Genomic DNA, 47,929 nt, shown 5'->3' on the forward strand with positions numbered 1-47,929 from the left:
GGTGCCTCCGGTGCGGCCGGCTCGGGTGCGGTCGGGTTGACCGGCGGCGTCGGGGGTACCGGTGGAGCGGGCGGGGCCGGTGGCGCCAAGGGCCTGCTGTTCGGTGCCGGCGGGGTCGGCGGGCACGGCGGTGATGGCGGCGCCGGCGGCGCGGGCGGAAACGGCGGCTCCGGCGACGGCGCAATCGGCGGTGACGGCGGCACGGGCGGCGGTGGAGGGATCGCTGGTGCCGGCGGTGCGGCCGGTGCCGGCGGCGGCACCGCTGGGACCGCGGGCACCGGTGGTACCGGCGGTGCGGGCGGCACCGGCGGTACGGGCAGCGCCGGCGCGGGCACCCTGGCCGATGGAACTGGTAACGAAGGCTTTGCGGGCGGGGACGGGGGCGCCGGCGGAGCGGGCGGCAACGCAATCGCCGGTGGTGGCAACGGCAACGGCGGCGCCGGGGGCAACGGCGGCCTCGGCGGCGCCGGCGGCACCGGCCGATCCGGCGTCGACCTCGGTGCCGCCGTCGGCAATGGCGGTGCCGGCGGCCACGGCGGGACGGCCGGTGCGGGCGGGCAAGCCGGCACCGGTGGTAGCGGCGGCGCCCAGGGCGCTGCCGGGACTGGCGGGACCGGCGGTACCGGCGGAAACGGGGGTGCCGGAGCCAACGCGGCCACCGTGCTGGCCGACGGCACCGGCAGCGACGGCGGCAACGGCGGCAACGGCGGCGCAGGCGGGGCCGGCGGCAACGGAATCGCCGGTGGCAGCAACGGTAACGGCGGAACGGGCGGGAACGGCGGCACCGGCGGCACCGGCGCCAACGGCCAGTCGGGCCTCGGCCTGAGCACAGCCGGCGGGGCCGGTGGCGCCGGAGGGACCGGCGGCACGGCCGGTGCAGGCGGCCAGGTCGGCAGCGGCGGCACCGGCGGCACCAGCGGCTCGGCCGGAACCGGCGGCACCGGCGGGACCGGCGGAAACGGCGGCGCCGGCGACAACGCCACCACGGCTCTCGCCGACGGCACCGGCAGCGACGGGTTCGCTGGCGGGTCCGGCGGCCGTGGCGGCCAAGGCGGCAACAGCCAAGGCGGCACCAACGGCAGCGGCGGCAACGGCGGCAACGGCGGCACCGGCGGCACCGGCGCCAACGGCCAGTCCGGCGTCGGCCAGGGAGTAGCCGGCGGGAACGGCGGCACCGGCGGTACCGGCGGCGAAGCCGGTGCAGGTGGCCAGGCCGGCGATCTCGGCACCGGGGGCGCCCACGGCACTGGAGGCACCGGAGGCGCCGGCGGCGGTGGGGGCACCGGCGGCGACGGCGACAGCGCCACCACCAATCTGGCCGACGGCACCGGCAACGACGGGTTCGCCGGCGGCGCCGGGGGCGCCGGAGGTGCGGGTGGGGGAAGTTCCGACGGCGGCACAAACGGCCACGGCGGCCTTGGCGGCAACGGCGGCAACGGCGGCAACGGCGCCGACGGGAGATCCGGCGTCGGGCTCGGCGCAGCCGGCGGCAACGGGGGCGGTGGAGGCGCCGGCGGCTCCGCCGGCGCCGGCGGCCAAACCGGTAACGGCGGTACCGGCGTCTACCACGGCGCAGCGGGCTCGGGCGGCAATGGCGGCAATGGCGGCACCGGCGGAGCCGGCGACAACGCCACCGGGACGTTGGCCAACGGCACCGGCAACACGGGCTACGCCGGCGGGGCCGGCGGTGCCGGCGGCGACGGCGGCGCGGGCGGCCACCCCGAGACCGGCATCGGTGACGGCTTCCGCGGCACCAACGGCAGCGGTGGCAATGGCGGCATCGGCGGCGCCGGCGGCACCGGCGCCCACGGCGCCGACGGCGACTCAGCCACCGCCGCCGGCAGCGGCGGAGCGGGCGGCACCGGCGGTGCCGCCGGAGCGGCCGGCCAAGCCGGCGCCGGTGGCGACGGTGGCGCCAATGGGTCCGCCGGCACCGGCGGGACCGGAGGGACCGGCGGCGATGGTGGCATCGGCGCCGATGCCACAACGACTCTGGCCGATGGCACCGGTGCAGTTGGCGGAGCTGGCGGGGGCGGCGGGGACGGCGGCCAGGGCGGCAGCGGCGTCGGCGGCACCAACGGCAATGGCGGCAAGGGCGGAAACGGCGGCGACGGCGGCACCGGAGGCACTGGAGCCGCCGGACCCGAATCGGGCAGCGACGGCGGCGACGGCGGAAGCGGAGGAAACTCGGGCGCGGGCGGCCATGCCGGCACCGGCGGAACCGGTGGCTCCGAGGGCAATGGCGGCACGGGAGGCACGGGAGGCGCCGGCGGCGCGGGAGGCGACGGGGCCACCCACAACGCGTCCGGCGCCGGCGGCACCGGAGGCAACGGGGGCAACGGCGGCGACGCCAACGGCACCGGCAGCACCGGTGGTCGGGGTGGCATCGGCGGCACCGGCGGCAACGCTGGCACTAACCAAACGGCCATCACCCCCACCGGTATTGCCGGGGCCGGCGACCACGGCGGCAATGGCGGCAACGGCGGCAACGGCGGTACCGCAACCGGCACCGGGAGCACCGGAGGCGACGGTGGCGTCGGCGGTGCGGGCGGGGGAGGCAATTACAACTACACCGGCGGCAACGGCGGCAACGGCGGCAAGGGCGGCACCGGCGCCGCGGGCGGCGGCAACGGCGGCGGCGGCGGGCTCGGTGGCTCCGCGTCAGCGTATGGCTCCGGCGGCACCGGCGGCACCGGCGGTGCCGGCGGGGATGCGACCGGCGCCAGTGGCACCGGCGGCGACGGCGGCGACGGCGGCACCGGCGGCTATGGCCTCTATGCATCTAGCTCGACCACCGGGATTGGCGGTAACGGCGGCAACGGCGGCAACGGCGGTTATGGCGCCAGCGCTGGTGGGGCAGGCGGCGCCGGCGGGACTGGCGGCGGCGGCGGTTTCGGCGCTTACAGCGCCGCCTACGCCGGCACCGGAGGCAACGGCGGGCTGGGCGGCAACGGCGGCGAAGGTGGCAATACCGGCGCTGGTGGCACCAATGGCAGCGGCGGAAACGGCGGAACCGGCGGGTGGGGCGGTGCGGGCTCTAGTGGCGTCGTCGACGCCAACGGCAACCCCCTCAGCCAGGTGGGCAACGGCGGCAACGGCGGTGACGCGGGCGGCGGTGGCGCGGCCGGCACCGGAGGTGTCGGTGGCGCAGATGGCAAGGGCGGGTACGGCGGCGGCGGCGGCTTAGGCGGCTTCGGCGGCTTCTCCACCAGCCAAACTGGCGGCACCGGCGGCAACGGTGGCAACTCCACCAGCCCCGGCGGCATCGGCGGCACCGGCGGACAGGGCGGCGTTGGCGGCAACAATGGCGGAACCGGCGGAACCGGCGGAAGCGGCGGCACCGGATATGTCACCGGCGGCACCGGCGGACAGGGCGGGACGGGCAGTAGCTTTGGCCTGAGTCCCGCAGGCGCCGGCGGCACGGGCGGGACCGGCGGCGACGCCATCGGCCCCAACGGGACGGGCGGTGTGGGTGGGGCTGGCGGCGCTGGTGGGCAGTCGTTCGCAAGCCCCAACAACGGGACTGGTACCCCTGGCGCCAACGGCGGCGATGGCGGAGCGGGCGGCAACGGGACGGTAGCCGGCGGGACGGGCGGGGCCGGCGGCACCGGCGGAGCCGGCGGCGCGGGCCCGAATGGCGGCGGTGCGGGCAAGGGCGGCAACGGCGGACTGGGTGGCGACGGCACGGCTGCCGGAAGCACCGGGGGCGACGGCGGCGCCGGTGGTACCGGCGGCGTCGGCGGTACGGGTGATGCCACCGGCATCGGTTCGACCGAGACGAGAACCGGCGGCGCCGGAGGCGATGGTGGCACTGGCGGCGCCGGCGGTTCCGGCGGCGTCGGTGGTACGGGTGGCGCCGGCGGCACCGGCGGCACGGGCGGCAACGGCGGCCAAATTGGCTCTACCCTCGGCGTCCCGGGAACGGTTGGCAACGCCGGCGCACCCCCGACGGGCACCACCGGTGGCGACGGCGGAGATCCCGGCACCGGAGGAGACGGCGCAACGCTAAGCGGCGGCGGGCTGATCGGCGACGGCGGGGCAGGCGGGACGGGCGGGGCAGGCGGCTAACCCTAGAGCCGCCACCACGGGTTGAACCGCAACGGCGTCGTCGGATCGACGCGCTGACCGGGCAACGGCACCGCCACCTGAACATCGGCGTCATCGGCGGCCGTCAGCACCCGCTCAACCGGCTCGGCCCACGGATGCGGCGCCAGCCGGAACGTGCCCCAGTGAATCGGTACCAGCAGCCCCGATTCACTGACATCCAGGTGCGCCCGCACAGCTTCCTCGGGGTTCATGTGGATGTCGGGCCAGGCCGTGTGGTACGCGCCGATCGGCATCAGCGTCAGGTCGAACGGCCCATGATCAGCGCCGATCTGCGCGAAGCTCTTGGTGTATCCGGTGTCACCGCCGAAGTACGCGCGACGGCTGGGCCCGACAAACGCCCACGACGCCCACAGCGTGTTGTTCCGGGTGAAGAAACGCCCGGAGAAATGCCGCGCCGGCACGCAAATGACGGTGAGCTCGTCGACCTGAGCACTTTCATTCCAGTCCAGCTCGACGATCCGATGCTTCGGAATCCCCCACGACCGCAGATGGGCGCCCACCCCGAGCGGTACGAAGAACGGGGCACGCTGGCTGCGCGCCAGCGCCGTGATCGTATCGATGTCCAGGTGGTCGTAGTGGTCGTGGCTGATGACAACCGCGTCGACGGCGGGCAGGCCTTCCAGTTGCACCGGCGGCGGATGCAGCCGCTGTGGACCGACGATGTCCGACGGCGAACAACGATTGCTCCACACCGGATCCGTAAGCACGCGGTAGCCGTCGATTTCCAGCAGCGCGGTCGAATGGCCGAACCAGCTCACGGCGAGCCGGCTGGCTTCGCCGCGGTAGATCTCGGGAGCTGCCAACGGGATCGGCGCAGGGGGACGGCTAGCCTTGCGCGCCGCGAGCAACTCCCAGCCGATGAGCCGCAACTGCTCACGGTCCATCAAGTACAGCGAGGACGGGTCGAGGTTGACAAAGGAACCGTCACGGTAGTTCGGCGACGCCTCCGCAGCCGCCTCAAGGGACGCCGGGTCGGCGCCAAGTGCCGCAGGCGCACCGTGCAGCGCACGCAAAAGCCAGCTGCCTGCCGCCAGCGAGGCGGTACCGGCCGCCAGTCGCAGCACTCGGGCCGTCATGACGATTACGCCCCCTGAAAGTTCGGCGGCCGCTTCTCCACCCGAGCGACCTGTGCCTCGATCACATCCTGGCTGCCCCACGCCTTGTCGAACAGCTCTTTGTGCACCGGTTCGGGTTCCTCGATGGACCCGTCGTCGTTGAGTACCCGTTTGGCGTGCTGAATCGCCAGCGGCGCCAGACCCGCAATATCGGCCGCCCACGCCTGGGCATCGGCCAGCGTTCCGATCCGGTTGGCCATTCCGGTGAGCAGCGCGGTCTCGGCGTCCAGCTTCTCCGCGGTCAGCAACATCGCGCGGGCCCGACCGTGACCAACCAGCGACGACAGCCGGCGGATACTCCAATTATCCAGGGCCAGACCGTATTTCGATGTCGGGAACTGGAAAAACGCATCCGGTGCGATGACCCGTAGATCACACTGCATGGCCAGCTGCAGCCCGGCACCGATCGCGGGCCCGTTGATGGCGCCGATCACCGGTATCAGCGTCGCGTCCAGCACACGATGCAGTTCGACGAGCCGGTCAGGGTAATCCGCGGCGAACGCGTCCCCGCTCAGGTCGGCTCCGGCGCAGAACACCGTGCCCTGGCCGGTCAACACGATGGCCCGGATGGAGCCACCACTACCGGCTTTGAGCACCGCCTCCCGCAACTCCTCGACGAGCTGGGAATTCAGGGCGTTGCGCCGCTCGGGCCGCTGCAGCTCAATGGTCAGAACCGCTTCGGTCTGGGTGATACCGATCATGGGGGCCAGGATATATAGCCTCGTGCGTGTGAGCCGGATCACGACCGACCAACTGCGCGACGCGGTACTGGACGAGGGCTCGTTCATCAGCTGGGACAGCAAGCCGCTGCACGTGCCGATCACCGACGCCTACGCGCGGGAACTGGCCGATGCCCGCGCCGCCACCGGCCGCGACGAATCCGTGCTGACCGGCGAGGGCAGCGTCTTCGGGCGCCGAGTGGCCGTAGTGGTCTGCGAGTTCGACTTCCTGGGCGGGTCCATCGGGGTGGCCGCGGCCGAACGGATCGCCGCCGCCGTCGCGCGGGCGACCGCTGAGCGGCTGCCGCTGCTGGCCTCGCCCAGCTCCGGCGGCACCCGCATGCAGGAGGGCACCGTCGCGTTTCTGCAGATGGTCAAGATCGCCGCCGCCGTCGAATTACACAAGCGGGCACACCTGCCGTACCTGGTGTATTTGCGAAACCCGACCACCGGAGGCGTTTTCGCGTCCTGGGGTTCGCTGGGACATGTCACCGTCGCCGAGCCGGGCGCGCTGATCGGCTTTCTCGGGCCGCGGGTGTACGAGCTGTTGTACGGCGAGCCGTTTCCGCCGGGCATTCAGACGGCGGAAAATCTGCAGCAACACGGGGTCATCGATGGCGTCGTCGCACTCGAGCGGCTGCGACGGACGCTGGATCGTGCACTGACGGTGATCACCGACGCCCCCGAGCCAGCGCCGGCCAAGCCGCCGCCCGCGCCGATATCCGATGTGCCGGCCTGGGATTCGGTGATCGCGTCGCGCCGCCCGGACCGCCCGGATGTCAGGCAGCTGCTGCAACACGGCGCCACCGCCGTAGTGCCGCTGGCCGGCACCGGGCACGGCGAGGCGGCGACGACCCTGCTGGCGCTCGCCCGTCTGTCGGGCCAGCCGGCGGTGGTCCTCGGCCAGCAGCGCGTCGGCGGCGGGATCGTCGGACCCGAGTCCCTGCGAGCGGCCCGGCGCGGCATGGCGTTGGCCGCCGGGCTACGGCTACCGCTGGTGCTGGTGATCGACACGGCCGGACCGGCGCTGTCGGCGGAAGCCGAGGAGGGTGGTCTGGCCGGCCAGATCGCCCAGTGCCTGGCCGAACTCGTGACGTTGGATACGCCGACGGTGTCGGTGCTGCTGGGCCAGGGCAGCGGCGGTCCCGCGCTGGCCATGGTCCCCGCCGACCGAGTGCTGGCCGCGCTGCACGGCTGGCTGGCGCCGCTACCGCCCGAGGGCGCCAGCGCCATCGTTTTCCGCGACACCGCGCACGCCCCTGAACTCGCCGCCGCACAAGGCATTCGGTCGGCAGACTTGCTTGAGTCCGGGATCGTCGACGCGATCGTGCCTGAGCTTCCCGAAGCCGCCGATGAGCCGGTCGAGTTCTCGGTACGGCTATCCCGCGCCATAGCCGCCGAGCTGGCCGCGCTGCGGGATACTCCAGCAGCCGAACGCACAGCCGCGCGATTGCAGCGGTACCGCAGCATCGGGGTCCCCCGCGACACATAACCACGGCACACGAAACGCCGAAAAACCTGTGCCAGGCTTATGTCTGGACGAAACTCACCAGCAGGCCATGACGTCCTACCGTGCGTGAGAGACCTGATTGTCGGCAGTGAGGCTTTGCGCGCAGGCAAGCTGACCAGGTACCAGCTGCGGACCAGCTTCCGCCCCATCTACCCCGGCATTTACCTGAGGCGCCACGTCGAACCCACGCTGCGAATCCGCAGCGAAGCCGCGTGGCTGTGGTCGGGCCGGCGCGGCGTCCTTGCCGGGCTGGCCGCTGCGGCACTGCACGGCTCCAATTGGATCGACGACGACGGCCCCGTAGAGCTGATCTGGCGCAATCAGCATGCGCCCCACGGCGTGCTCACCCGCAATCAGCGGCTGGACGCCAAGGAAGTCACCCGCGTCGCCGGCCTGCCGGTAACCACGCCGGCACGCACGGCATTCGACCTGGGACGGCAACACTCCCCCGCAACTGCGGTGGCCCGACTCGACGCACTCATGCGGGCCACGCCGTTCGCCATCGAGGAGGTACTGCTGCTCACCAGGCGACACCCGCGAGCCCGACAAGTGCGCCAGCTCAGACAGGTTCTGCCCCGCATAGATGCCGGCGCGGCTTCACCGAAGGAGACTTGGCTGCGGCTAACGCTTATCGACGCGGGCTTGCCCACCCCGCAGACGCAGATACCGGTGGTAGCCAACTACCGGACGGTCGCGTTCCTCGATATGGGCTGGGAAGAGGTCAAGGTCGCAGTCGAGTACGACGGCGACCAGCACCGCACCAATCGGCGTCAGTACGTGCGAGATATGCGCCGGCTGAAGACACTCGAGGAGCTTGGCTGGATCGTCATCCGCGTAGTCGCCGAGGACCGGCCCGAAAGCATTGTGCGCAAAGCCCGCGAGGCGCTGCGCCGCCGCGGATACCGTCAGCCCACCAAATAACGCTGGATCGTCGGGCCCAGCCACTCGACCACCTCGTCACGCGACATCTCGACAACCGGCGGTAGCCGTAACACGAAGCGGCACAACGCAAGTCCTAGAATCTGCGTGGCAATGAGGCCCGCTCGTCGCGCCGCCTCGCCGGCCGGCACCAGCGCTGCGACCAGCGGCTGCAATTGCGTCCCAAAGATCTCCCGCATCCGTTGCGCCGCTTCTTCGTTGGTGGTGGCACAGCGCAGCAGAATCACCAGCGCCTCGTCACCCTCCCAGCGCTCGAAGAAGTGGCGGACCAACGTCGAACCGACCTCGGCGCGGTCAATGGAGTCCAAAGACGGAAACCGCAGATCGAACTCGACCGCGGCGGCGAACAACTTGTCCTTGTTGCCGTAGTAGCGCATCACCATCGCGGGATCGATCCCGGCGTCGGCGGCGATCGCCCGAATCGTGGCCGCCTGAAAGCCTGCCATGCCGAACCGTTCCCGCGCCGCGGCCAGGATTACGGCCTTGGTTTCTTCCGACGATCTGCGCATGTCAACAATTGTAGGCCAACAAGTGTTGACATCACCAGCCCGACACGCCACCCTGGAGTTATGCCAACAAGCGTTGACTATCCAGAGGAGGAACCATGAACGACATCGACGTCCTGGTCATCGGCGCCGGCCCCACCGGTCTCACCCTGACCGCGTCCCTGCTGTCCCGCGGCATCAAGGCGGTCGTCGTCGACAAGCTGCCGTCGGGCGCCAACACCTCGCGCGCGGCCGCCGTCAACGCACGCACACTCGAGGTTCTCGAGGAACTCGACGTGTCCTGGCGCATGGTCAAAACGGGTCTCGTCGCGCCCCGGTTCACCATGCGCCAAGGCAAGAGCGTGCTGATCCCGATCGACTTCAGCATCCTGCCGACCGACTACCCGTACACCCTGATGATCTCCCAGGCCGACACCGAACAAATCCTGGAGCGACGCCTCAGTGAGCTTGGCGGCGAGGTGATCCGCCCCAAGGCCCTCAACCGCCTTGACCAGGACGCGACCGGCGTCACCGCCACCTTCGACGACGGCGAAACCCTAAGGGCCGGTTATGTTGTCGGCGCCGACGGAATGAACAGCACGGTGCGCGCCCAAGCCGGCATCGGCTTTTCCGGCGGCGAATTCGCCGAGTCCTTCGCCCTGGCCGATGTTCGCGTCACCGGCGAGGCGCCACGCGACGAGGTGATCCTGTTCTACGGCAACGACGGTCTGAACGTTTTGGCCCCGCTGCCCGACGGCATCTTCCGGGTCGTCGCGCCGGCTGCCGACGCACCGGAATCACCGGACGCACGGTTCGTCCAGCACCTACTGGACACCCGCGGCTTCGGGCCGGGCCGCACCGTGGTCACCGAGCTGCTGTGGGGCTCGCGGTTCCGAATCCATCACCGGGTCGCCGATCGCTACCGGGCCGGCCGGATCCTGCTGGCCGGCGACGCGGCCCACGTGCACAGCCCGGCCGGGGGTCAGGGCATGAACCTGGGCATCACCGACGCCGTCACGCTGTCTAAAGCGCTGGCCGATGCGCTCGCCGAGGGCCCAGCCGCGCTGGACGCCTACAGCGCATCCCAGCGCCATAAGGCCCAGCAAGTGCTCAGCCTGACCGGGCGCCTCACCCGCGTGTCGACTCTGCCGCGCCCGCTACGCCCGATTCGCAATTCGGCGTTGCGACTGGCCGCCAAAGCGCCCGCGGTGCGACGCCAGCTGGCCTGGCGGTTGAGTGGCCTGGTCTACCGGTGATCGGTCGGCGAGGATCTCGCCGCCTTCGCCGAGCACGACCACCCGGTCGACGCCATCGACGTCGTCTGGGCGGTGCGAGATCAGCAGCACCGTCCGGTCGGCTAGCACCGTCTCAATCGCCCGTCGCACCACCCGCTGACCCGGCAGATCCAGCGCTGACGTCGCCTCGTCCACGATCAGGACGGCCGAATCGGCCAGCAACGCCCGCGCCAGGGCGATGAGCTGACGTTGCCCGGCCGACAGCAGCACGCCCCCGTTGCTGATCTGGGTCTCGAGCCCGGCGGGCAGCGCCTCGATGAACCGGTCGGCCCCGACCACCCTGGCCGCTTCCTCGACCTCACCCGAGGTGGCATCCGGGCGACCGAACCGGATGTTGTCGGCGATAGAGCCGGAGAACAGGAAGCTCTCTTCAGAGACCAGCACCACATGGCGCCGCAATTCCGACCGCGGCAGCTGGCGCAGGTTGGCACCGTCGAGGGTGACCGAACCCGACGTCGGGTCATAGAACCGGGCCAGCAGTTTGGCGACGGTGGACTTGCCGACACCGCTGGCCCCGACCAGCGCGACGGTCTGCCCCGCGGGCACGGCCAGCGACAGCCCGGACAGCACCGGGCGGCCGGGCACGTAACCGAAATGCACGCCCCGAAAAGCGACCGCGCCGCGCACCGACTTGCGCGCCGGCGCGTCGGCGTAGGAGACCGCCGGCCGTCTGCCAAGCGCTGCGGCCAGCTTCTCCAAAGCCGACCCCGCGGCCTGAAAAGCGTTGAAAAAGTGGGTTATTTCGTGCATGGGTTCAAAGAACATCCGCAGGTACAGCAGAAACGCCGCGAACGTTCCGATCGTCATATCGCCGCGCAGCACCAGAATCCCGCCGTAAATCAGCACCATGCCGATGGTGACGTTGCCGATCACCTTCACGCCTGGGGTGAACAGGGCCATCAGCTTGAAGGACTTCTCGTTGATGGTGCGGTACTGGTCGGCGATGTCTTCGAAGACGACCTGGTTGCGCGCCTCCTGCCGGTAGGCCTGCAGCGATTTGATGCCGGCCATCGCCTCGATGAACTGCATGATGACCAGCGCGGTGCTCTCCCGCACCTCTCGGTAGGTCTTCGACGACTCGGCGCGAAACCAGGCACCCAGGGCCAGCAGGACGGGAAACACCGCCAAGCACATCAGCCCGAGCTGCCAGTCGAGCACGACCAGCAGCACGCCGATGCCGATCGGCGTGAGCGCCGCGGTGATCAGGCAGTCGAAGCCGGCCGCGAGCATGTCCTGGACGGCTTCGACGTCATTGGTCAGCCGGCTGACCACCCGGCCGGTGGTATACCGCTCGTGAAACGCGGTGTCGAGTCGCTGAAAGTGCCGGAACACCCGGCGGCGCAACTCCAGCAGCACCTTGAGTCGCACCACCCCGGCGCGGTTGAGGAACAGCCAACGGCTCAAACCGTGCACGACAACCGTCAAGCACAGCATCCCGACGATGAGGAACAGCGCGCGCGCCGATTCGCCATGCATGATCGACGGGATTCCGTAGTCGATGCCGCGGCGCACCAAGAGCGGAACCGTGAGGCGCGCAGCGTTTTCCACCACCGCTACCAACAACAACAAGCCCAGCGCCCGGGCGTGCGGACGCATCAGCGAGCCCAGCAGCAGCCGGGCGTCGCGACCGTGTGCCAGGGTGTCGTCGATCGCTGGATCCGGTTCAGCGCTTGAGACCTCGCGTACCGGAATGGGACGGGTATCCAGGGTCGTCATCGTTGTTCCGCCAATTCGGTTGGTGCGCCGGCCATTAGCTGCCGGTACGCCGGCACCTGCGCGAAAAGCTCTGCGTGCGTGCCGATGTGGGTAATGGTTCCGTCTTCCAGCAAGGCGACGCGGTCGGCGAGCGCCACGGTGGACGGCCGGCGCGCGACCACAATCCCGGTGGCCCCGTTCAGAACCCGGCGCAACGCGGCGATCACCTCGGCCTCGGTGCGCGCATCCAGCCCGGTCAGGGCGTCGTCGATGACGAAGATCAGCGGCGCGGCCACCAGCGCCCGGGCCAGGCACAAGCGTTGCCGTTGCCCGCCGGAAAGCTGCATGCCCTGCTCTCCGATGCGGGTATCCAGCCCGAACGGCAGCTCGTAGACGAACTCCGCGGCGGCCACCTCGATAGCCTGGAAAACTTCCGCGTCGCTGGCCTCCGGCCGGCCCAGGCGCAGGTTCTCGGCCACCGACATGGAGAACACCGTCGGTTCCTCGAACGCGGTGCTGACGGCCCTGCGCAGCGCGGGCAACGACAGTTCGCGGATGTCATGGCCGTCGATGAGGATCTGCCCCTCGGACACGTCGTAGATCCGGGACAGCAGCGAGGTGAGCAACGACTTACCCGAACCCATGGCGCCGACCAGCGCCAGCGTCTCCCCCGGCGCGATGGTGAGCGTGATGTGCCGCAGCAACCACTCGCCGGTCGGGACCCGGAACCCGACGTCGCGCAACTCCAGCCAACCGGACAACGCCGGATCCTCGCCCGCCTCAGCGCCGACATCGCAAGGGGCATCGAAGATTTCGGCGATCCGGTCGGCAGCCGTCATCGCCTCCTGGGTCATGGAAAGCAAGAATCCCATCGCCGTGACGGGCCAGACCAGCGACAGTGTCATGGTGATGAAGGCGGCCAGCGTGCCGATGGTGAGCATCTCGTGGCCCACCGCATAGGCGCCGAAGCCCAGCAGCACAATCAGCGCGAGGTTCGGGATGACCTCGAGTAAAGTCCAGAACTTCGCGGCCACCGAGACCTTGTCGCGGCCGACGTCATAGAGCGTGGTGACCTCCGCGTCGAACTGGTCGAACACCTGGTCTTCGCGACCGAACGCCAGCACCACACCGCGCCCCAGCGTCGACTCTTCGACATGCGTTGCCAAATGGCCGGTTTGGTCCTGGACGTGACGCGACAACCGGGTGAATTCGCCCTGGTAATGCAGCACGGTCGCCACGATCGGCACGATCGACCCCAGCACCACCAGACCCAGCGGCCAGTACATCACCAGCAGGCACACCGTCACCACGGTGATCTGAAGCACGTTGAGCATCATGAAAACCGCGCCGAACGACAACAGGTCGCGAATGGTGGCCAGGTCGTTCATGATCCGCGACACCAATTGCCCGGACTGCCAGCGCTGATGGAAGGCCATCGGCAGCAACTGCAAACGAGCATGCAGCTCACGGCGAATATCGGCTTCCACGCCCATGGTGGCGTGCGCGGTGAGCCAGCGGCGGATGAACAACATCGCGGCCTCGGAGAGCCCGAGCGCCATGGCCGCCGCGCCCAACGTCCACAGCCCGCGCAGGTCGTGGTGGCGTACCGGTCCGTCGATCACGGCCTTGGTCATGATCGGGATCCCCACCGTCGCAACGAGGCTGGCGCCCGCGGCCACCAAGATGACGATCCAGCGCCCCCGGTAGGGAATCAGGTAGCGCAGCAGCCGTCGCAGGTTGGTGACCGCCCGGCGCCGCCGGGGCGCGGCCGCGATCGCCGGCACGCACACGAGTTCAGTCACGACGAGCTTGTCTCCCGATACCATTGCGAAAAGCGGCCAAGACGTCGAAAGTCTTGACCTGCCATCGTTTTCGATGATGAGGCCGGGCAGTCGCAGCGCAGCGTCGAAACCGTAACCATTCAGCCAAACCAGGTTTGCCCGCGCCTCCCACCGCCATAGATCACAATCAGGCAAAATAGGCCGCATGGACACTGGTCTGACCTCGCCTCGAGTCTTGGTCGTCGATGACGATTCCGACGTGCTCGCCTCGCTGGAACGCGGCCTGCGGCTGTCCGGATTCGAGGTGTCGACCGCCGTCGACGGGGCCGAGGCCCTGCGCAGCGCCACCGAAACACGCCCCGACGCGATCGTGCTGGACATCAACATGCCCGTGCTGGACGGCGTCAGCGTCGTCACCGCACTGCGCGCGATGGACAACGACGTGCCGGTCTGTGTGCTGTCCGCGCGCAGCTCAGTCGACGACCGGGTAGCCGGCCTGGAGGCCGGCGCCGATGATTACCTGGTCAAACCGTTCGTGCTGGCCGAGCTGGTGGCGCGGGTGCGGGCGCTGCTGCGCCGCCGCGGCGCCACCGCGACGTCGTCCTCGGAAACCATCACGGTCGGCCCCCTGGAAGTGGATATTCCCGGCCGGCGCGCCCGGGTCAACGGCGTCGACGTAGACCTGACCAAGCGCGAGTTCGACCTGCTCGCGGTGCTCGCCGAGCACAAGACGGCGGTCTTATCGCGCGCCCAACTGCTCGAGTTGGTGTGGGGCTACGACTTCGCCGCCGACACCAATGTCGTCGACGTCTTCATCGGCTACCTGCGGCGCAAGCTGGAAGCCAACGGTGGCCCCCGGCTGCTGCACACCGTGCGCGGCGTCGGTTTCGTGCTCAGGATGCAATAGGTGAACCTGCTGCAGCGGTTGTTGACCCGCACGCCCTCGTTGCGGACCCGGGTGGTGGTGGCGACGGCCATCGGCGCCGCGATTCCGGTGCTCATCGTCGGTACCGTGGTGTGGGTCGGCATCACCAACGACCGCAAGGAGCGGCTGGACCGCCGGCTGGACGAGGCCGCCGGCTTCGCGATCCCGTTCGTGCCGCGTGGCCTCGACGAAATCCCGCGCTCACCCAATGACCAGGACGCCCTGATCACGGTCCGGCGCGGCAACGTGGTCAAGTCGAATTCCGACATCACCCTGCCCAAGTTGCAGAAGGACTACGCCGACACCTACATCCGCGGGGTGCGCTATCGGGTGCGCACCGTCGAGATCCCGGGACCCGAGCCCACGTCGGTCGCGGTCGGCGCGACGTATGACGCGACCATCGCCGAGACCAATAACCTGCATCGCCGGGTGTTGCTGATCTGTACCTTCGCCATTGGCGCGGCCGCGGTGTTCGCCTGGCTGCTGGCCATCTTCGCGGTAAGACCGTTCAAACAGCTGGCCGAACAGACCCGGTCCATCGACGCCGGCGACGAGGCGCCACAGGTCGAAGTGCACGGTGCCAGCGAGGCCGTGGAGATCGCCGAGGCGATGCGCGGCATGCTGCAACGCATCTGGAACGAGCAGATCCGGACCAAGGAGGCGCTGGCATCCGCCCGCGACTTCGCGGCGGTGTCCTCCCACGAGCTACGCACACCGCTGACCGCGATGCGCACCAACCTCGAGGTGCTGTCCACCCTGGATCTGCCCGACGACCAGCGCAAAGAAGTGCTCAACGACGTCATCCGCACCCAGTCGCGGATCGAGGCCACGCTCAGCGCGCTGGAACGGCTGGCCCAGGGCGAGCTGTCCACCTCCGACGACCACGTGCCCGTCGACATCACCGACCTGCTCGACCGGGCCGCTCACGACGCCACCCGCATCTACCCCGAACTCGACGTCTCCCTGGTACCGTCCCCGACCTGCATCATCGTCGGGATGCCGGCCGGGTTGCGCCTGACCGTCGACAACGCGATCGCCAACGCCGTCAAACACGGCGGCGCCACCCGGGTCCAGCTGTCCGCGGTCAGCTCGCGCGCCGGCGTGGAGATCGCCATCGACGACGACGGCTCCGGAGTCCCCGAGGACGAACGCCAGGTGGTCTTCGAACGGTTCTCCCGCGGGTCGACGGCGTCGCATTCGGGCTCGGGCCTGGGCCTGGCGCTGGTCGCCCAACAGGCGCACCTGCACGGCGGGACGGCTTCGCTGGAGAACAGCCCGCTGGGCGGCGCGCGCCTGGTGCTGCGCCTGCCGGGGCCCACTTAAATCATTTGCGCTGGGTGCTCTTGCGCCACGGCGTGAAAAACGCTCGCGCGGCAACCTCTTCGTTCTCGAACCACACCTGCGCGATAACCGGGTCGTAACTGGGGTCCTCGGGGGTGTAGTAGAGCCTGGTATCCGAGCGTCCCTTCACCACCCACCCTTCGGGTCCGCTGCCGTCGGCGTCGGCGCGCGCGGAACCGGGGCCGTACGGGGTGTGCGTCGTGCGGGGAACCTGATTCCTGGCAACATCTTTGGCGACCGGAATCCGCTCGGTGACCGCGTCGACAGTCAGCGCAAGCCGTTCCGTCGGCCGCTCGCCAACCCGCGGAATCCGTGCTGTCGCAGGCGATTTCCCGGCCGGAATGCGCTTGGTCGGCGCGCCCTTTCTAGCGGGCACCTTCTTGGCCGGCACGCCCTTGCCAACCGGTCGCCTGGGCCGCTGCCCCTTATGCGGGGGGACCCTTTTCGCCGGCCCGGGCCGCTTTGCCGGGGCCGGCCGCGGTGGCGCGGTGAAGCCGCCGATCGGCGTCCACACCCGCGCCCGCACGGTGGTCGGCCGGATCGACATCGCCAGCGTCAGCACCAGACCGAGCGCAAACGCCACCGCGACCAGCCACCAGTGCACCTGCGCCATCACGGCGCCTCGATCTCAGGCGGTTCGACCGCCGGAGCCTGGTCGCGGCTCTTCATCGATACGGCGACGATCGCCCACGCAATAGCCGAGCCCGTTACGAAGGCAACCAGGCAGCTCAACCACTGGATCACGAAACTCATGCCGGAATCTCCTTAGCTGACCACGAGTTCGACGCGGCGATTCTTGATTCGGCCCTCGGCGGTGTCGTTGCTGGCGATCGGGTTCGCCGAACCCAGACCCTTGCTGGCAACGTGATCGGCGGCAACTCCGTTCTTGACGAGGTACTCGGCGACGGCTGTTGCCCGTTGAGTGCTCAACGGTATGTTCATCGCCTCGCCGCCACTGTTGTCGGCATAGCCGTTGACCGTCACCCGCGCGTTCGGACACGCTTTGAGCTTGGCCGCCACCTGGGTCAGCATCTGATTGTCGGCCGGGGTGAGCGAAACCCCATCGCTGCCGAAGAAGATCGGCCCGCCCGTCACGGCGTTGATGGCCGCTTGCAAGTCATTACACTGCCCGGGCGGGGCGGGCGGGGGTTTGGCCTCGATCCGGTTGGCGATATCCACGCCTGGCCAAGCGCTTACGGCCGCCCGCTCAATGGCGTCCCGCTGGTCGCCGGAGACCGCGGTCCCGGCCAAGGTAACGGTATTCCTTTCAACCTTGAGCGTGAAATCGGGAATCTGGGCGCTGGCAACGAAAACCGGTGCGGCTTTTGAAAAATCGAGCGCCCGGACAATGGGATCGATATGGACTTGGTCGATTATGTTCACGCCCGGCGGCAGGGAGCCTTGCAGCGCCGTCATCATCGCGGCCTTGGACGAATCATCGGGAAAGTCGCCGATAAGCGTAATGGTGTTGCCGTTGCGGCTAATTGACAGCAATGACAGCGACAGTCCCGCACCGGCCGACGGGCCAGCGGTATTGGTCAGGGTCGGCAGCGCGCCGGTAGGCCCGTTGACGCCCTGGGGGCGCTCGTAGGCGCCGTAACCGATTGCCGCCAACAGCAACGGAATGACCGCCACGGCAATAAGCCAGGAACGGCCCAGCGGGTGTCGCTGATATTTCGGAGTCCCCCGCACGTCGGTGGGCGGCGACTGCGTTTCGCCTATACCCACCTCGGTACCCACCATTGCTTCTCCCTCAGGTCCCTCAGGTCCCTTTAGTCGTTTGAACCAAATATGCAGCCTACCGAGTCGACACCCGAACACCGGTGAATGTCGGGCACACTGGAGCAATGGGTACTGGGAGGAAACCGACGGAACGCGACACCCTGGCACACATCCGTGATCTGGTTGCCCAGGAGAAAGCCCTGCGAGCTCAGCTGCAGCAGGGCGACATCACCGAGTCCGAGGAGCATGACGAACTGCGCCGCATCGAGACCCAACTCGATCAGTGCTGGGATCTGCTGCGGCAGCGGCGCGCGCTGCGCGAGACCGGGGGCGATCCGCGCGAAGCCACCATTCGCCCCGCCGGCGAAGTCGAGGGTTACCTGAGCTAGCGCCAGGCTTCGCGGGTGGCTAGCGATTACCACGTCGTCATCGTTGGCGGCGGCCATAACGGCCTGGTCGCGGCCGGTTACCTGGCCCGGGCGGGTCTTCGGGTGCGGTTGCTCGAGCGGCTGCCACACATCGGCGGGGCTGCGATATCGGCGCAGGCGTTCGACGGCGTCGAGGTCCGGCTGTCGCGGTATTCCTACCTGGTCAGCCTGCTGCCCCCGCGCATCATCGACGAGCTGGGTGCCCAGGTGCGGCTGGCCCGGCGCCGGTTCTCCTCATACACCCCGGATCCGGCGACATCCGGTCGCTCCGGCCTGCTGATCGGCCCGCAGTCCACCTTCGCCGCGATCGGTGCCGCGGGCGACGAGCAGGGGTTCAACGCGTTCTACCGACGCTGCCGGCTGCTGACCGAACGGCTGTGGCCGACGCTGCTGGAACCGCTGCGGACCCGCGAGCAGGCCCGACGCCACGTCCTCGACGGTGCCCCCAAGGAGGCGGCGGCGGTGTGGCGGGCCGTGGTCGAGGAGCCGATCGGGCGGGCCATCACCGCCGCGGTGGGCAATGACCTGGTCCGCGGCGTGGTCGCCACCGATGCGCTGATCGGCACGTTCGCTCGTCTCGATGACGAATCGTTGCGGCAGAACATCTGTTTCCTGTACCACGTGCTCGGTGGGGGCACCGGCGACTGGGACGTTCCCGTTGGCGGCATGGGCTCGGTGACCTCGGGTCTGGCCGCCGCTGCGGCCCGTTCTGGTGCCGAAATCACGACCGATGCCGACGTTTTCGCCGTCTCCCCAGACGGCGCGGTGCATTACCGCGATGTGGGTGCCGAGCATGTGGTTCGGGGCGAGTTCGTGCTGGCCGGAGTCACCCCCGCGGTATTGGCCGGTTTGCTGGGCGAAGTGCCGCCCACACCGGCCCCCGGGTCGCAGGTCAAGGTCAATATGGTGCTGCGCCGGCTGCCCGGGTTGCGCGACGAGACCGTCACAGCTGAACAGGCGTTCGCCGGAACGTTCCATGTCAACGAGACCTGGACGCAACTGGACTGTGCCTACTCGCGTGCGGCGGGCGGCCGGTTACCGGATCCGCTGCCGTGCGAGGCGTATTGCCATTCACTGGCCGACCCGAGCATCCTGTCGCCGGCGCTGCGCGATGCGGGCGCGCAGACGATGACGGTGTTCGGGTTGCACACCCCGCACTCGGAGTTCGCGGACACCTCGCCTGCTCAACTCAACGAGTCGGTATTGGCGTCGCTGAATTCCGTTCTGGCCGAGCCCATTCAGGATGTGCTGATGACCGACGCGCATGGTCGGCCGTGTATCGAGACGACCACAACGCTGGACCTGCAGCGCACGCTGAACATGACCGCGGGCAACATCTTTCACGGCGAGCTGTCCTGGCCTTTCGCCGACGACGACGACCCGCTGGATACCCCGGCACGCCGGTGGGGGGTGGCCACCGCCCACGCGCGGATCCTGTTGTGCGGCTCGGGTGCCCGCCGCGGCGGGGCGGTGTCGGGCATCGGCGGCCACAACGCCGCCATGGCTGTGCTGGCCTCGCTATAGCCCGTTAGCCCTCGCCGCGAGCCTGCGCACTTGCGCGCCTCGATCGGCGAAACTAGCGCCCGTCGATGGTGATGTAGTCGCGCTCGGTGTAGCCGGTGTAGATCTGGCGCGGACGGCCGATCTTGCTGTCGCCCTCGTCGTGCATCTCGCGCCAGTGCGCGATCCAGCCGGGCAGCCGGCCCAGTGCGAACAGCACGGTGAACATCCGAACGGGGAAGCCCAGCGCCCGGTAGATCAGCCCGGTGTAGAAGTCCACATTCGGGTAGAGCTTGCGCTCGACGAAGTAATCGTCGGTCAGCGCGGCTTCTTCGAGTTCCTTGGCGATGTCCAGCAGCGGGTCGCCACCCAGTTTGGCCAGAATCTTGTCGGCCTGCTCTTTGACGATCCGGGCCCGCGGGTCGTAATTCTTGTACACGCGGTGGCCGAAGCCCATCAGCTTGACGCCGGCCTCGCGGTTCTTCACCTTGCGGACGAACTCGCCGACGTCGTCGCCACTGTCGCGAATCTGCTCGAGCATCTCGAGCACCGCCTGGTTGGCGCCGCCGTGCAGCGGGCCCCACAGCGCGTTGATGCCGCCGGAGATCGAGGTGAACAGGTTGGCGCGGGACGAGCCGACCAGCCGCACCGTCGACGTCGAACAGTTCTGCTCGTGGTCGGCGTGCAGGATGAACAGCATGTCCAGCGCCCGGACCACCTCGGGGTCGGCCTGGTAAGGCTCGGCCGGGAAGCCGAACGTCATCCGCAGGAAGTTCTCCACCAGGGTCAGCGAGTTGTCCGGGTAGAGGAACGGCTGGCCAACCGACTTCTTGTAGGCGTAGGCGGCGATGGTGGGCAGCTTGGCCAGCAACCGGATGGTCGACAGCTCCACCTGCGCGTTATCCATCGGGTCCAGGGCGTCCTGGTAGTAGGCGCTGAGCGCGTTGACCACGCTGGACAGCACCGGCATCGGGTGGGCGTTGCGCGGGAAGCCGTCGAAGAACCGCTTGAGGTCCTCGTGCAGCATGGTGTGCCGCTGGATCCGGTGGGTGAACTCGGCCAGCTGGTCCGTGGTGGGCAGTTCACCGTAAATCAGCAGGTAGCTGACCTCGATGAAGGTCGACTTCTCCGCCAGCTGGTCGATGGGGTAACCGCGGTAGCGCAGGATGCCGGCGTCGCCGTCGATGTAGGTGATGGCGCTCTTGCAGGCAGCGGTGTTGACGAAGCCGTTGTCGAAGGTGGTGTGCCCGGTCTTCGACAACAGCGGGCCGAGCGCAATACCGTCGGAACCTTCGGTGGCGTGCACGACCTCCAGGTCGATCTCGCCCCCCGGGTACTTCAGCGTTGCGGTGTCGTCGGTTTCGGACACGAGAACCCCTTTGCGCTTTGCTGACTGTGGCTGCCGCACTAAGTGCGTATGGATACGTATAGGTGAAGGTAGTCGCTGACACGCGCGGCCGCCTGCCCGGGGTCAGGTCTGCTGCTCTTGCGGGGTTCCGCAGCCGCCCGGTGTCCGGTAGCGGACGAACACCGGCGCGGCAAGCAGGGCTAACGCGATTCCGAACACGACGAGCGCCCCACCCCCGGCGGCGGAGGCCGTCGTCCCAATCACGGCTGCGGCGGCCCCGTGCAGCACATCGGCCAACCGCGGTCCGCCGGCCACCACGACGGTGAACACGCCCTGTAGCCGCCCGACCAGGTCGTCGGAGGCGGCCTGCTGCAGGATCGTCTGCCGGAACGCGGCCGACACCATGTCGGCCGCACCGCCGAAAGCCAGGAACGCCAACGCCGCCCACAACAGCGGGCCGGTCCGGCCGTCGGCCAGCCCGGTGACCAAACCGAAGCCCACCATCGACAAGCCCCACGCCACGATGGCGACCACGACCGCCAGGCCCTGCCGTCCGACCTTGGGCAGCCAGCCGGAGAACACGCCGCCGGCCACGGCTCCGACCGACATCGCCGCGGACAACAACGCGATCGCCGAGCCGCCCTGGATGGGACCGCCGAAGCTTTGATGCGCGATCTGCGGGAACAACGCCCGCGGCATGCCCAGGATCATCGCGATCAGGTCGACCACGAACGACATCAGCACCACGGCGTTGCCGGCCAGGTACCTAAAGCCCTCCAGCACCGCGCCCGGACCCCAGCGCGCCGCGGCGCCCACCGGCATGGGCGCCAGCCGCAACGTCGCCCCGATCGGCGCCAGGCAAGTCAACGCGTCGATCAAATACAACGTGGACAGGTCGACCCAGTTCAGCAGCAGGCCGGCCAGCAACGGGCCGACGATCGCCCCGAACTGGTTGACGGTCATACCCAGCGCATTGGCCGCCGGCAATTGATCCGGGGGCACCATCCTCGGAATCGCCGCCGAGCGGGCCGGGAAGTTAACGGCGAAAAACACCTGCTGCAGCGCGAGCAGACACAGCACCACCCACACGTCGTTCAGCGCCAGCGCCGCCTGCAGCCACAGCAGCAGCGCCGCCACCGCCAGCCCGCACGACGAGATGATCAACAGCAGGCGCCGATCCATGGCGTCGGCCCACGCCCCGCCCAGCAGGCCGAACACCAGCAGCGGCAGCAGCGCGAACAAGCCGGCCAGGCCCACATACGCAGAGTTCTGGGTCAGCGCGTAGATCTGTACCGGCACGGCGAAGACGGTCAGATTGGCACCGATGACCGTCGGAATGCCGGCGATCCACAGCCTGCGAAAGTCGGGTATCCGCAACGGAGTGGTATCCGCGAACAGCCGCACCGTCACGGTTGCAAGCGCTCAACCAAACCGCCAACGACGCGAATCCTGTTGTGTAGCCGGTCTTCTCGGCCCTGCCAGAATTCCACCACCTCGGGTGACAGCAGGTAGCCGCCCCAGTTCGCCGGGGCCGGTATCTGCTCTGTGTCGGCGAAGCGTGCGGTCACCTGCGCCAGCTGTTCGAGCAGCGCCGCACGCGACGCGATCGGCTGCGACTGGCGCGACGCCCAGGCGCCCAGCTGCGAGCCGCGGGGACGCTTGGACCAGTAGTCCTCGGTCGCCTGGCGCTCGACCCGGCTCACCGGACCGCGGATGTGCACCTGTCGCCCCAGCTGGTACCAGGGAAAGGTCACCGATGCATACGGCGTAACCGCCAGTTCGGCCCCCTTGGCCGAGTCATAGTTGGTGAAAAAGGTGATTCCGGTCTCATCGAAGCCCTTGCACAACACCGATCGGCTGACCGGCCTGCCGTCTAAGACGGTAGCAAGCACCATCGCGGTCGGCTCGGCAACGCCGGCGCGTGCGGCGTCGTCAAACCACTTGCGGAACAACGCAAGCCAGCCGTCGCTGAGCCAGTCCACATCGAGGTCGGAGGTGCCGTCTTTCTCGTGCTGGGCCTCTGGTCGTGCCATCCGGACCACGTTACTGGGGGCCACCGGGAGTTGCTACCGGCCGGTAGCGTCGGGCCGGGGGTGGGGTGCGAGAATTTCGCCCATGACTGTCGTCCCGGAAAATTTTGTCGCCGGCCTGGAAGGCGTCGTTGCCTTCACCACCGAAATCGCCGAACCCGACAAAGACGGCGGCGCGCTGCGCTACCGCGGCGTCGACATCGAGGATCTGGTGAGCCAGCGGGTCACCTTCGGCGACGTGTGGGCACTGCTGGTCGACGGAAGGTTCGGCCACGGACTGCCGCCCGCCGAGCCGTTCCCGCTGCCGATCCACACCGGTGACGTCCGGGTCGATGTCCAGGCCGGCCTGGCGATGCTGGCACCCATCTGGGGCTACCAACCGCTGCTCGACACCGACGACGAAACGGCCCGCAACCAGCTCGCGCGGGCATCCGTGATGGCGTTGTCCTACGTCGCACAGTCCGCCCGCGGCATCTATCAGCCGGCGGTGCCTCAGCGCATTATCGACGAATGCCCCACTGTCACAGCACGTTTCATGACCCGCTGGCAGGGCGAACCGGATCCTCGGCACGTCGAGGCCATCGACGCCTACTGGGTATCGGCCGCCGAACACGGCATGAACGCCTCGACGTTCACCGCCCGGGTCATCGCCTCCACCGGCGCCGACGTGGCGGCATCACTGTCCGGCGCGATCGGGGCGATGAGCGGGCCGCTGCACGGTGGCGCCCCGGCGCGGGTGCTGCCGATGCTCGAAGAGGTCGAGCAGACCGGCGATGCACGTGGCCTGGTAAAGGGCATCCTGGACCGCGGTGAGAAGTTGATGGGCTTCGGCCACCGGGTCTATCGCGCGGAGGACCCGCGGGCACGGGTGCTGCGGGCGACCGCGCAGCGGCTCAAAGCTCCGCGCTACGAGGTCGCGGTGGCCGTCGAGCAGGCCGCGCTGGCCGAGCTGCGGGAGCGCCGCCCGGACCGCGCCATCGAGACCAACGTCGAGTTCTGGGCCGCGGTGATTCTGGACTTCGCCCGAGTGCCGGCCCGGATGATGCCGGCGATGTTCACCTGCGGCCGCACCGCGGGCTGGTGCGCCCACATTCTCGAGCAGAAGCGGCTCGGCAAGCTGGTCCGCCCGTCGGCCATCTACGTCGGGCCTGGCCCGCGCAGCCCCGAATCCGTCGAGGGCTGGGACCGAGTCCGCACCACCGCTTAGTGCTCCCTGTTGTCGACGGTGTACTGGAAGGTGACCATCGGCGGGCTGTGATCTGACAGCGGTTCACCCTTGGAATTGAGGAACTTCGGCGCCTCGTTGCTGTAGCCGGTGGCGGTCAGCGTCACACCCTGCCCGCTTCGATAAAAGATTTTGTCCAGCAGCTCGCATTCGTTGCCGATATGGCATGCGGGGGCATAGGGCGGCGCGGTCGGGCCGTGCTGCACCTCTACCCAGGCGTCGGTGAGTGAGTTGTTCGAGGCGAATTGCAACAGGGCGTTCTGGTTGTCGGAGTACAGCGAGTTGAAGTCGCCCGTGAGAATGACCGCACGCCCCGCAGAGTTCTGCTGGAGATAGGTAGTGAGCTGGGCCAGGTTGGCGTTGGTCAAGACGCCACCCCCAGTGTTGGCGTGCAGGTTGTAGAGGTCGATCGTCAAGCCGCCGGGAAGCTGTAACTGGCTGTAGGTAAAGCCCTTCAGGGTAAGGCAGTTGTCGCGGTTGCATTGCCACCAAGTCTGCCGGTCCAGCCGCTTCACCTTGAACTGCGCCAGCGTGTTGAGCCCGTCGGAGAACGGGACACCGATCGGCCACAGCAAGGAAGGCGGCTCCGGCGGTGTCTGACTGGGCATTCGGGACTTCTTGACCAGGAAATCGTGGTAGGCGAAGTCCTCCTGGACATTGGCCGCGTAGTAGTTACTGAGCCGTTGGCCAATCTCTTTGGTGTACAAGAACCGCGGCAGAATTGCGCTGGACAGCGGAAAGGGCAGGCCCGCAATGTTGTACGTCAACATGCTGAAATCCCCGGTAATCGTCGTGGTCGGGGTGGGGCCGACAAAGGCAGTCACCGTAGCCACGTCGTCATGCCCGTGGAAGGGACCCAGGTATCCCGCCAGGCCGTGCACGTGCAGGCTGGTGTCATCGCTGACGGCGACGGTAAAGGTATCGCTGCCAACGAAAGCAGGGTCGGCGGTGTAGGTGAAGCTGGCGGCTGTTTGGTCGACGGCCACGACGCCGTGTTGGGGCCCACCCGGTGTACCGCGCGGGTTCACCTTGAAGGTCATCCGATTCCCGTCCGGGTCGTAGGCGGTGAACGGGATCGGGCCGACGGTGCCGCCCGTGGGAACACTGACTTGTTGCGGCGTCGCGACCGGAGTGCGGTTGAAGATGACGGGCGTAGCACCGTTGCGCACCGCGGCCAGAAAGTCCATCAGGGCATTGAGCAGATCGTTAGGGATGTCGCCGGGATTGAGCTGCGCCGCGGCGGCACCAGCGCCCGATCCGCTCGGCGGTGACGACAGGCCTGCCCGGGGTTCGCCGGACGCAGCGCCAGAATCCGAGGGCTCGGCATAGCCAATCGCTTCGGCCAACGACATCGCCGCTCCCAGCCCCAGCACAACCGCCAACACCCCGATACGGTTGGCAAAATCCATCGGTTCTCCCTATGCGTCCACCTGGTTCATGACGCGAACTACAACCGAGCCGTCCCTAACGTGAAGCGAAGTCTGAGCACCCTTAGAGCGATTGTCAATAAGGGTCTTCGGAGTCGTCGGACCCCTGGTGTCGGTGCCGAGCGCAATCGCGCCGCTAAGTCGCGCACACGTAGCCACGCCACGGCGGTGGCGAGCGCAGTACGCCCAAAAGCGCTGTTGTAGAGCGTGTTCGAGTCCCGCCGGGATTGCGTCTGCCGGCCGCCGACCATGTTATCCCGCAACGTTGCGGCCCGTGGTGCCGCCTCATGGGCAGCCGGCATGATTCGATCCCCGCCTCGAAAGAACGGCGTCCGTACCGTGACACAACCGTGCGCGTGTCGATGCGCAACCGTACCGATTCCGAGACGTCCATCCTGACTCGGCGGAAACTTGTCGGTGCCCCGCGATTGAATGGGCCCCGCGGCGATGAGTTTGCATCGCGGCCGGAGTCAATATCCGAGAAGCCCAGCTGGGACACCGATAGCAAGGAGACCGTCATGCCGATCAACGTCGAACCCGCAGTCATCCCCCACCTCGTCGTCGACGACGCAGCAGCGGCGATCGACTTCTACGTCAAGGCGTTCGGCGCTGAGGAGCTGGGCCGGGTGCCAGGTCCCGACGGCCGTCTGATCCACGCCGCGGTACGCATCAACGGCTCCACCGTGATGCTCAACGACGACTTCCCCGAGATGTGCGGCGGCAAGTCGATGACCCCGAAGTCGCTGGGCGGCACCCCGGTCACGATCCACCTGACCGTCACCGACGTCGACGCCAAGTTCCAGCGGGCGTTAGATGCCGGCGCCACCGTGGTGACACCGTTGGCGGACCAGTTCTGGGGCGACCGGTACGGCGCAGTCGCCGACCCGTTCGGGCACAACTGGTCGCTGGGACAGCCGGTGCGCGAGCTCAGCATGGAGGAAATCCAGGCGGCTATGTCCGCGCAGGCGAGCAGCTAGCCGGGCCCGCAGGCGCCGCGTGACGCGGCGCCTGCGGCGTCCCGACCGCCACCACTTGGGCGACGGTTCAATAGCTTTTGTCTACTGAGTGGTAGCAGATCGTTATTGGACAACCGACCTTGCACTCGTTTATCACTTTGGCTAGGTAATGCCGCTGCCTGGTAAAAGCTTCGGCGGCCTGCGATTACCCAGTCAGACGATTTTCGAAGCTTGGTGGTGCAGATTGCGTGAAATGGGCTGGAAGAAGTTTTCGGCATGACCGCACCCATTTGGATGGCCGCCCCGCCGGAGGTGCATTCGGGATTGTTAAGCGCCGGCCCAGGACCCGCTTCGTTGCTGGCGGCTGCCGGGGCATGGTCGTCGCTGAGTGCCGATTATGCAGCAGTGGCCGACGAACTCACTGCGGTGTTGGGTGAGATGCAGGCGGGGGCATGGCAGGGCCCCAGCGCGCAGTGCTGTCTGGGTGGCTACGCGCCGTATGTGGCGTGGCTGACGCAGGCCAGCGCCGATAGTGCAACGGTCGCGGCGGCGCATGAGACTGCGGCGACGGCCTACGCGGCGGCTTTGACGGCAATGCCGACGCTGGGCGAGCTGGCCGCCAACCACACCACTCATTCAGTGCTGTTGGCGACGAATTTCTTTGGCATTAATACGATTCCGATCTCGCTCAACGAGAGCGACTATGTGCGGATGTGGATTCAGGCGGCCACCACAATGTGCGTCTACGAGGCTGTCTGCGCCACCGCATCAGCCGGCACCCCACATACGACCCCGGCACCGATCATCGTCAAACCCGGTGTCGGTCAGGCCGGCGGCATCGCCGCCGCGGCGATCCATGCCATCGGCTACCAGCCGTTTCCGCTAATGCAGATCTTATGGGACTTGATCAAAGTCGCCGCCACCGAGATTCTCGCCATACCAGCTTTTTATTTGTATTTGATGGCTGTAATTCTATTATCACCATTGATGCTCATCGGCGCATTATTGGCGTATTTGACCGGTGAATCAGATCTGGCCGCAGAAGTTTTACAATATTTGGCGCTGGCGTGGTTGACAATCGGTGTGGAAGCTGCGGCCATTATGCTTCTTCCTTTCGTTATGGGCTACGAGATCGGAAATCTCGTCATTCAATGGATCATGGATCTGAATGTTGCGTTTATTTCGACTCTGGCCGGTTCGCTAGCTCCAGGTCTCGCATTGTCCGCGGTTTCAGGCTTGTCGCACGCCGGCGCTGCGGCCGGTGTGGCCACTGCGCCCGCTACGGCTGTGGCCGTCAACGCGGTGACGGTGGCTGGTCCCAGTGCCAGCGCGTGGGGTTTTACCGGCGCCGCAGCAAAGGGGCCCGCCGCGCAGGCTGCCGGATTGCTGACGGTGGATGCCGAACTGGGCGGCGGCCCTCGAGTGCCGATGCTGCCGGCCACCTGGGATTCGAATCTCGTCGGCGTGGCCGGTGATGCGAGGCTTGGCGGCTAGCGGCGGCCTTAGTCAGCGCAGTCGTGCCAGCAGACGCCGCCGCCGCGGCGGCGTCTGCTGGGCGGCAGCCGCCAGCATGTCCGCAACAACGGTGAATTTGTCGCGCGGGCGGCCCCCTTCCCCCCCGTCGCCGCCGCGCGCGATCTCAGCGGCGTCGATGGCGCGCCAGCCCGCGGCGTCGACGGTGTCGGGTTGCCGGGCGTGCACCAGCTCGGCCAGTGCCCGCGGTCTGCCCACCGGGTCGGTCAGTCCGCCGGCGTTGAAGTCGGCGACGAGCGCCTGGACCGTTTGCAGAGAACACGACTTATTGGTGCCGATGAAGCCGGTCGGCCCGCGTTTGATCCAGCCCGCGACGTACGTCGCGGGTACCGGCCGGCCGGTGGCCGGATCGACGACCCGGCCGCCGTCGTTCGGAACCACCGCCGCAACTTCGTCGAAGGGTAGGCCGCAAATAGGTTTGCCGCGGTAGCCGATCGACGTCAGCACCAGGCCGGCATCGATCCGGCGCCGCTGCTCGGTACCGGTGACCGAGAACTCGACACCGCCGGCCCGGTCCTGGCCGAAAACGCTTTGCGGAGTGAGCTGATATGCCAGCCGGATGCGCGGGTGCAATCCAGGCTCGGGCGCGGCACCGGCGTGGGCCAGGGTGCGCAGGATCTCCAGCTTGTTCCTGGTGAGTGGATCAGTCGTCGTCGCCAGGTCGTCGAGCACCCGCTGGTGGTCGGCCGCATCGAGCACCACGTGCGACGCCTCGGTCAATCCGACCAGTTCGGGCAGGGTGAACGCCGAATGCGCCGGCCCACGACGCGCCGCGACAACCACCTCTCGAACCGCCGAGGCGCGCAATGCGCGCAGCGCGTGGGCGGCGATGTCGGTGCGGCCCAACGCATTCGGGTCGGCGGTGAGCACCCGCGCCACGTCGAGGGCGACATTGCCGTTGCCGATGATGACCACCCGCTCGTGAGTGAAATCGACTGGCAAATCGGCGAACTCGGGATGGCCATTGAGCCACGCCACCAGCTCCGTGGCGGTCCCAGCGCCGGGCAGACCCATGCCCTCGATGTCGAGCCGGCGGTCGTTGGGTGCACCAACGGCGTATACGACGGCGTGATGGTGTGCCAACAATTCGGCGTGGCTCAGGTGCTTGCCGATCTCGACATTGAGGTAGAACCGGAACCGGCGATGCCCGGCGATGCGGTCGAACAGCCGAGTCACCTGCTTTGTGTTGGGGTGATCCGGCGCCACCCCGGCGCGCACCAGCCCGTAGGGAGTGGGCAGCTTCTCAAAGACATTGACCCGCACGCCATGCTGGACCAGCAACTCGTCGGCGGCATACATCGCCGCGGGCCCCGACCCCACAATGGCCACCGTCAGCGGCTCGCTGCGCTTGCGCACCTCGGCAGCCGGAATCACCGGCGCCAGCTTCGAGGTGGGAGGCAGCTTCACCCCGGGCGGGCGGTCGGGATAATACGACGCGTTGATCTCAACGAACGGCAGCTGTTTGGCATCCAGCCGGCTGTCGGGTGCGATCGCGCCCACCGGACAGGCACTCACGCAGGCACCGCAATCCACACAGGCCACCGGATCGATGTAGAGCATCTCCGACGTCGCGAAGCCCGGCTCATCCGGGGTTGGGTGAATGCAATTGACCGGGCAGGCGAAAACGCAGGACCCGTCATTGCAGCACGACTGCGTAATGACGTGTGGCATAAAGACTTACGCGGCAGGCGTGGCGGCCAGGTGCTGACGCTGCGGCTCGCTACGGTAGCGCGACGGCTTGCCGTTGATCTTGCAGATCCGCCACATCAGGCGTGCGGAGCGGTTTTCCATCAGGCCGGTGTCATAGGCTAACATCCGGACGTCGGAGAACATGTCGCGCAACCACTTTCGCGATTCCGGCGACCGGAAGAACAGCTCCTTCTTGACCTCACGCGGAATGTCGAATTCCTGCCAGAACGCCTTGGGTGGAATCAGGATCGCATTGCACAACATCCGCATGGTCAGCGGGAAGTAGAGCGAAACCCAGAACCGTTGCCGGCGAGTCAGTTTCGGCAGCCGCTTGCGCAGGAATTCATGGGCGAACGAGATGTGGCGGGCTTCTTCGGCCACGTGAATCGCCATCACCCGCTCCATGATCGGGTGCAGTGACTTGCCTTCCCGCAGCACCTGCTTCTGGGTGTGGTCGATGGGCTCCTCGCCGGCAAGGACGCCGATGAAGAACGCCACCGGCAGCGGCCCGGCCACCAACGGAATCACCGGCGAAATCCAGCGCAGCCGCCGGGGCATTCCGGGAACGTCGGCGCCAACGCGGTTGACCATTTCCTGGAACATCATCGTGTGGTTGCACTCTTCAACCGATTCGTGCAGGCAGTAGCGGTATTCTGGCGACCCGTTGGGCACCCAGAACGTGTAGTTCATCAGCCCGCGGATCAGAATCGACTCGAAGTGCAGCCCAACCTTGGCCACGTTGGCCTGCCGCCACATCCCGATCTTGATCTTGCGTTCATCCGACTGCGCTTGGTACCAGGGGTGGCGGCCCAGCGGGTCGGTCGCCGGGAGAATCCACCGGGGATCGTTGTCGATGACAGCGAACTCCGTTGACTCCCAATCGATATCGGTATACGGGTTGAAGTTTCGCCGCACAGACCCCTCGGACAGTGTGGCGAGCATTTCCACATACTCGGCGTCGTCCCGCACTTCCATGTTGCGGCGCCAACGTCGAACCATGCGCGTCCTAGCCTTGACAGCAGCCATGAGCAGCCTCCTCAATGAGGTTCGTCTCGGACGGTTACGGAACACGGTACCGCTGGTACCGGGAAATGAACACTTTCCTGTGTTTCAGATCACACGGCAGCGACCTCTATAGGGCCGTTCAGCTACGTCGCAGAGTCGCTCATTACCCTGATGGCCATGGCTGACCAGCTCGAGATTCCCGCTCACCTCAAACCCGGCGACGGCCGCTTCGGCTGCGGACCGTCAAAGGTCCGCCCAGAGCAACTGCAGGCCCTGACTGCCGGAAAGGCGTTGTTCGGCACCTCGCACCGCCAAGCGCCGGTCAAGAATCTGGTCGGCCGGGTTCGCAAGGGGCTGGCCGAGCTGTTCTCGGTGCCCGACGGTTACGAGGTAATCCTTGGCAACGGTGGCACGACGGCCTTCTGGGATGCCGCGGCATTCGGGTTGATCGACAAGCGCTCGCTGCACCTGACCTACGGCGAGTTCAGCTCGAAGTTCGCCTCGGGCGTCGCCAAGAACCCCTTCGTCGGCGACCCGATCATCGTCAAGGCCGAAGCCGGCAGCGCGCCCGAGCCGCAATCGGATCCGTCCGTCGACGTGATCGCGTGGGCGCACAACGAGACCTCGACGGGCGTGTCGGTGCCGGTGCGCAGGCCGGCCGACTCGGGCGACGCGCTGGTCCTCATCGACGCCACCTCCGGAGCCGGCGGCCTGCCGGTAGACATCACCGACGTCGACGCCTACTACTTCGCGCCGCAGAAGAACTTCGCCAGCGACGGGGGCCTGTGGCTGGCCATCATGAGCCCGGCCGCGCTGGCCCGCGTCGAGTCCGTCACCGCTTCCGGTCGCTGGGTCCCGGAGTTCCTGTCGCTGCCGATCGCGATCGAGAACAGTGTCAAGGACCAGACCTACAACACCCCGGCGATCGGCACGCTGATCCTGCTGGCCGAGCAGATCGACTGGCTGCTGGGCAACGGCGGTCTGGATTGGGCCGTCAAGCGCACGGCGGACTCGTCGCAGCGGCTGTATTCATGGGCGCAGGACCGGCCGTACACCACGCCGTTCGTCGCCGATCCGGCGCTGCGCTCGCAAGTGGTCGGGACGATCGACTTCGTCGACGACGTCGATGCCGCGGTGGTGGCCAAGACGTTGCGCGCTAACGGCATCGTCGACACCGAGCCGTACCGCAAGCTCGGCCGCAACCAGCTGCGGATCGCGATGTTCCCCGCCATCGAGCCCGACGACGTCAGCGCACTGATCGAATGCATCGACTGGGTGGTCGAGCGGCTTTAGTGCGGCTCTGACGAACCCGCCGGCCGGCTCCGCGTGTCAACGAGGTTAACGGCGTTTGTCGGTCTAGAGTGCGCACGTATCAGGTCCAGTGCTGGCCTGCACGGAGCCTGCGAGGAGAAACCATGCGGGAACTCAGAGTGGTTGGGCTCGACGCCGACGGCAAATACCTCATCTGCGAGGGGGCCCACTCAGCCGAGAAGTTCAAACTGCCGGTCGACGATCTGCTGCGCGACGCACTGAAACAGGATGAAGCGCCGCCCGAGCAACCGCATCTCGATATCCAGATCACTAACCTGTTGAGCCCCAAGGAAATTCAGGCACGAATCCGGGCCGGCGCGTCCGTCGAACAGGTGGCCGCCGCGTCGGGTTCCGACATCTCGCGGATCAAGCGGTTCGCCCACCCGGTATTGCTGGAGCGGTTGCGTGCCGCGGAGCTGGCAACGGCAGCGCACCCGTTGCTGGCCGACGGCCCCGCGGTACTGACGCTGCTGGAGACCGTTACCGCGGCGCTGGTGAAGCGCGGCCTGAGCACCGAAATGCTCAGCTGGGACGCGTGGCGTAATGAGGACAGCCGTTGGACGGTACAGCTGGCCTGGAAGGCCGGCCGCAGCGACAACGTCGCGCATTTCCGCTTCACTCCGGGCGCGCACGGCGGCACGGTCACCGCGATCGACGACGCGGCCAGTGAGCTGATCGACCCGGACTTCAAGACTCCGCTGCGGCCGCTGGCGCCGGTGGCCCACCTCTCCTTCGATGCCGTCGACGCCGTCGAGGCCGCTGCCGAACCTGCCAAGCCGCAGGCCCCAGCGCCGTCCGAACCGCCCGTCAGCAGCCGGCGGGGCAAGCCGGCCATTCCGGCTTGGGAGGATGTACTGCTCGGGGTTCGCTCAGGCGGCCAGCGCTAGCAATATCAGCCACGCGGCTGCCACCCCGAGGCCGGCGCCCAAGACGAACCAGCGCAGCACCAAGGTGCGACGCCAGCCCCACAGCGTCGGCGCCAAGCCGCCGACCGCCACGATGTTCAGCCCCACCGCCAGCAGTGGATGCACGCGGATCAGGCCGAGACTGAGGACGACAATCGCGGCTCCGGTCACCGCGGCCACGAATCCCGCCACCGCCAAACCTGTTGCCCAAGGGACGGACTCGTCGTTCACCAGGCAAGCCTATTCCGCTCGTAGAAGGCCAGCGCCGCGGCCGTCGCGACGTTGAGCGAGTCGGTGCCGCGCGACATCGGAATGCGCACTCGCATATCGCTGATCCGCTGCGCGGCCGCCGTCAGACCGGGCCCTTCGGCACCCACCAGCAACGCCACCCGCTCGTCGCGCACCGCGTCCATCGCCGCGGGCAGCGGGTCTGCACCTTGCGGGCTCATCGCCAATAGCCGGAAGCCACTTTGCTTCAGCTTCACCAGATCAGCGGGCCAGTCGGTGGCCCGTGCATACGGGACAAGTAAGGCGTGACCCATGGACACCCGAACCGCGCGCCGGTAGAGCGGATCGGCGCAGCCGCTGCCGAACACCACCGCGTCCACACCCAGGCCCGCCGCGTTGCGGAAGATCGACCCGAGGTTCTCATGGTCGTTGACGCCTTCGAGCACCGCGACGGTGCGGGCACCTTCGACCACCTGGGCAACGCTTGGTTCTGGCACCCGACGCGCGGCGGCCAGCACCCCGCGATTCAGATGGAAGCCGACCACCTGCGCCATCACCTCGGCGGAGACCCGATAATACGGCGACTCCACACCGGCCAAGTCGTCTTTGAGCTCGGTGCGCCTGCGGTCGGTGCCCAGCAGCGCCAATGGGGTGAACCGGGAGGCCAGCATGCGCTGCACGACCAGGACACCTTCGGCGATCACCAGTCCCTTTCCAGTGGGCAGGTCTGGGCGGCGATCGACACTGTTCAGGTCGCGAAAGTTGTCCAGCCGCGGGTCGTCGGGATCGCTGACGTCGTAAACGTCGCCGTTCACGGGCTTTCGTCGACCAGGGCCGAGATCAGGTCGGCGGCGTTGCGCAGAATGTCGCGTTTTCCGCTGTCCAACGTCGCGAGCCGCTCAGCCAGCCACTCCTGTCGCGCCCGGCGGGCCGCCCGGACCAGCTCGGCGCCGGATTCGGACACCGAGACCAGGACCTGCCGGCCGTCGACGGGATGCGGCGCGCGATCCACGAAGCCCATATCGGCCAGCGAAGCGATCACCCGCGTCATCGACGGCGGCCGTACCCGCTCCCGGATTGCCAGCGCTCCAGGCGTCATCGCGCCCTCGTTGGCCAAGGTCGTCAACGCCGACAGCTGGGATAGCGACACCGGCGACGACGGATTGCGGAACCTCAGTTGCCGGGCCAGCCGCATGACCGCCAACGACAAGTCGCTGGCCAACCGCGCGTCGCTGTCGGGCACAGCGCGAGGTTACAACGGAACCTATGTGCTCGCTATGAAAACCGGCAAACGATGGACTTCGTCCCTTTTGCGGCCGGTTTGCCGCCGGTTTGTGGCGGCGAAATTCCGCGCACGAAAAAAGGCGATATCGCCCGCGGTATCACGTTTTCGGTTTGACCATGCCGACCCGCGTTGGCGTTGAAGTGACTGATGTGACCATCGGGGTCCGGCGGTGCCGCCCGGCCCGCGTTATGGTGAAAGAACGATGAGCCCCGAACCCGCCGAAAGCCAGAAGTTGCCCGCACTGCCGTCCGCGTTGCTGGAGATATGGCCCGTCATCACCGTCGGCGCGTTGGCCTGGCTCAATGCCACCGCAGCGGCGTTCCTCATACCCAGCCTCGAAAGCTGGCGTCCGGTGACTGTTGCCGGACTCGTGACCGGTGGCCTCGGCACGTGCATCTTCGTGTGGCAAGTGGCCGCGGCGCGGCGCGGCGCGCGCGGCGCCCAAGCCGGACTCGAAAACTATGTCGACCCTAAATAAATGCAAAAAATTCGCCTATGGGAGGACGAATGGTTGCCCCGCTATTGCGAGCTGAAGTTGATATCAATGCCCCCGTGTCGAAAGTTTGGACACTGATATCCGATTTTCGGCGAATGCCGGAGTGGAGCCCGCAGTGCCGCTGGATGAAGTCCTTCGGTCCGCTCCGTCAGGGCACTCGCACGTTCAACCTCAACCGCCGCAACCGGCTGTTCTGGCCCACCACATCCACCGTCACCGAGGTGATCCCGGAGCAGAAGCTGGCGTTTCGGGTCAATACCAACGGCAGCGTATGGAGCTACGAGCTGGAGCCCAACGGCCAAGGCACCCGGGTAATCGAGAGCCGCCATGCCGAAAACGGCGTCAGCGCGTTCTCCAACCTGTCGGTGAACGCGCTCATGGGCGGCACCACGAACTTCGAACGTGAGCTCGTCGATGGCATGAACACCTCGCTCGCCAGACTCAAGGCAGCCGCCGAAAAGGCTTAGGCAGACGGTTCGGCCGGAGGCTCCGCCGGCGGTTCTGGCGGAGCCGGCCGTTCCACGACGTCGAGCACGCCGTCGTCGTACGGCTCATACGCAGGTGAGCCACTACCTGCAGGAGCCGGCGTGTCGGAATGGGCGCCGCAGCCATACTGCTTGTCGACGACATGGCCGTCGGCGGAAAGTTCATTGCCGCAGACCCCGAACATCGCGCCCAGCGATCCGGCTAGCGGCAGAAAGAAACCACAGTCGCGGCACACTCGCTTGGTCGACCGCGACATCGCCGAGTCGGGGCCGTAGTCGCCCTCGTGCCAACGTTCGGCCGCCTGAGAGCGGCCCCAGGCGCTCATTACCCAGCGCCGGCCCAGTCCCACTTCGGCCGCGGTCTCATCGACCTGCGGGTCGCCACTGCCGGCGTAGCCCGGAACCAGCCGCGGATCGTCTTTAGCCGGCGCGAGCAGATCGCCCGGGCTCAAGTCCCCTGGCTTTATCCGCTGGTCCCAGGGCACCCACTCCGGGGCGAGCAGCGCGGTGGGCCCGGGGATCAGCACCACCTCGCTGATCGTGGCATGGTCCGAACCTGCATAGGTGGCCACGACAACGGCCCACTGCCAGCCCTGATACCCGGGCAAATGGGCCAGGAACCGGTGCGTCGCGGCGTTGGGATCTTCGTAGCTGACGCCCAGGTAGTCCCCGACCGTCTCCTCGCCACTGAACTCCGCAACAGCCGCTTTGGCCTGGTCGGCGGCGCCCGTCAGCACCGCGGCCAACCCTTCGGGCCACTCGGCCACCATGGTTGCTGCGGATTCTTCGGTGGGTCCGGTCACGCTCTCCCCTTCTCTGCGATGCGTATCCCATACTGCCGGAAGACACGGCGGACGAGCCACACCCGGTTGGCTCCGCAGAAACGCGGCATAGGACAGAATTGAACCGTGTCCGAACGGCGGCGTGTCAATGAGCACCCCGGCATGGCCAATTACCCCGCCGACGACTCCGCCTATCGCCGCGGCCGGCGTCCGCCGCCGATGCCCAGCGCCAACCGCTACCTGCCGCCGCTGGGACGCCAATCCGAACCCGAACGCGACAGCACACCACCGACACCTCCGCGTGGCTTAAACAACGGCGAACGGATCACCGTCACCCGCGCAGCGGCCATGCGCAGCCGCGAAATGGGCTCCCGCATGTACTGGATGGTCCAGCGGGCCGCCACCGCCGACGGTGCGGACAAGTCCGGCCTGACCGCGCTGACCTGGCCGGTGATGGCGAACTTCGCGGTGGACTCCGCAATGGCCGTCGCGCTGGCCAACACCCTGTTCTTCGCGGCGGCCAGTGGCGAGAGCAAATCCAAAGTGGCTCTCTACCTGTTGATTACGATCGCGCCATTCGCCGTGATCGCACCACTCATCGGCCCCGCCCTGGACAAGCTGCAGCACGGCCGCCGGGTAGCGCTGGCGATGTCGTTCGCGCTGCGCACGGCACTGGCGTTGTTGCTGATCATCAATTACGACGGCGCCACCGGCAGTTTCCCATCGTGGGTGCTCTATCCCTGTGCGTTGGCAATGATGGTGTTTTCCAAGTCGTTCAGCGTGCTGCGCAGCGCCGTTACCCCGCGAGTGATGCCGCCGACGATCGACTTGGTGCGAGTGAACTCCCGGCTCACGGTGTTCGGTCTGCTCGGTGGCACCATCGCCGGCGGCGCGGTGGCGGCCGGTGTCGAATTCGCCTGCACGCACTTGTTCAAGATGCCGGGCGCGTTGTTCGTCGTCGTCGCGATCACGATCGTCGGCGCGTTCCTGTCCATGCGGATTCCCCGGTGGGTTGAGGTGACCGCAGGCGAGGTTCCGACCACGTTGAGCTATCACCGCGACAGCGGTCCGCTGCGCCGAAGCCACCCGGAGAGCGTCAAAGGGGTCAAGAAGGTCGGCGCGACGCTGCGACAACCGTTGGGCCGTAACATCATTACGTCGCTGTGGGGTAATTGCACCATCAAGGTGATGGTCGGCTTCCTGTTTCTGTATCCGGCGTTTGTGGCAAAGGCCCACGACGCCGACGGCTGGGTTCAGTTGGCCATGCTGGGCCTGATCGGTGCGGCGGCCGCAGTGGGCAATTTCGCCGGCAACTTCACCAGCGCGCGGCTCAAACTGGGCCGGCCCGCGGTTTTGGTGGTGCGCTGCACCGTGGTGGTCACCGTGTTCGCGGTGGCGGCCGCGGTAGCCGGCAACTTGATCGCCGCGGCTATCGCCACCCTGATCACCTCGGGGTCCAGCGCCATAGCGAAAGCCTCGCTGGACGCGTCGTTGCAGGATGACCTACCCGAGGAATCGCGCGCGTCGGCGTTCGGGCGGTCGGAGTCGACGCTGCAGCTGGCCTGGGTGCTCGGCGGCGCGGTCGGGGTTTTGGTCTACACGGAGTTGTGGGTCGGCTTCACCGCCGTGACCGCACTACTGATCCCGGGCCTGGCACAGACGATCGTGAGTTTCCGTGGCGACTCGTTGATCCCCGGCCTCGGCGGCAACCGGCCCGTCATGGTCGAACAGGAGGGCCGGCGCGTCGGCGCTTCGGCAACGGGAGTGATGCCCCAGTGAAACGCGGTGCGGCCGTGTTGATCGCGGTCGTGGTAATGGTGCTGTCCATCGGCGCCGGGGTCGGCGCGTGGCTGCTGGTGCGCGAGCCGGGTCCGCAACGACCCGAAATCAGCGCCTACTCGCATGGCCACCTGACCCGCGTCGGGCCGTACATGTATTGCAACGTGCTCAACCTCGACGACTGCCAGACACCGCAGACACAGGGCGCACTGCCGGTAACCGAACGCTATCCGGTCCAGCTGTCGGTACCCGAGGCGATTTCGCGCGCGCCCTGGCGGTTGCTGCAGGTGTATGAAGACCCGACCAACACGACCACCACACTGTTTCGGCCGAACAGCCGGCTGGCGGTCACCATTCCCACCGTCGACCCGCACCGCGGCCGGTTGACCGGCATTGTCGTGCAATTGCTGACGCTTGTGGTCGACCCTGCCGGTGAGCTACGCGAAGCACCGCACGCGGAATGGTCTGTACGCCTGACGTATTGAGTCGCCTGACGTATTGAGTCGCCTGTGACTTCGAGTGTGCCTCCTGGGCGGGCAGATCGCGCAGATCCCGCCATGAATGCACACCCGAATCACCTGATGCACACTCGATTACCTACTACGCCCCGTGACCGGCCGGCACCCGCTCACCTTCGACCGGCGGCCCCGGCGGCGTGCCGTCTCCGAAAGGCCTGCCCGCCAGAGCTTCTCGGCCATGCGGCGCCAACCAGCCGGACAAGTCCGGCCCCTTGGGCACGATGCGGGTGGGGTTGATGTCAGCGTGCACGATGTAGTAGTGCTGCTTGATCTGCACGAAATCGACGGTGTCGCCAAAACCCGGCGTTTGGAACAGGTCTCGCGCGTAGGCCCACAACACCGGCAGCTCGGAAAGCTTGGACCGATTGCATTTGAAGTGCCCGTGATACACCGGGTCGAAACGCGCCAGCGTGGTGAACAGGCGCACATCGGCTTCAGTGATGGTGTCGCCCACCAGATATCGCTGCGTCGCCAGCCGATCGCTGACCCAATCCAGCGCCGTGAACAGCCGGTCGTAGCCGGCCTCGTAGGCCTCCTGTGAACCGGCAAACCCACACCGGTACACGCCATTGTTGATCTCGGTGTAGATCCGCGTGCTCACCTCGTCGATCTCGTCCCGCAGCCGTTCGGGGTATAGCTGTGGCGCGCCGTCGCGATGGTATGCCGTCCACTCGGTGGAGAAGTCCAGCGTCATCTGGGCGAAGTCGTTGGTGACCACGGCGCCGGTCGGCACGTCGACGATCGCCGGAACGGTGATGCCTTTGGGGTAATCCGGGAACCGTTTGAAGTAGGCGTCCTGCAGGCGAGGGATCTTCAGCACCGGGTCCAGACCGTCCGGATCGAGATCGAAGGTCCAACTGCGCTCATCGTGGGTGGGCCCGCAAAACCCAATGGAGAGAACATCTTCCAGGCCCAGCAGCCGTCGCACGATGATGGTGCGGTTAGCCCATGGGCATGCCCGGGCGACAACGAGCCGATAGCGACCCGGCTCTACCGGGTAACCATCACGCCCGTCGGCGGTGATGCGAGTGGTGATGTAGTTGGTGTCGCGGTTGAATTCGCCGGTCCCGGCGACGTAGGAACCCATACCGACAATATTGCCCGCACACCCCACTGCGAGCCGACCATCTGGGACGAATCCAGTTTTACGAACAATCGATTGATTCCCCCGACCAAGCATAGAGTTTCTGCCGACTGAGTCGGGTCGGTCGGGCAGCAGGGCTGCCGTGAAATGAATAGAGGCCACACGTTGTCGTTCGTCAGCACTTCGCCGGAAGCAATCGTTCGCGCGGCCTCTCAGCTCGCGGGTATCGGGTCGACCATTGATGCGGCCAATTCAGCGGCGGCCTCGACAACGAACCTGTTGGCTGCCGCCGGCGACGAAGTGTCGGCGGCCATCGCCTCGCTGTTCGGCCAGCACGGCGCCGAATACCAAGCGCTCGGAACACAGATGACGAGCTGGCACCTCCAATTCGTCGAGACCCTGAACAACACCGGGTTGATGTTCGCCGGCGCCGAGGCCGGAAACGCCCGGTGGCTGGGCGCCGCCGCGGCCGACACCGCTCCCCTAGCCAGGCTGGAGGCCGCCCTCACCAATGCGCCCGAGATGTTGCTCATCGAGCCGGTCGATGCCGCCGGTCAGGCCTGGCTCACCAGTCCACTGGGCTCCATCGTCAACCCAGTGCTGAACATGCCGTTCACCGCCCTGACCGGTCGTGCACTGGTCGGCAACGGCGCGGCCGGTGCGGCCGGCGTCAACGGCGGCAATGGCGGCAACGCCGGTTGGCTCTACGGCCACGGCGGCGCCGGCGCCGCCGCCACGGCCACCACGGCCGCCGGTCGCGGTGGCGACGCCGGCCTGTTCGGCGACGGCGGCGCAGGCGGTGCGGCGCTCCCTAACTCCGGCGGCAACGGCGGGGCCGGCGGCAACGGCGGCCTCTACTTCGGCGACGGCGGGGCCGGAGCACCTGGCGCGGCATCCCTCAACCCCCTGATCCCCGGCGGTAATGGCGGCCCCGGCGGCAACGCCGGGTGGTACGGCAAAGGCGGCATGGGCGGGGCCGGCGGACTTGGCGCTCCAGGCCTGGCAGGCGGGACGGGCGGCGTCGGCGGCAACGGCGGAGCCGGCGGTATGGGCGGCACGCTCTGGGGCAACGGCGGCGACGGCGGCGTAGGCGGGGCCGGCGGGCATGGCGGCCATGGCAGCAACGGCAGCGACGGCGCGGCGGGCAACTTCGGCACCGGTAACGGCACCGGCGGCAACGGCACCAACGGCACCGACGGTGGGGCTGGCGGGGCGGGCGGAACCGGCGGCAATGCAGGCGCGGCCAGAGGCCTGGGCGATGCCGGCATCAACGGCAGCGGCGGCGCGGGCGGGGCCGGCGGCAACGCCGGGTTACCCGGTGACGGCGGAGTCGGCGCGGCAGGCACCGCCTTACACATCGACGGCGCGGCCGGTGGCAACGGGGGCAACCCAGGAGCCGTCGGCGCCGGTGGCCTCGGCGGCAACGCGGGCGTCGGCGGAAGCGGCGGCACCATCGGCGCGACCGGCCTCAGTGGCGCCGTCGTGACCAGTGGCGGTCACGGCGGCGACGGGGGCGCCGGATTCAGCGCCCTCACCCCGGGCGCATTGGGCGGCAGCGGCGGCAACGGCGGCGCGGGCGGCTCGGTCGGAAACGGCGGCGCCGGTGGTGCCGGCGGCAATGGAGGTAACGCCAGCACCGCAGGCGCGGCCGGCGGGGACGGCGGCCATGGCGGCAACGGCGGTAATGCGGGCGTCCACGGCCTGGCCGCCGGCGATTCCGGCAGCGGCGGCAATGGCGGCAACGGGGGCAAGGGCACCTTGAGCGTCAATTCGGGTGCCGGTGGTGCGGGCGGCCATGGCGGCAATGCCGGCGCCGTCGGAAACGGCGGTACCCAGGCGGGCACCGTCGGCAATGCCGGCAGCGGCGGCGACGGCGGGAACGGCTCTACCGCCGCAGGAATCACCGCACCCGGCGGCCGCGGCGGCGACGGCGGCGACGCCGGAAGCATCGGCACTGGTGGCCACGGCGGCCGGGGCGGCGACGGCGGCACCGGCTCCACGACCGGGCCACCGGCCGACGGCGGCGATGGCGGCCACGGCGGCAACGGCAGCACCGGCGGCGTGGGCGGCGCCGGCGGCAACGGCGGCAACGGCAATGGCGGCGGCAACGGTGGGGCCGGCGGCGACGGCGGCAACGCCTCCGGCGGCACCGCCGGCAGCGGCGGCAACGGTGGCAACGGCGGCGGCAACAATCAGCTCGGCGACAAGAGCGGCGGCAACGGCGGAGCCGGTGGGAACGCCGGGACTATCGGCGCTGCCGCTGACGGCGGCAACGGCGGCAGTGGCGGCAAAGGCGCCACGACGGGAGCCGGCGGGACCGGCGGCAACGGCGGCAACGCCACCTCCGCGCTGGGGCACGCCGGCAACGGCGGCAACGGCGGGGCCGGCGGGTCAGGCGGCGACGGCGGCGACGGCGGGAACACCGGCACCATCGGCACCCCGGCTACCGCCGGCGACGGCGGCAACGGTGGAGACGGGCTCGGCAGCGGCGCCGGCGGCAACGGCGGGCACGGCGGGAACGCCGCCAACGGCGGCATCGCCGGCAAAGGTGGCAATGGTGGCGCCGGCGGCTCCTTCGGCGGTAATGGGGGCAACGGCGGTGACGGAGGAAACGGTGCCTCCCACGGTGACGGCGGAAACGGCGGTGACGGTGGCAGCGGTTCGCAGGGTTTCAACAACGGGGTCGGCGGGGCCGGCGGTGCCGGCGGTAACGCCGGGACCAACGGCAACGGCGGCGCCGGCGGCGCCGGCGGCAAGGGTTTGATCGGCGCGGCGGCCCAAAACCCACAGCCACTACCCGCGTCAACAAATACACCCGCAGCGACCGGCCAACCCGGCATCGATGGTGCCGGTCCCAACGGTGAGGGGGGTAGCGGCGGACCGGGCGCTATGGGTACCAGCGCCCAGCCCGGCGGCGAAGGCGGCAGCGGAGGCAGCGGTCAAATCTTGCAGACTTCCGACGGCGGCAAGGGCGGCTCCGGTGGCGATGGCGGGGACACAAACGGTTCGGTCGCCGCGGCCGGCGGCAAAGGCGGTGGCGGCGGCAGCGGCCACTTCAGCGGTACCGGCGGCAATGGCGGTAAGGGCGGAACCGGTGGCAGCGGCGGCGGCACCGGTGGCGACGGCGGCACGGGCGGACTCGGCGGCATCACCGGCAACGGCGGCAATGGCGGTGACGGCGGGACGGGCGGCGTCGGCGGCGGCGCTGGCGGCAACGGCGGCAACGCGCCGGGCAGCGCGGCGACCGGTGGAAAGGGCGGCACCGGCGGCTTTGGCGGTGGATCCGGCGGTCACGGCGGCTCCGGCTTGACGGGCGGCGTCGGCGGCCAGGGCGGCGCGGGCACGACCGGTAGTGACGGGGCCGCCGGCGGCAGCGGCGGCGCCGGTGGCGCCGGCGGGACCGTGTCCGGCAACGGCGGCGCAGGCGGCGCGGGCGGCGCCGGCGGTGCCGGTGGCGCCGGAGCTAACGGCGGTCATGGCGGCACCGGCGGCGATGGCCGCGTCAACGGCGTATCAGGCAACGGCGGCGTCGGTGGCACCGGCGGAATCGGCGGCGCAGGCGGAGCGGGCGGCACCGGCGGCACCGGCGGGACTGCGACGAACGGCACCGGCGGAAGAGGTGGTGCCGGTGGGAACGCGGGCGCCGGCGCCAACGGCGGGACCGGCGGTACCGGCGGTGACGGCGGCCGCGCTGACTTCGGCCTCCTGCCCGGTCAAGGCGGCGACGGCGGTAAAGGCGGTAGCGCCGGTGTCGGCGGCCACGGCGGCACGGGTGGACAGGGCGGCGGCAGCGTCACCGGCAACCCGGGGTTGTCGGGCCTCTCCGGTGTGGGCGGTGCAGACGGCCAGGAGGGCACGACGGGCACCAAGGGGTCGGTCGGCTCCTAACAGGTCTGGCCCTGATCGTTGAGTGTGCATCGTGGGCTTCGAGTGTGCGCGCTGGGCGGCAGAATCGCAGCGACTGCGCCATACGCGCACACCCAAAGCCCTACGTGCACAGTCGAATCAGGCGGCCACAACGACTTCAGCGCGCAGCCCTACAGCTTCGCCTGGCTCGACGACTCCTCGTCCAATACCGTCAGAAACCGTCGGGCCAGATTCTCCTCGGTGGACGGCGCCGGCTCCCATGGCGCGATCCACGGTCCGGTGCCCTCGGATGGATCGATGATGCCGCTCTCCAGCCAGGTGTAACGCCCGTCCAGCACATCGTTGGTCAACCGGACATCGTCGCTGTCAGTGTTGGTCCACAATGCATGGAACAGCGCCTCGACCCGCAAAGTTGCTTGCTGACAGAACAATTCGGCCAGCTCGTATGCCTGCTTGCCGACAGCGGGATCGGCGGCGCGCTGGGCCTCGGCCCGCACGCACGCCGCGGACATGGCGAACAGTTCGGCACCGATGTCGACGATCCGTCCCAAGAACCCCTGCTTTTGCTCCAGCTTGGCCTGCCAGCGCGCCATCCCGTAGAAGGTATTGCGAGCCAGCTTGCGGCTGGAGCGCTCGACGAATCGAAGGTGCGATGCCAGCGACCCGAACTCGCTATAAGCCGTCGGACGCTGCCCTTCACCAAATACCAGTTTCGGCAACCACTTTGCGTAAAAGCCGCTCGCACCCACGGCAGCCGCCGCCTTGTCCCGCAAGGCGGCGTCCGCCTTGGCGAGGTCGCCGGCAGCCGTCAGATGAGCGTCGACGGCCTCGCGCGCGATGAGCAGCCGCATGATCTCGCTGGATCCCTCGAAGATGCGGTTGATCCGCAGGTCGCGCAGCGACTGCTCGACGGGCGCCGCGCGCTCGCCGCGCGCTGCGAGTGACTCCGCCGTCTCATATCCTCGGCCGCCGCGGATTTGCATCAGGTCGTCGGCAATGATGCAGGCCACCTCGCTGGACCACAGTTTGGCCAACGCAGCCTCGATCCGGATGTCGTTGCGGCCTTCGTCGGCCATCTGTCCGGACAACTCGACCACCGCATCAAGTGCATAGTTGGTCGCGGCCATGAATGCGATTTGGCGGGCGACGGCTTCGTGCTTGCCGATCGGCTTGCCCCACTGCACCCGCTCACACGACCATTCGCGCGCGATCTTCAGCGACCATTTCGCCGCCCCTGTCGCCATCGCCGGTAGCGCCAGCCGCCCCACGTTGAGCGTGGTGAGGGCGATCCGCAAACCGTCGCCTTCGCGGCCGATCAGGTTTTCCGCGGGGACCCGCACCCGGTGCATTCTCGTCACACCGTTCTCAATACCGCGCAGGCCCATGAACTTGTTGCGCCGCTCCACGGTGATCCCGGGCGAATCTGCTTCCACCACGAATGCGCTGATGCCGCCGCGGTGCCCATCACTGCGGGGCACGCGGGCCATCACCACCAACAGTTCGGCGACCACACCGTTGGTCGTCCACAGCTTCACGCCCTCGAGTTCATAGGCCTGACCGTCATCGACCGGTGTTGCCGTAGAACCCAGCCGCGCCGGGTCTGATCCCACATCGGGTTCGGTGAGCAGAAATGCCGAAATGGCGCCAGCGGCGCAGCGCGGCAAGAACTTTCGCTTCTGCTCGGGGGTCCCCGCAAGCTTGAGCGGTTCGGGAACCCCGATCGACTGATGGGCCGACAACAACGCGCCAATACTGGGATGAATGGTCGACACCATCATCAGGGCACGGTTGTAAGCAACCTGCGACATGTTCAGCCCGCCGTACTCCGACGGAATCTTCATCCCGAAGCAGCCCAGTTCCGCCAACCCCTTCACGTATTCATCGGGAATGGCGGCGTCGCGCTCGATGACGCTGCCGTCGACGGTGCTCAGAAACTCGCGCAGCTTGGCCAGAAACGCCGCCGTGCGCTCCTCCTCGGCGTCAGTTGGCCGGGGAAAGGGATGTATGAGGTCCAACGGGAAACGACCAAGGAATAGCTCCTTGGCGAATGATGGTTTATCCCAACCACTTTCGCGCGATTCCTCGGCAACGGCCCTCGCTTGCTCCTCGGTGACCTGCGTTTGCTGTGCCATCGCCGTCTCCTTGCTCACGATCACGTGTAAGGCCCGAGTACCCGGTTCCTTCCCGAATACTACGGCCCCACCGGCCTCCAGTGGCGGAAAAGCCAACGCCGGCAGATCACAACCGATCAGTCAGACCGCTGCGTCGCCGAATCCCCACCAGCACAACACAAATGGGGTATCTACTGCCGTCACCGTGGACCCAGTCATCGGTTGTTTTCCGGATCGCCCGAACGCCGGATTTGTACGTCGGATAGCGGTACCCTCGTTTGGCGTCGAAATGGATCGACGAATGGTGTGGTCGGTGCGGCTGCCATGAATTGATAGCGAGGTGCGCAGGTGTCATTCGTGGTGGCTACCCCGGAGATGCTGCTGGCCGCGGCTTCGGATTTGGCGAGCATTGGTTCCGCCCTAGGGGCGGCCAACGCTGCAGCGGCGGTCCCCACCGGCGCCCTGCTGGCCGCCGCCGGCGACGAGGTGTCGGTGGCCATCGCGGCGCTTTTCGGGTCGCACGCCCAGCAGTACCAGGCGGTGGGCGCCCAGACGGCCGCGTTCTATGACCGCTTTGTCCAGACCCTGACTTCTGCCGGCCGGATGTTCGGCAGCGCCGAGGCCACCAACGTCTCAACGCTGCAACCGCTGGGGGGCCTCCAGTCGCTGGCCGCTGCCGGCTCGCAGTCTCTGCTGGTCGAGCCGGTTCAGCAGCTCGGCCAGGCGTGGCTGGGCAGCCCGCTGGCTGCCGTCGTCGATCCGGTGATCAATGCGCCTTTCGTCGCACTGACCGGGCGCGGCCTGATCGGCAACGGTGCGGCGGGGACGGCCGGAATCAATGGCGGTGCGGGCGGGAATGGCGGTTGGTTATTCGGCAATGGCGGGCCCGGAGCGGCCGCCACCGCCGCGTCGGCCGCCGGCCCCGGCGGGGATGCGGGGTTGATCGGCAATGGCGGGGCGGGCGGAATCGCCCTGGCCAACAGCGGTGGTGCCGGTGGCGCCGGCGGACGCGGCGGCTTGCTGCTGGGCGACGGCGGGCCCGGCGCGCCTGGCGCACCCTCGTTGAACCCGGCCATCCCGGGCGGTAACGGCGGTCCCGGCGGCGATGCCGGCTGGTTCGGGACCGGCGGTACCGGCGGGGCCGGCGGCGCCGGAGCGCCCGGCCTCATCGGCGACAGCGGGCTAACCGGACCCGGCGGAAACGGCGGCGCGGGCGGCCTCGCCGGCAACGGCGGCGCGGGCGGTGCGGGCGGCGTCATCGCCGGCAACGGCGGTACCGGCGGGGTCGGTGGTACCGGTGGGGCCGGCGGTGTGGGTGGGCACGGTGGACACGGCGCCGCGGGTAGCTACGTCACCGGCAACGGCACCGGCGGCGACGGCGGCAACGGCGGCGACGGCGGGGTCGGCGGCAACGGCGGCGTCGGCGGTAATGCCGGCCACGCCCGAGGTTTAGGCCTAACCGGGACCAACGGTAACGGTGGGGCCGGCGGTGCCGGCGGTAACGCCGGCACCCCAGGTGACGGCGGGGCCGGCGCGTCCGGTGACGCCGTCCACATCGACGGTGGGGCCGGCGGCAACGGCGGCAATCCCGGCGCATTCGGTACCGGGGGTCACGGCGGCGGCCCGGGCAGCGGCGGCTCCGGTGGGACCGGCGGCACCGGCGGCGCTAACGGTGTGCTGCCCACCAACGTCGGCAGCGGCGGCAGCGGCGGCAACGGATTCAACGCCCCCACCGCCGCCACGGTCGGCGGCAACGGCGGCAACGGCGGCAGCGGCGGATCCGTGGGCAACGGCGGTGCCGGCGGCAATGGCGGCAATGGCGCCAGCGCTACCGCCGCCGGCGGTACCGGCAGCAACGGCGGCAACGGCGGCAACGGCGGCAACGCCGGAATTCATGGGCTTGCCGGCGGCAACTCCGGGGCCGGCGGCAATGGCGGCAACGGCGCCAACGGAATCTCAACGACGAACAACGGCGCCGGCGGCGACGGGGGTAACGGCGGCAACGCCGGCACCGCGGGTACCGGCGGCACCACCAGCGCTCTGGTCGGTCATGCCGGCAACGGTGGCAACGGCGGCACCGGCGCGACCAATAACGCCACCGGCGGCCCGAGCGGTCGCGGCGGTAACGGCGGTCATGCCGGCACCATCGGCACCGAGGGCCACGGGGGCAACGGCGGAAACGGTGGCGACGGCACCGGCTCGGCCGACGCGGCCGACGGCGGGGCCGGCGGCAAGGGCGGCAACGCCAGCAGCGGTGGTATCGCCGGCAGGGGCGGCGACGGCGGTGGCGGGGCGTCCGGCGG

General features: G+C 68.4%; 39 protein-coding genes. 19 read left to right on the forward strand and 20 right to left on the reverse strand.

Annotated features, from left to right (window positions below; all coding sequences use genetic code 11):
* Nucleotides 1–4,068 (forward strand): PE family protein (locus tag AWC27_RS32675; protein WP_169726760.1); only part of this gene is annotated, 4,068 nt, incomplete at its 5' end.
* Between the two features lie 2 nt (nucleotides 4,069–4,070).
* On the opposite strand, the gene AWC27_RS11250 is transcribed toward AWC27_RS32675, so the two are convergent.
* Both AWC27_RS11250 and AWC27_RS11255 read right to left on the reverse strand, forming a co-directional pair.
* The gene (locus AWC27_RS11250) at nucleotides 4,071–5,183 is read right to left on the reverse strand and encodes an MBL fold metallo-hydrolase (protein ID WP_085670562.1); all 1,113 of its coding nucleotides are present in this window, start codon (nucleotides 5,181–5,183) and stop codon (nucleotides 4,071–4,073) included.
* Between the two features lie 5 nt (nucleotides 5,184–5,188).
* Complete coding sequence (locus AWC27_RS11255; RefSeq protein WP_085670563.1) at nucleotides 5,189–5,923, reverse strand: enoyl-CoA hydratase; 735 nt, start codon at nucleotides 5,921–5,923, stop codon at nucleotides 5,189–5,191.
* A gap of 28 nt (nucleotides 5,924–5,951) precedes the next feature.
* On the opposite strand from AWC27_RS11255, the gene AWC27_RS11260 reads away from it, so the two are divergent.
* On the forward strand, nucleotides 5,952–7,433 hold the full coding sequence (locus tag AWC27_RS11260; RefSeq protein ID WP_085670564.1) for an acetyl-coenzyme A carboxylase carboxyl transferase subunits beta/alpha: 1,482 nt from the start codon (nucleotides 5,952–5,954) through the stop codon (nucleotides 7,431–7,433).
* 84 nt (nucleotides 7,434–7,517) lie between these two features.
* A complete protein-coding gene (locus AWC27_RS11265; RefSeq protein ID WP_245847001.1) occupies nucleotides 7,518–8,372 on the forward strand; it encodes an endonuclease domain-containing protein in 855 nt (284 codons plus the stop codon).
* On the opposite strand, the gene AWC27_RS11270 is transcribed toward AWC27_RS11265, so the two are convergent.
* Complete coding sequence (locus AWC27_RS11270; RefSeq protein WP_085670566.1) at nucleotides 8,357–8,899, reverse strand: TetR/AcrR family transcriptional regulator; 543 nt, start codon at nucleotides 8,897–8,899, stop codon at nucleotides 8,357–8,359. The genes AWC27_RS11265 and AWC27_RS11270 overlap by 16 nt on opposite strands.
* A 95-nt stretch (nucleotides 8,900–8,994) precedes the next feature.
* On the opposite strand from AWC27_RS11270, the gene AWC27_RS11275 reads away from it, so the two are divergent.
* Nucleotides 8,995–10,131, forward strand: a complete 1,137-nt coding sequence (locus AWC27_RS11275; protein WP_085670567.1) for an FAD-dependent oxidoreductase — start codon at nucleotides 8,995–8,997, stop codon at nucleotides 10,129–10,131.
* Here the strand turns inward: AWC27_RS11275 and AWC27_RS11280 are convergent.
* Together AWC27_RS11280 and AWC27_RS11285 are read right to left on the reverse strand one after the other, a co-directional pair.
* Nucleotides 10,033–11,886, reverse strand: coding sequence for an ABC transporter ATP-binding protein (locus tag AWC27_RS11280; RefSeq protein WP_085670568.1), 1,854 nt, complete (start codon nucleotides 11,884–11,886; stop codon nucleotides 10,033–10,035). The two genes, AWC27_RS11275 and AWC27_RS11280, sit on opposite strands and share 99 nt — an antisense overlap.
* Nucleotides 11,883–13,691 carry an ABC transporter ATP-binding protein gene (locus tag AWC27_RS11285; RefSeq protein ID WP_085670588.1) on the reverse strand — a complete coding sequence of 603 codons (1,809 nt, stop codon included), beginning with the start codon at nucleotides 13,689–13,691 and terminating at the stop codon, nucleotides 11,883–11,885. Before AWC27_RS11285 ends, AWC27_RS11280 begins: the two co-directional genes overlap by 4 nt.
* Before the next feature lie 151 nt (nucleotides 13,692–13,842).
* Between AWC27_RS11285 and prrA the strand changes: the two genes are divergently transcribed.
* Nucleotides 13,843–14,553: a two-component system response regulator PrrA gene (gene prrA, locus AWC27_RS11290; protein ID WP_139801801.1), complete on the forward strand. Its 711-nt coding sequence runs from the start codon at nucleotides 13,843–13,845 to the stop codon at nucleotides 14,551–14,553.
* Nucleotides 14,554–15,894: a two-component system sensor histidine kinase PrrB gene (prrB, locus tag AWC27_RS11295; RefSeq protein WP_085670569.1), complete on the forward strand. Its 1,341-nt coding sequence runs from the start codon at nucleotides 14,554–14,556 to the stop codon at nucleotides 15,892–15,894.
* Between the two features lies 1 nt (nucleotide 15,895).
* On the opposite strand, the gene arfC is transcribed toward prrB, so the two are convergent.
* The 3 genes from arfC to arfA are packed head-to-tail and all read right to left on the reverse strand — an operon-like array spanning nucleotide 15,896 to nucleotide 17,652.
* A complete protein-coding gene (gene arfC, locus AWC27_RS11300; RefSeq protein WP_085670570.1) occupies nucleotides 15,896–16,525 on the reverse strand; it encodes a channel accessory protein ArfC, sunset domain variant in 630 nt (209 codons plus the stop codon).
* Nucleotides 16,525–16,665 (reverse strand): channel accessory protein ArfB, encoded by a 141-nt coding sequence (gene arfB / locus AWC27_RS30980; RefSeq protein ID WP_169726761.1) that lies wholly within the window; start codon nucleotides 16,663–16,665, stop codon nucleotides 16,525–16,527. Before arfB ends, arfC begins: the two co-directional genes overlap by 1 nt.
* 12 nt (nucleotides 16,666–16,677) lie before the next feature.
* Nucleotides 16,678–17,652, reverse strand: coding sequence for a channel-forming protein ArfA/OmpATb (arfA, locus tag AWC27_RS11305; RefSeq protein ID WP_085670589.1), 975 nt, complete (start codon nucleotides 17,650–17,652; stop codon nucleotides 16,678–16,680).
* 107 nt (nucleotides 17,653–17,759) lie between these two features.
* On the opposite strand from arfA, the gene AWC27_RS11310 reads away from it, so the two are divergent.
* On the forward strand, nucleotides 17,760–18,023 hold the full coding sequence (locus tag AWC27_RS11310; protein WP_085670571.1) for a DUF2630 family protein: 264 nt from the start codon (nucleotides 17,760–17,762) through the stop codon (nucleotides 18,021–18,023).
* A gap of 15 nt (nucleotides 18,024–18,038) precedes the next feature.
* On the forward strand, nucleotides 18,039–19,586 hold the full coding sequence (locus AWC27_RS11315) for a phytoene desaturase family protein (RefSeq protein WP_085670572.1): 1,548 nt from the start codon (nucleotides 18,039–18,041) through the stop codon (nucleotides 19,584–19,586).
* Nucleotides 19,587–19,638: 52 nt separating this feature from the next.
* On the opposite strand, the gene AWC27_RS11320 is transcribed toward AWC27_RS11315, so the two are convergent.
* From AWC27_RS11320 to pdxH, 3 genes are all read right to left on the reverse strand, one after another.
* On the reverse strand, nucleotides 19,639–20,931 hold the full coding sequence (locus tag AWC27_RS11320) for a citrate synthase (RefSeq protein WP_085670573.1): 1,293 nt from the start codon (nucleotides 20,929–20,931) through the stop codon (nucleotides 19,639–19,641).
* 102 nt (nucleotides 20,932–21,033) lie between these two features.
* A complete protein-coding gene (locus AWC27_RS11325; RefSeq protein ID WP_085670590.1) occupies nucleotides 21,034–22,314 on the reverse strand; it encodes an MFS transporter in 1,281 nt (426 codons plus the stop codon).
* A gap of 2 nt (nucleotides 22,315–22,316) precedes the next feature.
* Nucleotides 22,317–22,943 (reverse strand): pyridoxamine 5'-phosphate oxidase, encoded by a 627-nt coding sequence (pdxH, locus tag AWC27_RS11330; protein WP_085670591.1) that lies wholly within the window; start codon nucleotides 22,941–22,943, stop codon nucleotides 22,317–22,319.
* Nucleotides 22,944–23,025: 82 nt separating this feature from the next.
* On the opposite strand from pdxH, the gene AWC27_RS11335 reads away from it, so the two are divergent.
* Entirely contained in the window at nucleotides 23,026–24,147 is a 1,122-nt protein-coding gene (locus tag AWC27_RS11335; RefSeq protein ID WP_085670574.1) for a citrate synthase 2, read from the forward strand.
* Here AWC27_RS11335 and AWC27_RS11340 read toward each other — a convergent pair.
* Nucleotides 24,144–25,574, reverse strand: a complete 1,431-nt coding sequence (locus AWC27_RS11340) for an Ig-like domain-containing protein (RefSeq protein ID WP_085670575.1) — start codon at nucleotides 25,572–25,574, stop codon at nucleotides 24,144–24,146. The genes AWC27_RS11335 and AWC27_RS11340 overlap by 4 nt on opposite strands.
* A gap of 536 nt (nucleotides 25,575–26,110) precedes the next feature.
* Here AWC27_RS11340 and AWC27_RS11345 point away from each other — a divergent pair.
* Both AWC27_RS11345 and AWC27_RS11350 read left to right on the forward strand, forming a co-directional pair.
* Nucleotides 26,111–26,569 (forward strand): VOC family protein, encoded by a 459-nt coding sequence (locus tag AWC27_RS11345; protein ID WP_085670592.1) that lies wholly within the window; start codon nucleotides 26,111–26,113, stop codon nucleotides 26,567–26,569.
* 255 nt (nucleotides 26,570–26,824) lie between these two features.
* Nucleotides 26,825–28,042, forward strand: a complete 1,218-nt coding sequence (locus AWC27_RS11350; protein WP_085670576.1) for a PPE domain-containing protein — start codon at nucleotides 26,825–26,827, stop codon at nucleotides 28,040–28,042.
* 12 nt (nucleotides 28,043–28,054) lie between these two features.
* On the opposite strand, the gene AWC27_RS11355 is transcribed toward AWC27_RS11350, so the two are convergent.
* Both AWC27_RS11355 and AWC27_RS11360 read right to left on the reverse strand, forming a co-directional pair.
* Nucleotides 28,055–29,752, reverse strand: coding sequence for an FAD-dependent oxidoreductase (locus AWC27_RS11355; protein WP_085670577.1), 1,698 nt, complete (start codon nucleotides 29,750–29,752; stop codon nucleotides 28,055–28,057).
* Between the two features lie 6 nt (nucleotides 29,753–29,758).
* Nucleotides 29,759–30,796, reverse strand: a complete 1,038-nt coding sequence (locus AWC27_RS11360) for an AurF N-oxygenase family protein (protein WP_139836919.1) — start codon at nucleotides 30,794–30,796, stop codon at nucleotides 29,759–29,761.
* A gap of 156 nt (nucleotides 30,797–30,952) precedes the next feature.
* Here AWC27_RS11360 and serC point away from each other — a divergent pair, with 156 nt between their 5' ends.
* The gene (gene serC / locus AWC27_RS11365) at nucleotides 30,953–32,068 is read left to right on the forward strand and encodes a phosphoserine transaminase (protein ID WP_139836920.1); all 1,116 of its coding nucleotides are present in this window, start codon (nucleotides 30,953–30,955) and stop codon (nucleotides 32,066–32,068) included.
* Nucleotides 32,069–32,190: 122 nt separating this feature from the next.
* Nucleotides 32,191–32,973, forward strand: coding sequence for a septation protein SepH (gene sepH / locus AWC27_RS11370; protein ID WP_085670580.1), 783 nt, complete (start codon nucleotides 32,191–32,193; stop codon nucleotides 32,971–32,973).
* Here sepH and AWC27_RS11375 read toward each other — a convergent pair.
* Genes AWC27_RS11375 through AWC27_RS11385 form a run of 3 tightly spaced genes read right to left on the reverse strand, consistent with a single transcriptional unit; the run spans nucleotide 32,956 to nucleotide 34,462 of the window.
* Nucleotides 32,956–33,222: a DUF2537 domain-containing protein gene (locus AWC27_RS11375; RefSeq protein ID WP_085670581.1), complete on the reverse strand. Its 267-nt coding sequence runs from the start codon at nucleotides 33,220–33,222 to the stop codon at nucleotides 32,956–32,958. The two genes, sepH and AWC27_RS11375, sit on opposite strands and share 18 nt — an antisense overlap.
* Complete coding sequence (locus tag AWC27_RS11380; RefSeq protein WP_085670582.1) at nucleotides 33,219–34,034, reverse strand: TrmH family RNA methyltransferase; 816 nt, start codon at nucleotides 34,032–34,034, stop codon at nucleotides 33,219–33,221. The genes AWC27_RS11375 and AWC27_RS11380 overlap by 4 nt, the downstream gene beginning before the upstream one ends.
* Entirely contained in the window at nucleotides 34,031–34,462 is a 432-nt protein-coding gene (locus tag AWC27_RS11385) for an Rv0880 family HTH-type transcriptional regulator (protein ID WP_085670583.1), read from the reverse strand. The genes AWC27_RS11380 and AWC27_RS11385 overlap by 4 nt, the downstream gene beginning before the upstream one ends.
* Nucleotides 34,463–34,706: 244 nt before the next feature.
* On the opposite strand from AWC27_RS11385, the gene AWC27_RS11390 reads away from it, so the two are divergent.
* Both AWC27_RS11390 and AWC27_RS11395 read left to right on the forward strand, forming a co-directional pair.
* On the forward strand, nucleotides 34,707–34,982 hold the full coding sequence (locus AWC27_RS11390) for a DUF2530 domain-containing protein (protein WP_085670584.1): 276 nt from the start codon (nucleotides 34,707–34,709) through the stop codon (nucleotides 34,980–34,982).
* A gap of 29 nt (nucleotides 34,983–35,011) precedes the next feature.
* Nucleotides 35,012–35,467 carry an SRPBCC family protein gene (locus AWC27_RS11395; RefSeq protein ID WP_085670585.1) on the forward strand — a complete coding sequence of 152 codons (456 nt, stop codon included), beginning with the start codon at nucleotides 35,012–35,014 and terminating at the stop codon, nucleotides 35,465–35,467.
* On the opposite strand, the gene AWC27_RS11400 is transcribed toward AWC27_RS11395, so the two are convergent.
* Entirely contained in the window at nucleotides 35,464–36,288 is an 825-nt protein-coding gene (locus AWC27_RS11400) for a DUF3027 domain-containing protein (RefSeq protein ID WP_139836921.1), read from the reverse strand. The genes AWC27_RS11395 and AWC27_RS11400 overlap by 4 nt on opposite strands.
* A 141-nt stretch (nucleotides 36,289–36,429) precedes the next feature.
* On the opposite strand from AWC27_RS11400, the gene AWC27_RS11405 reads away from it, so the two are divergent.
* Together AWC27_RS11405 and AWC27_RS11410 are read left to right on the forward strand one after the other, a co-directional pair.
* Nucleotides 36,430–38,046 carry an MFS transporter gene (locus tag AWC27_RS11405; protein ID WP_085670594.1) on the forward strand — a complete coding sequence of 539 codons (1,617 nt, stop codon included), beginning with the start codon at nucleotides 36,430–36,432 and terminating at the stop codon, nucleotides 38,044–38,046.
* On the forward strand, nucleotides 38,043–38,531 hold the full coding sequence (locus tag AWC27_RS11410; RefSeq protein ID WP_085670586.1) for a DUF2771 domain-containing protein: 489 nt from the start codon (nucleotides 38,043–38,045) through the stop codon (nucleotides 38,529–38,531). Before AWC27_RS11405 ends, AWC27_RS11410 begins: the two co-directional genes overlap by 4 nt.
* A gap of 115 nt (nucleotides 38,532–38,646) precedes the next feature.
* Here AWC27_RS11410 and AWC27_RS11415 read toward each other — a convergent pair whose 3' ends face one another.
* Nucleotides 38,647–39,651 carry a glutathione S-transferase family protein gene (locus AWC27_RS11415; protein ID WP_085670587.1) on the reverse strand — a complete coding sequence of 335 codons (1,005 nt, stop codon included), beginning with the start codon at nucleotides 39,649–39,651 and terminating at the stop codon, nucleotides 38,647–38,649.
* A 162-nt stretch (nucleotides 39,652–39,813) separates the two neighbouring features.
* On the opposite strand from AWC27_RS11415, the gene AWC27_RS11420 reads away from it, so the two are divergent.
* A complete protein-coding gene (locus tag AWC27_RS11420; protein WP_085670595.1) occupies nucleotides 39,814–43,536 on the forward strand; it encodes a PE family protein in 3,723 nt (1,240 codons plus the stop codon).
* Between the two features lie 149 nt (nucleotides 43,537–43,685).
* Here AWC27_RS11420 and AWC27_RS11425 read toward each other — a convergent pair whose 3' ends face one another.
* The gene (locus AWC27_RS11425; RefSeq protein WP_085670596.1) at nucleotides 43,686–45,647 is read right to left on the reverse strand and encodes an acyl-CoA dehydrogenase family protein; all 1,962 of its coding nucleotides are present in this window, start codon (nucleotides 45,645–45,647) and stop codon (nucleotides 43,686–43,688) included.
* A gap of 327 nt (nucleotides 45,648–45,974) precedes the next feature.
* Here AWC27_RS11425 and AWC27_RS31960 point away from each other — a divergent pair.
* On the forward strand, nucleotides 45,975–47,929 hold a 1,955-nt coding region (locus AWC27_RS31960), incomplete at its 3' end, for a PE family protein (RefSeq protein ID WP_139836923.1).

This window comes from Mycobacterium szulgai, from assembly GCF_002116635.1.
Taxonomy (GTDB): domain Bacteria; phylum Actinomycetota; class Actinomycetes; order Mycobacteriales; family Mycobacteriaceae; genus Mycobacterium; species Mycobacterium szulgai.

What these genes read in the sequence shown, in the direction of transcription:
- AWC27_RS11250 (WP_085670562.1), bottom strand. Translation starts at nt 5,183, where the DNA reads ATGACGGCCCGAGTGCTGCGACTGGCGGCCGGTACCGCCTCGCTGGCG.
- AWC27_RS11255 (WP_085670563.1), bottom strand. Translation starts at nt 5,923, where the DNA reads ATGATCGGTATCACCCAGACCGAAGCGGTTCTGACCATTGAGCTGCAG.
- AWC27_RS11270 (WP_085670566.1), bottom strand. Translation starts at nt 8,899, where the DNA reads ATGCGCAGATCGTCGGAAGAAACCAAGGCCGTAATCCTGGCCGCGGCG.
- AWC27_RS11275 (WP_085670567.1), top strand. Translation starts at nt 8,995, where the DNA reads ATGAACGACATCGACGTCCTGGTCATCGGCGCCGGCCCCACCGGTCTC.
- AWC27_RS11280 (WP_085670568.1), bottom strand. Translation starts at nt 11,886, where the DNA reads ATGACGACCCTGGATACCCGTCCCATTCCGGTACGCGAGGTCTCAAGC.
- AWC27_RS11285 (WP_085670588.1), bottom strand. Translation starts at nt 13,691, where the DNA reads ATGGTATCGGGAGACAAGCTCGTCGTGACTGAACTCGTGTGCGTGCCG.
- arfC (WP_085670570.1), bottom strand. Translation starts at nt 16,525, where the DNA reads ATGGCGCAGGTGCACTGGTGGCTGGTCGCGGTGGCGTTTGCGCTCGGT.
- arfB (WP_169726761.1), bottom strand. Translation starts at nt 16,665, where the DNA reads ATGAGTTTCGTGATCCAGTGGTTGAGCTGCCTGGTTGCCTTCGTAACG.
- AWC27_RS11310 (WP_085670571.1), top strand. Translation starts at nt 17,760, where the DNA reads ATGGGTACTGGGAGGAAACCGACGGAACGCGACACCCTGGCACACATC.
- pdxH (WP_085670591.1), bottom strand. Translation starts at nt 22,943, where the DNA reads ATGGCACGACCAGAGGCCCAGCACGAGAAAGACGGCACCTCCGACCTC.
- AWC27_RS11335 (WP_085670574.1), top strand. Translation starts at nt 23,026, where the DNA reads ATGACTGTCGTCCCGGAAAATTTTGTCGCCGGCCTGGAAGGCGTCGTT.
- AWC27_RS11340 (WP_085670575.1), bottom strand. Translation starts at nt 25,574, where the DNA reads ATGGATTTTGCCAACCGTATCGGGGTGTTGGCGGTTGTGCTGGGGCTG.
- AWC27_RS11345 (WP_085670592.1), top strand. Translation starts at nt 26,111, where the DNA reads ATGCCGATCAACGTCGAACCCGCAGTCATCCCCCACCTCGTCGTCGAC.
- AWC27_RS11350 (WP_085670576.1), top strand. Translation starts at nt 26,825, where the DNA reads ATGACCGCACCCATTTGGATGGCCGCCCCGCCGGAGGTGCATTCGGGA.
- AWC27_RS11355 (WP_085670577.1), bottom strand. Translation starts at nt 29,752, where the DNA reads ATGCCACACGTCATTACGCAGTCGTGCTGCAATGACGGGTCCTGCGTT.
- AWC27_RS11360 (WP_139836919.1), bottom strand. Translation starts at nt 30,796, where the DNA reads ATGGCTGCTGTCAAGGCTAGGACGCGCATGGTTCGACGTTGGCGCCGC.
- serC (WP_139836920.1), top strand. Translation starts at nt 30,953, where the DNA reads ATGGCTGACCAGCTCGAGATTCCCGCTCACCTCAAACCCGGCGACGGC.
- sepH (WP_085670580.1), top strand. Translation starts at nt 32,191, where the DNA reads ATGCGGGAACTCAGAGTGGTTGGGCTCGACGCCGACGGCAAATACCTC.
- AWC27_RS11390 (WP_085670584.1), top strand. Translation starts at nt 34,707, where the DNA reads ATGAGCCCCGAACCCGCCGAAAGCCAGAAGTTGCCCGCACTGCCGTCC.
- AWC27_RS11395 (WP_085670585.1), top strand. Translation starts at nt 35,012, where the DNA reads ATGGTTGCCCCGCTATTGCGAGCTGAAGTTGATATCAATGCCCCCGTG.
- AWC27_RS11405 (WP_085670594.1), top strand. Translation starts at nt 36,430, where the DNA reads ATGGCCAATTACCCCGCCGACGACTCCGCCTATCGCCGCGGCCGGCGT.
- AWC27_RS11415 (WP_085670587.1), bottom strand. Translation starts at nt 39,651, where the DNA reads ATGGGTTCCTACGTCGCCGGGACCGGCGAATTCAACCGCGACACCAAC.
- AWC27_RS11425 (WP_085670596.1), bottom strand. Translation starts at nt 45,647, where the DNA reads ATGGCACAGCAAACGCAGGTCACCGAGGAGCAAGCGAGGGCCGTTGCC.